This window comes from Paenibacillus lutrae (genome assembly GCF_009757775.1).
GTDB classification, from domain to species: Bacteria; Bacillota; Bacilli; order Paenibacillales; family NBRC-103111; genus Paenibacillus_F; species Paenibacillus_F lutrae.
On the sequence record NZ_RHLK01000016.1, the window covers coordinates 103,486 to 161,156 of the forward strand.

Genomic DNA, 57,671 nt, shown 5'->3' on the forward strand with positions numbered 1-57,671 from the left:
GCCACCTGGCTTTGGAGAACCGGTGGCTCAAAACAGAAACTTACTGCATTTTTGAGTTTTTTATTTCTCCAAACAAGACAAACTCCTGAGTTCCATTCGGAACAAAGGAGTTTGTCTGCAATCTGAAGGAACCTACGTTAAGCCGTAGGTTCCTTTTCTGCAAACAGGGCGAGCTTTTCAAACGGGGAATTCGTAAAGGTTCCCGTCTTATAGACCACTTCGGTGGAATAGAGCGGAAGGTCGCTCATTTCGTTGGTTTCGAGCGTCAGCTGGTCATACAAGTGAACGAACAGTTTGGCTGTGTTGATGGCATCGTCCAGAGCGCGGTGATGGGAGCCGTCAAACGGAATGTTCCAGTATTCCAGCGCCGTCTTCAGGCCGATCTGCTGCTGCTTATCCTGCTGGACCAGGCCCGCCATCAGCTTCTGCAGGTTGTTGTGGTTGCGGATCCAGTCCGTCTTCGTCCCATGCATGCGGCAGTCGCTGCCGAGCTGAATGAGATCGTCCGGCCCCCAGGCGCACAAGTAATACTCGCCGCCGCCAATCCACTCCAGCAGCCGTTCCTGCACAAGCGGCCATGTCTCCGCCGACTGCAGCTCGCTCTGTGTGATGCCGGTAAGTGCCCGGGTCGAAGCCGAAATAACGGGGGAGCGGTCGGGCTTGACGAATGACTGGAAGGTCCCTGTGACCGCCGGTTTGCCGTCGACCAGCTCGATTTGAACGGCACCGATTTCGATAATCTCGGAGACCTGGATCTTTTTGCGTGTGACTGTCATTTCCAGATCGTACACGATAAATTTCATGTTTCCACCTCTTATGTGTTAATACCTGCATGATAGCAAGGTTATCCGACTGCTATTTGCCAGCGAAAGTATGTTCCTCTGGAGAATCGGGGTGAATCTTCTACAGATCAACCCTCATCATATCTTGTGCCAGTGTCACGTTAAAGGTGCCGCTTTCTTTGTATTGTTCGATAACTTCTTCATAAGGCTCATCATCGGTCAGATGGATCGCGATGACTTGTCCGATCCGCTCTAACGGATAGTACTGGAAAATATTTTCCAGACTGGTGTGAATCGACATCGTACCGCGTGCCTCGGTAGCTTCATGGATCAGGACGTCCACCTGCTCTTGATCCCTGATCCACGGATTCGGCGCGGTGTCGCAAGAATATATGAGGATCTTGTCCTGCTGGCGGATCTTCATCCCCGCTGTTGAACCGGAGTGCAGACTGGTAAAAGAAGTGACGCTCAGGTCCCCCTGCCGGAGCAGGAGAGTTTCCTCAGCGCAGTCGTAAGGGCGCACCTGGATTTCGAAACCAACCGGCCATTTCTCCGTGCCGTACGCATCAAGAATAGCTTGAAGCTGGTCCCGGTGGTCGTGCGGGCAGCAGATGATCAGCGGTTTCTTTCTTTGGCCGAGCCACATTCCCCATAACAGGGAAGGCAGCCCATAGATATGATCGATATGAAAATGAGTCAGAATGACTCCTTGGATTCGGTCAAGAGGTATCGAAGCCTGCTTAAGCTTCCCGAGCGGATTGCCTCCGGTGTCAATGAGCCAATCCCCGAGTTCATGCTGAAGAAGCAGGTAGGTATTGTCTCTTTCCCTGCTTCCCGTTGCGCTGGCACTGCCCATAATGAGTACATTCATGGTGCGTCCCTCCGATTCGTTTGTAGAAAAGCTAATCTGGCAGCAGGCCTAACCCCGCTTCGGGCGGATAGTAAGGTCCTTTTGTCCTAATTAATTTAACTGTAGCGGCAATTCCTCCAATGTGCAAGACAAATCCTGTTCCCAGAAAAGGGCAGTGCCCTTACGCACGACTTGCTGGAGAGTTCTCGGGGAAGAGGAGCCCATCGAGAAGGAGATCAACTCCTTTTTGTCGAAAAAGTGCAAAAAAGATCCGGGTCTTAAGGCCCGCCGCACAGCAGGAAGAAGGAAGATCGGTATGAAAATTCTAGATAAGGTTAAAAAGGGCTATAACAGCCTGACCGGCAAAACCGTAGAAGAAAAAATCGTGGAGTTTGGTGAAGTATACGGTGAGATTCTGATCGGGGTGGACCGGGAGATCGACACGCTGCGGGGACAAATGAAGCAGACTCGCGATACGACGGACATCAGGCTAACCGGGCTCGGCAGCCGTATAGATGACGCGCAGCAGACCCTGGCCGCTCATTCGCATCAATTGAATGGTATCCAAGATCGGATGGCGAGTTTAGAGAAGCGGGCGGCGGAGCTGGAACAGACCTTGTCCGGCTTGACCAAGGCCATGACGGAACAGACGAATGCGCGCCGGATGCAGCACAGTAAGCTGATTTTGTATGCCGTCCTTATTTCGGCATGTATATCCGTTGCGGCGGCAGGTGGAATGATATGGATGATGAACTGATCAAGTTATCCTCCTACTATGGAGCTAAGATCCGGGTAGAGGGACATCAGGGCAGGAAGACCGTACAGGATTTATATAAAAAGCACCTAGCAGGACGCGAGAAGGCCCTGCTCGACAGTGCGGCACTGGCAGCCGGGTTATCTTCGATTTTCTATGGAGATCGTCTGGACGAATCTCTCATCACCCCGCAAATGGAAGAAGCTTTCGGGTTGGCTTTCCCGGCCATGAGCCTGGATGAAGCGGCCGGGATGGGGGCGGAGCAGCTCGCGGGACTCGTGAGCGCCTGGAAGGGCAAATATTTTGAAGTATTGGTGAGGGACAAGCTCAACGAAGGCGAATATGTAGGGGATATCCACCTGGAGCCGGGGCAGACGGCAGAGCTTGCGGAATCCGCTGTGCAGCCCGGCTGGGACCTTGTCATTACGGATGACAGCGGGGCGGTTGTGGAGGAACTCTCCCTGAAAGCGACGGAGTCGATTGGCTATGTAAAGGAGGCGCTTGAGCGCTATCCGGATATTGAGGTGCTCGTGACCGATGATGTGCTGGCAGACGTGGACGGCACGGCCGATAGGATCCTCGGAAGCGGCATATACAACGGAGATATCGAGCAGGCCGTTAAAGCGCCGATGGCTTCCCTGTTCGACTCGGCCAGTCGGGATATTCTGGAAGCGGTGCTTCCGGGGCTTCCCTTCGTGCTGATCGCCTTCGGCGAGGGCAGACATCTCATCACGGGTAAGCGCAGCTTCCAGCCAGTCCTCCCGGCGATTCTTACACGCTCGGCCAAGACCGGCACGGCCATGGGGGCCGGTTTCCTGACCAGCCTGATTCTGCCGGACGTATTCGGCATTATTGCGGGTGCGGGCGTACGCATGGCGTTCAGCCGTGCGGAGAGAGCCGGCAGCGCAATTGTTTTTGTCGATGAGAAAACTGAACTGATTCTACCGATGGCGGGTAAGTACGCTTAGCAAGGCCAACAGGCGGTCTTGACCCGAGAAGGCACGTCTGGACAAAATCCTGCTTAACCTTGAGATTTGGGCGATCATCACAGCGATGGGGACGGGGATTAGGAGAATATTAGAAGAATGAATGTCTGGTGAACGCGGAGTTATATTAATTTGGTGTGGAGAGGTGTGAGGCGTTTCTTATGCTTAGATCATTATCTGCTATTTCGGCCTACCGTCATGGAGATGAATCTGTACCGGTAAAAGATACTCCGTGGCTCGGTTATCTTGTCTCTGCGGAGGAACGGGTGGTGAATTTGGAGCGGATTCAATCGCTTCAGGAACTGGCAGATGCGAATCCGGTGCTGGATTATGTAGAGCGGACGCTGGAAGTGCTGGACGGACTGAAGCTGTCTTTCTGGGTGCGCGAGATTCTGGAGGAAGTGCTGGTCTGGTCGGAAACGGCCAAAGGCGGAACTCTGCGCCAGCGGCTGCAGTGGCAGAAAGCCGGAATTAACCTGTTCGTCCATAACATCGGCTCTGCCCAGCTCTATGATAGGTTTGCACACCCAGAGGGTATGGATCAACGAGCAGGTACAACTACAGCAGCCTCAGCCCCGGGCCCGGTTCCGGGCAGAACTTCGGTCATTCGCACGCTAATCGAAACTCATGGCCTGATTGGCCAGTACATCCGGGGAGAGGTCCCGTTCCAGGGCAACCTTCCTCTGGTTCAGCTAGTTCATCAAGGGCTGCTTGCTCCGGTAGAGCTGGCCAGCCTGCTGATGCCGCTGAACCAGTGCATCATCACAGCCGTTTCACCGCAGCTGTGGGAAGAAGTCCGCTCCGAGGTCGAGGATCTGATCGGATACCTCGCAGACGGAGCCGGTCCGGGCAGGCTGACACTGGAGGACCGGCTGCGCCGGCTGAGGGCAGGCTCTATCCGAAGGGGGGAGAACTTCGATGCCGGGTACAGGCAGGTGCTGCAGTCCGTGAGCACAGCGGCAGCCGCAGAGGCGCGGGCCGACGGGTCTGCGCCTTCTGAGCCTCATAGCCGCGATCTGGAGGCGCTGCTTCGCCCGCTGGAGGAATCCACGCTCTGGTATGTGGAGTCTGCTCTTCAAGATTTCACTCTGGAAGAGGTCGTGAAGGTGCTGCTGCTCGCTGTGCAGGAAGAACCTTCCGGGCAGACAAGGGGCGTCAATCATATCAGCTTCGAACGCCTGATGAATGCGATGTATTACGATTACCGGGGCGTGAAGAAGATCAATGTCTACAAAAAACGGATCATCGAGAAGTATCTTCGTGAGCTGTCTTTTGAAGATATTGTGACGGGCAGTATCAGAAGGTCTAACCAGCATCTGGCGCACCGGGTGGAGCGGAGCGGCAGTCTGCCGGATACGGTGTTCTTCACGTTCGAGTTCTCGGCAGCAGCGGAGAAGCTGATTGATTTCTGCGTGGAAGCGGAGAAATCTCCTTTATATGAGAAAGCGGTACTTCTCTTGTTCGATCTTTTCGAGCTGCGGCGGGATGCGTACGACCGTTTTCATAACGAGGAAGGCTATTTGGCGGACATGAACGCGACTGCGGATTATAAAAGCATTATGCTGGACTATATCACGGGGGAACACGTGATTGATATCGGGCCCGGAGGAGGCGTTATGCTGGATTTGATCGAGCGGAACTTGCCGGATACCAAGCCCGTCGGGATCGATATCTCCGCGAATGTGATCGAAGCGCTCCAGCGTAAGAAGCAGCTTGAGAACCACCGCTGGGAGGTGCTTAGAGGCGATGCGCTGAACCTCAAGGATTACGTGGAGCCGGGGAGCATCGGCACTGTGATTTTCTCCTCGATTCTGCATGAGCTGTATTCGTATATCGAGTGGAATGGCAGCAAATTCAACCGGGATACGGTCGGTGCCGCTCTCCTAAGCGCCTTCGATGTGCTCGCACCCGGCGGACGAATTATTATCCGCGACGGCATTATGACCGAGCCGGCCGGCCTTATGCGCCGTATCCGTTTCCTGGCCGAGGAAGACGGGCAGTGGCTGCGCCGCTATGCCAAGGATTTTGCAGGGCGTCCGATCCGCTATGAGCTGACAAGTGATGGTGAAGCGATCATGCCGGTTAACGATGCGATGGAATTTCTGTACACCTATACATGGGGGGAAGAAGCTTACGTGCATGAAGTGCAGGAGCAGTTCGGATACTTCACCCCATCCGAGTACGAAGCGTTTATACGGCAGACGCTGGGGGAGGAAGCGCAGATTATCGAGAGCCGGCATTTCCTGCAGGAAGGCTATACGGAGGCATTGGCCGGTAAAATCGTCTTTACCGATGAACAAGGGAGCGAAGTTCCTCTGCCGGACAGCACATGCTTGATTGTGATTGAGAAAAAAAGATAGCAGCCGCAAACGGGCTGCTGCTTCTGGCGCCCCACAATCTTAACATTACTAAATAATCGGCTTCAGCTGGCAGGATCAGCTGGGGCTTTTTTTATGTGCAGGTAAAGTTGTAGGGATGATGTTAAGTGGAATAATTGTGAAAATAAGACAAATTCTATCAAAGTTTCGTCTAATAGATGGAGGTACAGGAGAAAGTCATTTTGAGATGTCAGGTGAAAAAAACTTTATAGAGAGGATGTTGTCTTATATCTTATTCCGTCATGAAAGAGATCCGCAGTGCCTTAACGTTCAAGCGCGTCGTGATCTCGCTTATTATTATGCTGTGGCCGTTCGTTTACTTTATGATTCAGCGCAATAATTACTCCTTCAGAGACCGATTAGATGTGTTTACTTTTATGCTGGAGGGCATGCTGCCGCTTGCTTTTGTAATTTTAGCCGCCCTTGTTTATTTAGGTATATTTTCGGGTGAAATCAAAAACCGGTTTATTGTGTATACGCGCCTGCGGATTCCCCTCCGGAGATTGCTGCGGATTAAGTTTGCTGCTAATTTTCTGCTTACTTGGGGGACTTTTTTTGTGTTTACGTTTGGTTACTTCCTCTTTTCATTCTACATCTCGTCTTTGTTAGGATTGGTTGAATATCATCCTGAGTTCTATAAGTTAAATGAAGTTACAGTTATTCAAGAATCGTATACCCGGCATACGTTCACACAATTACTGCAATATGGCTCTCTGACCTACGGTTTCCTTTATTCGGGATGGGTAGCTTTGAATGCAGCTGTCTTTGCTTCACTTGGTTTTTTTATGGTGTTAATCATGCGAAATCAATTTGCAGCGATATCGTTCCCGTTTCTTCTCTATATTCTTGGAAGCTTCATCACGAGTTCGGCTGATATGAAGGCATTCCGTTTTCCCGACGCAATCTTCCCCTTTAGTTCGGTACAGATGCCCATTTGGACTGCTTTTGTGCCTCTGGCATTTCTTACCTTCCTCTGCACTGCATTGTACGTCCATGCGACTAAGAACTTGGAACGCAATGACAATCTGGCATGAGATATTGGAGAGAGATGCGGCACGAGTTCCTAACATGGAAATGGATGTTCATGGTTCTTGTTTTTGTCCTCTTTGGATGGAGTACCCGGACGAAGGTAACGGCATATGCGAATCAGCAGGAGCTTCCATTCAATCAATGGGATATCGTTTTTACGAGTTTGAACAGTCCTTTTTTTATTTTGTATCTGCTCCTCCCTTTCTGGTTGTTTTTATCCGGTCAGCTGCTAATCAAAGAGTGGGAATATACGCTTCTTATCCGGCTTAAAAGTTTTCCGAAGTGGATGCTCTATACGATCGTCAAAATCTGTCCGTTTCTATTGCTCCTTCAATTTCTGTGGATAATCGAAAGCTTCATAGTCACTGCAGGTCTTCCGCAGGAAAGTCATTGGAGTATCTGGGGATCTACGGAAGGACCTATGAATGTCTTTCTCTTCTCCTTACAGAAGACGGGTTTTTCTCCCTGGCTGATTTTATTGATCCAGACGGCTTTAATCAGTCTGTTTCTGATTGCGATTCATGTGCTTGCTGCCTCGGTTTACGTTTTGTTCCCGAAGCCGGGTGTGATGGCCGGAACGAGCGTGTTTCTTTTTATCGGGGCTGTCCTATCGTTTAAAGTTGTGCCGGCCTCGTACCATTATGCGAAAGTAACCAACTATAGCATACTTTCTTATTCTTACGATTCTTTTAATTCCGTAGTACCGCCATTTCTCGTTCTGTCTTTCTTCCTCTTTCTCTGCTTTGCTTTTATTGCTGTACGGAGTTGGGCAAAGATGCGGAGAGTATTCACTTTTCTGGCTGATTATTACCGTATCCCTGTTTACATCGCCATTTGCGTATTGGGAATTGCCGCACCATTCACGCATCCGGGGGTGAAGGTTACGACGGTCTGGGAGAACCTCTATTTATTGTTCTATGGAGTTTCTGAAGAAGGATTTTCCCTCTATGTCTATTTATTTTATTGTGTGGTCTTTATAGGATTTGTTTATTTATTTCAGCTGCATTTGAGTGAACTACTGAATGGCCGTATTTATTACTTGCTGATCCGTTATAAGTCCCTCAACCGCTGGTTTGGGCAACTGATGAAGAAGACCGTACTGAGTATACTTGGACTTTTGCTTCTGCTCGCTGGCGCCACAATCGTATTCGGTCTCCTGCAAGGGCTTAATATGAAATGGGATGGGGGAGAGGCTGACTCTGCTTTACTTCCCTATTACTTGTATCATTTCTTTATCAACGGGCTGCTCCAGATGCTGAACTACATTCTGATTCTTTTTATTGTAAGCTGGATCTGGCAGGAAGCCGCTTACAGCCTCGGCGCAATAGGTGTCCTGATCGTGATGGGGTTGCCTTTCATCAATCCTGATCAATGGCTTCCGTTTGCACTAAACAGCATGGGCTATGTCACACAGGGCAGCCATGAAATCTTCCGGATTACGATTGTATTGGTGACTTATCTTCTTTTAGAGATGGGTTTGATTATTTATTTGTTCAGGAAAAGAAAAATTTCATTGTAACAAAGGAGCGGGAGATATGACGGTGATTAACCTGGATAATGTGAGTAAATCCTATAAAGGGATTCAACTATTCGAACATGCGACAGCTGCGTTTGACCAAGGTAAGATTCACGGAATTGTCGGACATAACGGTTCCGGCAAATCTGTCTTGTTTAAAATGATCTGCGGATTTATACATCCCGATGCAGGGCAGATTACGATTGATCCGGTTTACCGTGATAAAAGATCTCATTTTCCGGTTAATTTCGGAATTATTATCGACCGTCCCGGCTATATCGGGGGCATTACGGGTTATGAGAATTTGAAGCGACTCGCGGATATCCAAGGTCGCATTACGCCCCAGGAGATCAGACAAGCGATGACGCAAGTAGATCTTAATCCTAATGCAGAGCAGAAAGTGAAGAATTACTCGCTGGGAATGAAGCAAAAGCTTGCGCTTGCCCAGGCTATTATGGAAAAGCAGGAGGTTCTGATCCTGGACGAGCCTTTCAATGCCTTGGACGCGGATAGTGTCCATTCCGTACGTGAACTGCTTTTAGCGTTTAAGAAAGAGGGAAAGACGATTCTCTTAACGAGTCACAATCAAGAAGATATTGATCTGCTGTGTGATCAGGTGTTCCGGATTCATCGTTATGCCTTGGAAAGAGTGGTATAGCACTGAAATGAAGCAGAAAAGTAGAAGTTGACGTTCCTAATTTAATGTGTCATATTGATATTATCATAATGAATATATGAATTTGGAAAGGCAGGTGCAGCTTTGAATCCCCCTAAAATGACTAACAGCTTCAACCAAGCGGCATCTGAATCTTCGCAGGCAGCCGCAGCCGCCGCACAGAGTAGAGCGGCAGAGCCTTCATCAGCAGATACAGCAGCTCTTGCAGCGGCGGAATCACTGACGGATAAACGCCTGGCATCCGATGCCGAATCCGCGGAGGAGACCCGCAGCGCGGCTGGTCAAGCTGCCCCGAATGGCAGCGAAGCCGCCGGCTACTCGGCGGGCAAGTACCGGACTCCGGACGGGGCCCCTGCGGACATCGTGATTTTCACGATCACGTCGACCGCCAGGAAGACGGCCAAGAAGTCGCTGCCGCACCGCGAACTGCAAGTACTGCTGATCCAGCGTAAAAGCTGGCCGTTCGCAGGGCAGTGGGCGCTTCCCGGAGGCTTCTGCAAAGAGACGGAAACGATGCACGACTGCGCGAGGCGCGAGCTGAGAGAGGAGACAGGCGTCGCGGACGTGCACATGGAGTATTTCAACGTGTACAGCACGCCGGATCGCGACCCGAGAGGCTGGATCATCTCTCATGCTTTCTTTGCCCTCGTGCATGAGCAGTACTTGGCGGGCCGTCAAGCGGCGGATGATGCAGCGGACGTCAAGCTTTTTACAGTGGAGGAGGCGCTTGGAATGGAGCTTGCCTTTGACCACAAGCGGATTCTGCAGGACGCGGCAGACCGTATCAGACAGCACATGCTGACCACGACCATTGCCAAGGAATTTCTCCCCGCCGAATTTACGATGAGCGAGCTGTATCAGGTCATTCAGACCGTCGTGCCCGAGTTCGAGGAGCGGAATTTTATACGCAAGATTACTTCCACACAGAGCAGGCAAGGAATTATCGAAGAGGTTCTGGATCATCAAGGGAAGCAGAAGCTGTCCAACCAATATTCACAGCGTGCCGCACAGCTATACCGGTTTACCGATTATTCGCCTCAGCTGTCCATTTACAGCTAGGCTTCTCTTTTAAGTTTTAATATTGTCGTTTTGATATTATTATTATAACTATATAAGGAGTGTTTCCTATGAAAAAAACATGGACTCCAATCATCCTGCTGGCCGTCATCTTAGTGTTAGCCTGGCTGACTTCGTCCACGGCCCTTGAAATTGCCGCTACCGCGACGGGTTTGCTCTGCGTGTGGCTGACCGCCAGGGAAAATATATGGGCCTGGCCGATTTCGATGATTAACGTGGCTCTCTTCTTCTATACATTCTGGGAAGTGAAGCTGTACGCGGATATGACGCTGCAAATCTTTTTCTTCATCCTGAGCATTTACGGCTGGGTTGTCTGGCTGACACGCAGAGGAACGGCCGATGTAAGACCGACCCGAAGACTGCGTCCATGGGGGATTCTCCCGCTTGCGCTGTTTCTCGTAGCAGCCTCGGGCGGCTGGGGATATGTGCTGGAGCGCTATACGGACGCATCGATTCCATACGTGGATGCTTTTATTGCAACGCTGAGTATTGTTGCTCAGATCCTGCTGTCGGCCAAAATTCTGGAGAATTGGATCATCTGGATTGTAATCGATGTATTGTCTGTCGGGATGTACGCGTATAAAGGGCTGGACATGATCGCGCTGCTCTACTTGATCTATCTGGGAATTGCGATTTCGGGGCTAGTTACATGGAGAAGAAACTATAGGGCAGACCAGGCGAAAGCGGCGAAAGATACGGAATCTGCGGCACCGCAGCCTGGAACAATGAACGGAGCCGTTGAAGGTTAAGAGGGCCCAAGAATTCGGGTGATAAAAAATTTATGAAAAGAGGTGCATGAGCATTGGAAACTAATCCGCTAACGGCAGCAGAACAAACTGAGCAAACAACGCCGATCAAGGAAACTAAACCAACCGAGCAAACTAAACCAACCGAGCAAACCAAGCAAACCAAGCAAACCAAGCAAACCAAGCCAACCGAGCAAACCAAGCCTACAACCGGTCTTACGCTTGGCAAATTCGCTCCCCTGCAGAAAGGGCATCAGCTCATGATCGAGAAGGCACTCCGGGAGAATGATGAGGTGATCGTCATCATTTACGACAGCCCGGAGGTTACCGACATTCCGCTGCCGGTAAGGGCCGGCTGGATTCGGACGCTGTACCCGGCCGTCCAGGTTATCGAGGCGTGGGGAGGACCGTCCGAGACCGGCTATACGCGGGAGATCGAGGCAAGCCACGAGGATTACATTATCCGGCTGCTGGACGGCCGGACGATCACGAACTTCTACAGCAGCGAGCGGTACGGCGAGCATATGAGCGTGGCGCTCGGGGCAGTGAACCGGCAGGTCGATCCGCAGCGCATCCGGGTACCGGTCTCGGGTACCCGGGTCCGGCAGGACCCTTATGCCGAGCGCCGTTATGTGGACCCGGTTGTGTACCGGGACCTGATCGCCCGGGTCGTCTTACTCGGAGCCCCTTCCACCGGCAAGACGACCCTCACCGCGCATCTGGCGGCCCGGCATCATACCGTCTGGATGCCTGAATACGGACGGGAGTATTGGGCCGAGCACCAGATCGGACGCCGGGTAACGAAGGAGCAGCTGGTCGAGATTGCGGAAGGCCATGCAGCCAGGGAAGACGAGATGGCAGCGGACGCCCGCAGATTCCTGTTCGTCGATACCGATGCACGGACGACATTGCAGTTCTCGATGGACTATTACGGGGAGGCTCTGCCCCGGCTCCATGAACTGGCTGACGCTGCGGCAACCCGCTACGATCTCGTATTCGTCTGCGATACGGACATTCCGTATGACGACACATGGGATCGCTCGGGCGATGTGAAGCGGCAGCTGTTCCAGAAGCAGATACTGGCCGATCTGCACATGCGCCGTATCCCTTATATCCTGCTGCAGGGGACTCTGCAGCAGCGCGCCGCCCGGGCGGATGCGGTACTGGCTAAACTTCGCAAGTATCGCAGCCTATATGAGATGTTCGCGCAGACGGACATGTGAATCCGAACAGGAACGTCCTCCAGCCGCCCGGTGCAACCAGTCCCCCCCTTGATACATGAAATAAGCCGTATCACGCTGAGGACCTCCTGCATACGGATGTTGATTCCTATACGGCAGATTAACGCTCTTTATGATTAACGGTGCAGCATGTTCATTCTCTCCAACCGCTGTGTTTCAGTCTGCTGAATCCTCCCTCGAATGTATCATGAGACTATGGCGCCGATTTATACCGGCGCCATTTTTTTGTAAGGACTCTATTAAAAATATATAAATTTTCGATCGGAATATAGTAAAATATAGAATTGTAAAAGATTTATATTTATGGAATAGGCGGAGTTAACGGGTGTGGAAATTCATTGTTACCGGTCTCATTTTTTGCGTGTTTGCGCTTCTGTCATTATGGGGGATTATTGAATATAAGCCAAGGGGGATAACGGCCCAATATAAAGATGGCGTGTTGGTTTTGCTCTATCATGATATTGTTCCTGATCAGAGCGCGGACCGCCAGAATCGCGGAACCATTACGACTTCTCGGTTTAGAGAACATCTCCGGGCCTTGTCGGATTCGCATTACCAGGTGATCTCTATGAACACATTTACCGAATTTATTCTCCTGGGAAAAGAGATTCCTCCTAACTCCATTGTGATTACATTTGACGATGGATATGAATCATTTTATACGCAAGCTTATCCGCTGTTACAAGACTTCAAAATGACCGCCACCAATTTCATAATAGGGCAGTCTTCAGATTTCTATCAGCCCAAGGCTATTCCCCATTTGAGCTGGAATCAGATGAGAGAGATGAAACGGGCAGGGATGGAATTCTACAGCCATACCTACCGGCTTCACAATCAGGTGCCGGTGGACCGGCAGCTTAATTGTGAGCCGGCCCTGACTCATGCGATGTATCTTGAGACGCTGGGCCGGCTGGAGACAGAAGAAGAATATGCGGCGCGTATCCGTAGTGACTTGTCTCTGATGGAACGAAGGTTTACAGAGGAGCTGGGCAATCGTGCCAAACTGCTGGCTTTTCCTTACGGAGCCTACACGGACCAGGTCAAAGAGATTGCGGAGGGTATCGGTTTTCAGTTGTTTTTTACAATCAAAGAAGGTCTGAACAGGCAAGGAAACAACGAAATCTACCGAGTGAATGCAGGGGAGCCTGAGATGACGGCTCACGATTTGCTGGCCAGGCTGGAAGCGCTCCGTTACTGAACAATTTCAACGATCCGAATCGGCAGAGAGCTTAAACAGGCGGTGATAACGGGAACGCGCCCAGGCAGCCAAGCTGGCTTTATTCTTCCGTACGAGGATGAATGTCGTCAGCACAATTGCTCCGCCCGCCACGGCCCACACGGAATATTGGGCAATCAGATGCAGCAGCAGCTCGATTTTATTGCCGAAGATATAGCCGACCATCACATACAGGATGACCCAGATCAGACCGCTTACAGAGTTATAGAGGAAGAAAGTGCGGCTGCGGACTTTCAGAATTCCCGCAATATATCCGGTAAAATGCCGCAGACCCGGAACGAAATAGCTGACGAGAATGAGCTTGTCGCTGTATTTGGCGAACCAGGTGGTTAAGGTGTCGATCCGCTGCGGTTTGAGTAGAATGTACTTTCCGTATTTATCAAAAAAAGGCCTCCCGAGCTTGCGGCCCATCACATAAGTGACGATCGTGCCGATGATAGCTCCCAGGTAAGAAACAAGCATAATCCACAGCAGGTGAAACGTCCCTCCCGCCGCCATATGACCGGAAATCGCCATGGCCAACTCTCCCGGGAAGGGAATGGCGAGGGACTCTGCGAATAACCCCAGAAACAAAACTCCATATCCGTATTGTTCGAAAAGCTCACTGATCCATTCCATTGCAGACTCCTTCAAGACTTCGACATTTGTTTGCGCCTTATCAGTATAGCTAGTTGAGAAGGTATTCATAATAGCCCCGGGTTTAGTTATGATCTGGACCTTAGTCTTGGTAACGCCTGCCCGGAAGGCCGTCAGCACACGTTGTACAAGCACGGGAGAAGCACAAAAATCCCCCTCATACAGTCACCGCCATCCGATGATGACGTGTTGTATGAGGGGGATTTTCAGCTTGCAGTTTACAGTTTATCCGCGTATTTCACGAAATCGTCCAGCATCAGATTAGCTGACTTAATACCGCCTGATGTATTCCAGATGATCTCGTCGATTTGGAACGCTTTGTTGTTCTTGGCAACATTCAGATTCGTGTAGAGAGGATCTTTCATCCACTCCTGCTGGGATTTCGTGCCGCCCTTGCTGTCATCGTAATCAGAGTTGAAGTAGAACATAATATCGCCATCCATATCGGCCATGCGTTCTTTGGTAATAACCTCCATGAAGGCATTCTTATCCTGGGCAGCCGGACGGGCGAATCCCAGATCCTGCAGAATGATGCCGGCGAATGTATCCTTCTGATAGATCCGGACCGCATTCGGAAGGAAGCGGACAATGGATACTTTGGCGGATGTTTTGTCTCCGAATTTGCCCTTCACGTCAGCAACATGTTTGTTGTAGTTTTCCATCGCTTTGTCGCCTTCCGCTTTCTTGTTAAGGGCCTCGGCGTACAGAGCAAAATTCTTCTTCCACTTGCCGCTCAAATCTTCAGCAAATACCGTAGGAGCGATTTTGGTCAGCTGGTCGTAGATTTTCTCGTGTCTGACTTTGTTGCCGATGATCAGATCCGGCTTCAAGGAGACGATCAGCTCCTGGTTCGGCTGAACCTCTTCACCTAACTCGGTCACCCCTTGCATCGCGTCTTTGATGTGGGGGTACCATGTGTTGCCGACGCCGGATTTAACGGCTCCGACTGGCTTAACACCGAGTTCAAGCAGGGCTTCGGTGCCCTCGTTTGTAAGAACGACTACGCGCTGCGGCGTGCCTTTGATTTCTGTTTTGCCCATAGCGTGCGTAATCTCGCGTACGGTGTCAGCAGCTGGTGCAGGGGTGCCGGTGCTGCCCGGTGTTCCGGAAGCCGCCGGAGTCGTGCCGGTGCTGCTGCATCCTGCGGTTACGACAGCGATCATTGTAAGAACGAGCAGGCAAATCGTGAATAGAGACCGTTTCGGACGGTTCATGTGATTCATACGGGTGGTTCCCTCCTAAAAGTATGTAAATGCATGCGGATAGATGATGATGATAATCATTATCAATTGTTTATTTAAAAGGTTTTTCCAAGTCCTGTCAACCCCTTTTTTTGGAATAGGGAAATTGACTTAGAAATTTTAAGAATCAAACGGTTATAAATAGACGGAAAGGTGCAGATAGAATCGTTCGTTTGTGCCGGAAAATCAAGAGGCAAGATGGGCGTAATCTGTTGAAGGGCAAAGGGTCCAACGTCCGCCTATAGTAGTAAAAAAATCATTCCGGAATAGAAACCGGCCTTCGATGAAGGGAAAGCTGTGTTTATTTTCTGCGTGCACCAAGGTAATGGAGTTGTCTAGGCCTATGGTCGCAAATTATCAAAATAAAGAAAAATTATCCATTTCCCTCTTGTATTGATAATGATAATCATTTACAATGAGCAGCAAGTAATTGATAAGAATTCTCAATTAACAGACTTCACCTGAGAAGGGGAGAAATAAAGCTATGATTTTGGGCAATGCGCATTACCTGAACAGCCAGCAAAAGCGTGAGTCCAACGCGCGTTCTTATCCGAGGAGGCTCCCCATGGCTCTTTGCGAGGCCAAAGGAATGATGGTCAAGGATGCGGACGGCAAAACTTACTATGACTGTCTGGCAGGCGCCGGTACGCTTGCACTTGGGCATAACCATCCGGTACTTGTGGAAGCCATCGAGCAGGTGCTTGCGAGCGGACTTCCTCTGCACACGCTTGATTTGACTACCCCGGTAAAAGAACAGTTCGTGGATGAACTGTTTGCCATACTGCCCGCGGACTTATCCAAGCGGGCCAAGATTCAGTTCTGCGGGCCATCCGGCGCAGATGCGGTGGAAGCGGCGGTTAAGCTGGTGAAGACAGCGACCGGCCGGGGGCCGATTCTCTCTTTTCACGGCGGTTACCATGGCATGACACACGGGGCGCTAAGCTTAACGGGCAGCCGCAGCCCCAAAGAAAACGTCAGCGGCCTTATGCCTGGCGTACACTTTCTGCCTTATCCGTACCCGTACCGCTGTTCTTTCGGCGTAGGCGGGGATGAAGGGAATCGGCTGGGAAGCCGTTACATAGAGAATATGCTGGATGATCCCGAAAGCGGGATTGTAAGTCCGGCAGGTATGATCATGGAGATTGTACAGGGAGAAGGAGGCGTAATTCCCGCCCCGGATGAATGGGTGCGTGAAATGCGGCGCGTGACCCGGGAGCGTTCGGTCCCTCTGCTTATAGACGAAGTACAAACCGGCATCGGCCGGACAGGGAAATGGTTTGCTTTTGAACACTCAGGCATTACGCCGGATGTGCTGATTCTCTCCAAGGCGATTGGAGGAAGTCTGCCGCTTGCTGTCGTCGTGTACGATGAATCGCTGGATATATGGGAGCCGGGAGCCCATGCGGGAACTTTCCGCGGCAACCAGCTTGCTATGGCAGCCGGCACGGCTACCTTGAAGTTTATTCGCGAAGCGCGGCTGACCGAGCATGCCGCGGTGGCGGGAGAGCAGCTTATGAACGCGCTCCTTCAGATTCAGCGGCAGGCGGACTGCATCGGGGAAGTGCGGGGCAAAGGACTCATGGTCGGCGTCGAAATCGTCGACTCCGACCAGGCAGCTGACCGGATCGGCAGCTACCCCGCCCATCCGCAGCTGGCCCGCTGCATTCAGCAGGAGTGCCTGTCCCGCGGCCTCATTCTTGAGCTGGGCGGACGCCATGGCAGCGTGGTACGGTTCCTGCCTCCGCTTATCATTACGGAGGAGCAGATCGATGACATCGCCTGGATCTTCGGCGAGTCTGTAATGGCCGCGCAGCGCGCGGTCCGCGGCATGCGGGAGGTTGAAGCATGATGGCTGCGGATGCTGCGCGTGCGCAGAATACCAGGCATACCAACAGTGAAGAGTCGTCGGCGGAGAGTGCAAGTGCTGCAACTGCCGCAAGTGCCGCTGAAGCTGAGAACAGAGTGAATAGGAAAGGTGCAGCAAGCGATATAAACGTTGTGAACACTGCAGAGCAGGCCGAAGTTGTAGAACCTGTAAATGCAGAAGGTTCTGTAAGCCGTGCCAATCAAGGAAAGGCTGTAAACGGTGAAGATCCGGTTTCAGCGGGTGTTCCTTCTGCCGTAAATTCAACTATGCATATAGGAATAGAAGGTTCAGGAGAAAAGATGTTTCGTTCCCTTTTTCTGACCGAAACGGCTGAGAGTCAGCGGAGCTATCGCGATATGATGACGACAGCAGTCGAGGTAATCATCCGCGACTTTGCATCCTCGCCGCAGCCATACAGCGGCCTCAGTCCGGAGCAGCTTGCGGGCCTCGTGGATAAATTAACCATCTGCCCGGAGAACGGTTCGGACATGTTCGCTGTACTCGGCAGTGTGGGAGAAACCATCCTCCGCCACAGCGCCGTAGTTACCCATCCGGCTTGTGCGGCGCATCTGCACTGCCCGCCGCTGGCATCCTCGCTGGCAGCGGAAGCGTTGATCTCCGCAACGAATCAGTCGATGGATTCGTGGGATCAGAGCATGGCCGGAACTCTGCTGGAGCAGCGGATGATCCGGTGGCTGTGCGGCTTGGCAGGTTATGCAAGTGAGACTGAGGGAGAGGATTGCGCGGCATCAGCTTCTGCCGAAAGCCTTGCGCACGGCGCAGCCGGTTCTGCTCTAAGCGGGCAGGAACGAGCAAGCGCTCAGGGCCGTCACAGCGATCGGAGCGGAGAGGGCTCAAGCCCTTCAACGGAGCTGCTCCCGCATGAGACAACTCCCCGTGTCCGGCAGCCTGATAGCCTGAACGCAGCCAAGCCGGACGGAGTGTTCACCAGCGGAGGCACGCAGTCCAATTACATGGGGCTGCTGCTGGCCCGTGACCGCTTCTGCATGAGCCGCTGGCATTGGAACGTCCGGGAGCTCGGGCTCCATCCGGCTGCTTCGAGAATGCGTGTGCTGTGCTCAGAAGCCGCACACTTCACGGTGAAGCAGTCGGCCGCTCAGCTGGGCCTGGGTGAACAGGCCGTGGTGAGCATTCCGGTGGACAGTCAGCACCGGATGCGCCCGGACCTGTTGGAGCAGCAGCTGACGCAGCTCCGGGATGACGGCCTGCTGCCGTTCGCGCTGGTGGCGACAGCGGGCACTACGGATTTCGGCAGCATAGACCCGCTGCCTGAGCTGGCTGCGATTGCCCGCAGGCATGACCTCTGGCTCCATACCGATGCCGCGTACGGCGGTGCGCTGCTGCTGAGCGATAAGCATGCAGGTCTGCTGGCCGGTCTTGACCTGGCGGATTCGATTGCCGTTGATTTTCATAAAATGTTCTATCAGCCGATCTCCTGCGGAGCATTCCTGCTCCGGGATCGGCATGATTTCCGGTTTATGAGACAGCTGGCGGATTATCTTAATCCGGCAGAGGACGAAGAGGACGGCGTGCCGAATCTCGTGACCAAATCGGTTCAGACAACGCGCCGCTTCGATGCGCTCAAATTATATATCTCTTTGCAGCACATAGGACGGCTGGCTTTCGGCGAGATGATCGATTATACGCTGGAGCTGGCAGGCGGCACGGCCGCCCTTATCCGGCAGGAGCCTGCTTTTGAGCTGATGAATGAGCCGGTTATGAACGCAATTGTCTTCCGCTACGTTCCTGCCTCTTGTCCGGTAGGGCGGAGTCCCGAAGAATGGTCGGATGAACTCAACGTCCGTATTCGTTCCACACTGCTGTCGGAGGGAACGGCGGTGCTTGCGCGCACAAAAGCAAACGGACGGTTGTGGCTCAAGTTCACTTTGCTGAATCCGCGTACGGAGCTGAAGCATACGAAGCAAATTTTACAAAAGGCAAAGGAGATTGGGAAGGCGCTTGAAGCGGGAGGCTGAGAAGTCCGACAGGAAACAGAACTGCGACTAACTTCGGCTCCTCAAGCGGCGGAGAATCACAGCGTATGTGCTTCAGAACGTGCCGGAGAACTACTGCAGGTGCAAAAGATCGCGACTGGATTCATCAATACATCATGTTATTAATCTAAGCTCAAACAGGAGGAACCGTTACATGAGTGCAAGGGAAATTGCCGCCAAAGCGGCTATGCAGAGCTTTCTCAATTGTTATCTGCGGGAAACGGGAAGTGGAGAATGGGTTTCGGCAGATGAAATCGGGCTTGGAACGAAAGACAAGGAGACCGTCATCTATACGAAAGTGGATTTGCCTCTTCAGGGAGTTGTTATTGCCGCCGGTGTCCGGTATAAGTCACCCACGGGCCGGCATGTATTTGCTTTTCCCGTGTATTACCGGACGGGTGCCGGGCAGAAGTGGGTGGAGGCGGATTATGTGACGCTGGCTGTCATCCTCGTGAAAGAGCTCTCGCTTCAACTGCGGGCTGCGGAGACGTTAGAGGGAACATCGACGGAAGCATTCCCGCAGGCAGCCTCAGGAGCAGCCTCAGAAGGAGCATCAGAAGCAGCCTTAGAAGCGGCCTTAGAAGCAGCCTCAGAAGCAGCCCCCGCCTTAGAAACAGCATCGGCAGCGGAGGCGCCCCCGGTAGGGGTTGTGACGGCCGCAGCGCGCCATTCTGCAGTGGATGAGCTTATACTGCGGCTGATCCAGAGCACCCGCAACATCGAAAGCTTCGTCTCTAGCCGTCAGGACGATACGGAGGCTTTGTACGGTTTCGATACGGATTTTATCGAAGCGGAACAGTCGCTGCTGTTCGGACATCTGATTCATCCTACTCCTAAGAGCCGCCAGGGCATACCCGAGGAAGAGCAGGCTCTGTACTCGCCGGAGCTGAAAGGTGAATTTCAGCTCCATTACTTCCGCGCTCACCGCTCCATCGTCCGTGAAGATTCGGCATGGTCCGAATCAGCCTCGGAACTGGTCAAAGCCGGTCTGCGCGATGATCCGTCGGTTCCGCCGGCTTTTATGGAAGACTTCTGCGGAAGTGTCCATAAGCAAGCAGGCGGCGGTTACCCGGGCGAAGCAAACGGCTTGACCAGCGAAGCAGGCACGGATTCTGCAAGTGATGCGGAAAGCCCGGCTGCTGACGACTACTCGCTGATCCCGGTTCATCCGCTTCAGGCCCGGTGGCTGCTCACCCGGCCGGAGGTGCAGCGGCACATGGAAGCGGGATTGCTGCAGGATATGGGGCAGCTTGGACAGCCTTACGCAGCCACTTCTTCTCTGAGAACCGTTTATCATCCGGAATCCCGCTTTATGTTCAAATTCTCCGTGCAGGTGAAAGTGACGAATTCCCTGCGCGTGAATCTGTTCAAGGAGCTGGAGCGGGGCGTTGAGGTTCAGCGCCTGCTTCTGACGGATCTCGGACGCGTGAGGAATCTATTCCCCGGATTCGATATTACTTGTGATCCGGCCTACCTCACACTTCGACTCGGCCAAGAGGACGAATCCGGCTTTGAAGTGGTCCTGCGCGATAATCAGTTCCGCCAAACCGCGGCATCAAGCGAAGCGCAGAATGCGACACTTGTAGCGGGTCTGGTACAGGATGCGCTGCCGGGCCAGCAGACCCGGATAGCCCGGATCATCCGGGAGCTGTCTGCCCGTGAAGGTAGAAGTACGGAAGAGGTAAGCACGGATTGGTTCCGGCGTTATCTGGATATTTCGCTCCGTCCGATGGTGTGGCTCTATTTGACTTATGGCGTGGCACTGGAAGCGCATCAGCAGAACAGCGTGGTGCAGCTCAAGGAAGGATACCCGGAGCGGTTTCGCTACCGTGATAATCAGGGCTACTATTTTTGCCGGTCGACCCGGCCTCTGCTGGACAATCTTCTGCCGGGAATCGGGGAGAAAAGCCAGACGGTCTGCGAGGATGCGGTTGCAGACGAGCGTTTCCGGTACTACCTCATTTACAATCACATGTTTGGTCTGATTAACGGATTCGGGGCCGCCGGACTGATTGATGAAAGGGTTCTGCTGGCAGAGCTGCGCGCGGCATTGGAGGCTTTCTTGCCTCAAGACAGGGAGCCTTCCGTATTCTTGAGAAGCTTGCTGAACTCAGAGAAGCTGCCCTGCAAAGCCAATCTTCTGACCCGGTTGTATGACATGGATGAGCTGGTGGGAGCGATGGATACACAGTCCATTTACTGTCTCGTAGATAATCCGCTTGCAAAGGAGGCTGGCCGCGAATGACGGCAGGCAAGTATTCGCTGAGTCCGGATAACGGCAGCGGGGAGCAGGCTGCCGCTGGTTCTAACTCATCCGCAGCAGAAGAGGGAGCCTGCGCCTTCCAGCTCCTTCATCCCGGCTTGAACAAGACGATTTCGTTCCGTCCGGTCTCACTGGAGCGGGATGTTGAGCTTCTGCACAGCTGGCAGCAGGAAGCCCATGTTATTCCTTACTGGAATTTGAATGTAAGCCGGGAGCAATATGACGCCCATCTGCGGAGTTTCCTTGCCGATACGCACCAGACGCTCTACCTGGGGCTGCTGGACGGGACTCCCGTGAGCTATTTCGAAGCTTACTGGACGCGCAGCGATGTGATTGGTAGGCACTATGAGGCTCATCCGGCGGATCAAGGGGTTCATTTACTGATCGGCCCGCCTGAATACACGGGTAAAGGCTATGCCCTCCCGCTTCTTCAAGCGATGGTTGCCTTCCTGTTTCGTCACGCGGATACGCTGAAAATTATTGCGGAGCCTGATATCCGGAACGGCAAAATGATTCATATTTTCGAGAAATGCGGCTTTGTTGTCCAAAAAGAAGTTACGCTTCCCGATAAAAAAGGCGCGCTGATGTTCCTGGAGCGGGAGATTTTCAGCGCAAAATGGAAACAGCAGTGGGGACAGCTGCCCGATATCAAGGTGTTTGCGCCTTGGTTCGGAGAAGATGGCGGGCATGAACGCTGGGGCAATTGACAGCGGGGTTCTGTCATCCGTTGCTTAACCCGGACTCGTTTGTTCTCTGCACAAAGAGGCCTGGGCCATGTCCGCAGCGGACTGGACAGCTAGTAAAATCATTCTCATACGAGAGAAAGACGGAAGGTAAGGAGATATGTAATGCGAAGCGAACGGAAGGAAGAAGTGCAAGGCCAAGTGCTCAGAACGGCTGCAGCCGACAAGGAAATCCGGCTGCATGCCCAGGCTGAGGGAGCAGCCCGATTGCCGGAATCCGTCCTTTACGATGTGCTTGGCATCGGGATCGGCCCTTTTAATCTGGGGCTGGCGGCTCTGCTGCAGAAAACACCCCGCATCCAGTCTCTTTTTGTTGATCAAAAGACCCGTTTTGACTGGCACGCAGGAATGCTGATTGAAGGAACGACGCTGCAAGTCCCTTTCTTCGCGGATTTGGTTACGATGGCGGACCCGACGAATCCGCTCAGTTTTTTAAACTATTTGCACGAGCAGGGGAGGCACTATGCCTTTTACTTCCTGGAGAAGTTCCATATCCCTAGACGCGAATACAACGAATATTGCCGCTGGGCTGCCGGTAAGCTGCCTTCCTGCCAATTCGGTATGGAGGCGCGGGATGTCCGGCTGGATTCGTCAGGCAGCGAGAGCGTGTTCGAGGTAGACGTGTATGATACGGCTTCCGGTGAAACGAGGACCTACCGGACCCGGAATCTGGCTCTCGGAGTAGGAAGCGTGCCCTCGGTCGGAGAGCGGTTCCGCACGCATTTGGGTGAGAGTGTGTTTCATTCAGCCGATTTCATGAATAAGCTGGAGCAGTGCCGCAGGGCCAAGTCGGTGACGGTCATCGGTTCCGGGCAGAGCGCGGGAGAAATATTTCTCCGGCTGCTCCAAGAGCAGGAAGCCTGCGGTTATCGGCTCGACTGGTTTACGCGCTCTGCCGGATTTTTCCCGATGGAATATTCCAAGCTGGGTCTGGAGCATTTCTCCCCGGATTATACGAATTATTTCTATCAGCTTCCGCAGGCCGTCAAGGACGAGATCCGGGAAGGGCAGGCACTGCTGTACAAAGGAATTAGTGCCGCTACGATTGCGGACATCTATGATGCGCTGTACGAGGCGAGCGTCGGCGGGAAGGAGCTTGCCGTAAGGCTGCTTGCGTCCACGGAGGTACGCAATATCAAACCGGTGTCCGGGGAGAAGAGCGAGCAGGTCAGACTGACCTGCAGGCATTTGATCCAGGACGAGCATTTTACGCATGACAGTGATGTAGTGATCTTCGCGACAGGCTACACGCATACGATACCCCGCTGTTTAGGGTCGTTGCAGGATTTGATCCGCTGGGATTCAGCCGGACGCTACGAGGTAGGCGGTGATTACAAGCTTGCCTTGAAGGAAGAGCTGGCCAATTCGATTTATATTCAGAACGGGGAGCTTCATACGCATGGAGTCGGGGCGCCGGACTTGGGCCTGGGAGCCCACCGGAACAGCGTTATTATTAATTCGCTTGCGGGTGAGACGGTGTATCCCGTTCGTGAACGCAACGTTTTCCAGCAATTCGGGATTCGATGAGGACGAAGCTCGCAGGCTTTGGAGCCGGCTCCCCCCGGGCTCAGCTGGCCCAGGCTGTACTCCTGGGTTGTGTGTTTCTCGGTTTGTTTACGGAAGTGCTGCTGTCTCCTTTTTATCCGCAGTTTTTCAGCAAAGTGTTCGGCGTGGAAGATTACGCATTTACCGGCGTTTATATTTTCGTATGCCGCCTTACCGTCGTACTTATTTCCCCGTTGTGGGGTTTGTTATCCAAAAGATTTGAGGCCAAGCATCTGCTGGTAGCCGGACAGGCGGGAACAGCCGTGTGTACGGCACTGATGGCGACCGCCGGTACCGCTGCTGAATTCCTTGTGATAACGGTTCTGCTTCTATTGTTCAAAAGCAGTTACATGCTCATCTACCCGCTCATGATCGAGTTATCCGAGGGACGCAAAAACGCGGCGACTGCCGCGAAGTTTCATGCGGTTCACCATACCGCTATTATTGTGTCTACACTGGTGGGTGCCAAAATGCTGGGCATGGAGCAGCCCCTTACTTTGTTCTACGGGGCAGCTGCGGCTGACGCCGTGCAGCTTGCTCTCTGCGTGTGGGTGCTGCGCGGTTATGCAGGCCAGGCCGCAGACAAAGCGGAGCCCGCAGTGCCGGGTGACGCCCGGACGGTGGAAGCATCGAAGCGGGTGCGGCCGGCAGAAGCGCAAAAAGCGGGAGTGAGGAATCGGCAGGTGTCGGCAGAGAAGAAGCCGGTAAGCCTAAGCGGCACAGCCTCAGCTCCGAGCATTGTGAAGAGATATGGCTTCCTTCTGGCCATTGGGATCGTATTCTGCACGCTGGCGCTGGCGAACAACTTGATCCGGCCGTTCTTTACCCCGCTGGCAGAAGCCAGGTTAGGTACCGGGACAGAGACGGGGAGCCTTTTGTTCCTGATCCCGAGTGCGATGGCGGTGGCGGCGATGCCTCTTATCCGGAGACTTTGCGTGCCGGAGCGGTCAACGGCCGTTTATACGGCCGGCATTGCGATCATGGCGGCCGGTTTACTCCTGCAGGCAGCGGCAGACAGTATGCTGGTGATGGTTATCGGGCGCATGCTGTACGGGCTGTTCCTGGCCTTAACGATGGCTGTGCTGGACGTCATGCTGTTCGACCGGAGCAGCGGAAGCAGCCTGCCGCTTCATTTTAGCGTGATCGTATCGTTCCAGAATGTGGGCGAACTGCTGTCTCCGCTGCTCGCATCCTCGCTGGCACGCGAAATAAGCTTAACGGCACCGCTTGTTGCGGCGGCGCTTTTGTGTCTGGTGAACCTGCTGCTCTTCTTTATCTTTGTGAGGAGCGCAGCTTCCGGAGCCGGCAAGAGCAAGCGGCAGCCGGAAAGTGAGATTTACTGCTAGAGGGACGGGATATCCGCGATAACTGTACGGAGGTGGCGGGAAGAATCGCCATAGGGAAGCTGGCAGCTGCCTTGCAGGCAGCCTGCCTGCGGAGATAGTGCAGGGACAGTTGGAGCTGCCGCATGCGACTCGAAGTTTCCTAAGGATACGGCCTTCATCCTTCATCATGTTCGATGTTCGAAGCAGGGCAACAAGGATAAAGCGGCTGCTGAAGGACGCAGGAAGCCGGCCAGCAAGGAGAAAGCGACAAAAAAGGGATATAAGGGAGGGATGAGGATGAACCGGATATCGCAGGACATGAAGGTCAGCGAGGCTATCGCCTCTCCGCAATATGCGCAGGTTCTAAGCAGAGTGTTCCGGCAATTAATTGAATCTCTGCTGTACGAGGAAGTGATAGAAGCCCAGACGCAGCAAAGCGGGGACGTTACTTTATATACGCTGCGGGGCACCGATTCAAGGGGCCGCCCCTGCTTCTATACTTGCTGCGGGAAGCGGCGCTTGTCGTTTGGGCGCATCCGTCTGACCGAAGCGCCGGTGATCCGGCAATCCGCGGAAGGCAGGGGAGAAGCTTCCTCCGTAGCTCTCTTTATGCGGGAAGTCGTCAAGCCGGAGCGATCACCGGACGGTATGGTACCGGATGAACAGAAACTGGAAGCTTTCATTGAAGAATTGGAAGAAACGGTGCTGAAGGATACGCTGAGCCAATATGAGCGTGCACGAAGCGGTGTACAAAATGTACAAAGCGCAGAGCGCGGTACGCAAAACGGTACACAATACGGTGTACAAAACGCAGAGCACGGCAGTCTTCAGGGGAAAGGCTACGACGCGCTCGAAAGCGGACTGACGGACGGGCACCCGTATCACCCGAGCTACAAGTCCAGGATCGGCTTTGATTATGCCGATCATATGGCTTACGGGCCGGAGTACAAGCAGCCCCTCCGGCTGCTGTGGGTGGCTGTGCGCCGGGAGAATACCCGGGCGGCCATCAGCTCCGGATCGGACTTCGGCAACCTGCTGGCTGCCGAACTGGGCGAAGCGGAGCTGGCCAGGCTCCATGCCGCCGTCCGGGCTGCCGGATGTGATCCCCGGCACTACCACTTCGTGCCGGTGCATCCGTGGCAGTGGAAGAAGAAGATTGCCCCGGCGTACATGGCGCATCTGCGGGACAAGCGGATGATCCTGCTCGGTGAATCACCTGACGAGTATAGGCCGCAGCAATCCATCCGCACGATGGCCAACCGGAGCAGGATCGGTAAAGCCTCCTTGAAGCTGGCTATGAATTTGCTCAACACTTCCAGCTCCCGCCATTTGCCGCCTCATTTCGTTACGACAGCGCCGATGGTGTCCGACTGGCTGACCGAGCTTGTGGAGGGCGACAATTATTTGAAGAACGAGGCGAAGCTCATCTTGCTGCGTGAGTTTGCCGGGATTTCTTATGACCCGCCCGCAGCGGATGATCCCAGGGCTGAGGGAGCTGCCGGATCACTCGGCTGCATCTGGAGAGAAAGCATTCATCAGCACCTGGAAAAGGGAGAAGAGGCCGCTCCGTTCAATGCGCTGTGCGCGCTGGAACTGGACGGTACGCCGTACATTCTGCCGTGGCTTCAGTCTATAGGGGTCGAGAGCTGGCTGAGAAGACTGTTTGAAACCTCTGTCCTGCCTATCGTCCATCTGCTTGTCGCGCAGGGCGTTTCGCTCGAAACGCATGCACAGAATATGGTGCTCGTTCACCGGGACGGCATGCCCGTGAGGGTTGCGCTTAAGGATTTCCATGAAGATGTCCTGTTCTGCCGGGAGTATTTGGCGCAGCCGGAGAAATGCCCTGATTTTACGCAGGCGCATGAAATCTATGAAGGGGCTCCCCTCGGAACCTATTTCGAAATGGCGGATGTCGCATCCGTCCGGAGCCTGACGCTCGGCGCGCTGTTCTTCATCAATCTCGGCGAACTGGCACTCCTGCTGGCAGACCGGTCCGGATATGAGGAAACCCGTTTCTGGGAACTGGCCGCACAAGTGTTAAGCGAATATGAGCGCAGGTTCCCGCAGCTCGCGGAGCGCTACAGGCAGGCGGATCTGTTCGTGCCGACCTGCCGGGTGGAGCAGCTTACCAAGCGCCGCTTGTATCCTCAGCGGGATTCACTTACTCATGAAGTGCCCAATCCGCTGTTCGCGGTAACCCGGCAGCTGGAGAAGTCAGGCCAGGCCTGATAACCAAGGAGGGAAAGTTATATGTTAGCCGTTAACCGCACCCAAATAGATGCGGCCGAGTTTAGCAACCGTCTGCTCACTTACGAGCGGATGGCGCATTTCCGCAGGATCGAAGGCCGGAGAATTGCGCTGTGCTTATCCGATCCGGTCGATGTTGTCCGGCTCGTTCTGCTGGTACGGGGGCAAGGCGGCTCCGTGCTGCTGATTCATGGCGATACACCGCTGGAGACAGCCCTGCACCAAGCCGGACAAGCGGGATGCAGCGGGCTCGTGTACCAGAATCCCGAGAATTGGATTTCCGCCGGGCAGGACCGGTATGCCAAGCCGGAAGATACTCTTGCTGCGGGCTTGGAGCATGAGCTTCCCCCGGCGTATGGCACAAGCTCCGGCAAGGAGCCGTCCTTGTTCCAGTTCAGCTCGGGTACGACCGGCAGCGCCAAGCTTATCCAGCGGACCTGGCAGGAGATTGATATAGAGCTGGCAGCCTACAACGAAGCACTGGAAACCGATGAATCGGAAGTGCCGATTGTGCTTCCGTCGGTCACTCACTCGTACGGGCTGCTGTGCGGAGTATTGGCTTCACTTCGCAGAGGAGCCAGTCCGGTTATTGTGACGAACCGCAACCCTAAGTTCGTACTGAACCTGATCCGGGATACGCCGAGACATCTCGTGTACGGGGTTCCGCCGCTGCTTCACATCTTGTCTTCTTTTCCGGGCGAAGCTGTTCCTTTCCATAAAATCATGAGCTCCGGCGCGCCTATGCCAGGCAGTCTCTACGACAAGCTGCGTCCTGTGGTGCCTGTCATGATGCAGCAGTACGGCTGCTCCGAAGCCGGATGTATCTCCATCTCCAATCAGATGGAAACGAATGCGGACATGGGGAAGCCGCTGGGGCATTTGCAGGTGGCTGTAAGTCAGGATGAGGCTCATCCGTCCGAGCTGCTGGTGACGACGAACAGCCGTAAGATTTCCACGGGAGATATCGGATATCTCAGTGAGCAAGGGAATCTGCGGGTCGTCTCCCGTATGGATGATGTCATTAACGTCTCGGGACTCAAAGTGTTTCCTATGGAGGTGGAAGATGTCCTCTCCAGATGTACAGGAATCAGAGAATCGGTTGTCTATAGAGGACAGCATCCCGTTATGGGAGAAACCGTCAAGGCTCAGATCGTAGCCGAGCCCGCTGTAGCCGCGCAGGAAGTGATGGACTGGTGCATGCAGTGGCTGCCTCCCTACAAAGTTCCGTCGGAGATACGGATCGTCAGTGAAATTCCTAAGAACACCGGGGGAAAAATCAGCCGGAGATTACTGGAAATGGGGGATTTGTCATGAACGGCAAGCAAGATCAAGCAGAACCTGCGGCGCCGCGGGATCTGGAATCTTTGCGGGAAATGCGGCGAGAGAAGCTGAACGCTCTTTTTACAGAAAAGCTGCAGGTGCCCAGGGGAGTTTCCCTTACGGATGATACCCGGCTCCGCGAAGATTTGCGGATTGACTCGGTTATGATTCTTCAACTGCTGGTCCACATTGAGGTCGAATTCGGCCTGCAGGTTCCCGAAGATGAAATCAATCCGAAGGCTTTCCTGACGATCGGTTCTCTGCTCGATTTTATCGGGCGGCTAAGCCCCCTCGCGTCTGGCGGCACCGTATGATCAAAGTTCACTGTCTGATGAGCTGTCTATGCGAAATTATTAAAAGAAACAGCGAGGTCGATCACCGGCCTTATTATTTCGGAATTTGGGATTCCGGGTTCTCGGTGAAAGAGGATGGGACCATTACCTACTATGCCGACGGGCACCGGCATGATTATTTCCTGGCCTGGTACCAGAAGTTCTTCGGGCTTCGCGTGCATGAATGGTATGATCCCGGCCGGAGCAAGCAGCAGAACCTGGACATGTTTCTTCAATTAATAGCGGAGCGGCCGGATCACCGCCATCTGATTGTGCAGATCGATATGTCTGTGCTCCCGGAGCGGGAGAACAAATTTTATCAGAAGCCGTTCCCGCACTATCTCGTACTGTCTGAGACTTCCGATCCGGAAGAATGGTTTATGTTCGACCCGGATTTCCGGTGGGAAGGAAATATCAGGAAAGAACGCGTGATCGAGGCGATCATACAGAATCCTTTTGGCGGAGGATTTTATGTGGATGCTTTGAATATCCAGGCGCCTGCAGCCGATACGATACAGCGGTATTTTCACGCCGGTTTTCATGAGGACAACAATCCGCTGACGTCCCGCATCCGGGAAACGATCCTTCAAATCGCCAGCGGACAAAGCGGCGCTACGCTCGCTATGCTGATGCCTGCTCTCAAACAGATTCATATTCTCGCTATCCGCAAGTACAGCTACGATTATGCGCTGATGGTTTTCAGAGACGCGCTCGGATATCCCGAGGAGCTCTACGAATACTGGGCGCAGCAGATCCGGGATCTCGTTCAGGCTTTCAATACGATCCAGTATATCGCAGCTAAAGTGTCGATTAAGGGGGATCCGGGTCTTGTAGCGGGCCTCCTGGAGTCGGTGGACAAGGCGGACCGGATCGAATTTGATCTCAAAAAGGAGATCGGACGCCAGTTTGCGCAGTGGTGGGACTCTTCCCGCAAAGAACAAAGTTCTGCAGCAACCTCCTAATAGAAAGGGGAGCCATTACCCGATGAATATCTCGCTAGGTACCATTTCGTTTCGTCATGCTCTGATATCGTTCGGTGAACTTGTCCGCTACGCACAGGCACAAGGTTTCAGCGGCATTGAGCTATGGGGGATTCATGCACAGCATTTGTATGACAACAGGCAGGAGCAAGAACTGGAAGAGCTTCACTATCTGCGTACTCATAACATGAACATAACGATGATCAGTGATTATCTGGATATATCGCCGCAAGCGGACTTCGGCCAGACGGCAGCCAAATGCCGCAGTCTTATAGAGCTTGCCGGTGCGTTCGGAACGAACCGCATCCGTACTTTTGCAGGACAAGAACCCAGCGCAGGCGTAACGCCAGCCGCAAGGGAGGGTTACACCCGGCGGTTAAGCGAGCTGTGCGACTTGTGCGGAGAGCACGGAGTAAAGCTGCTTATTGAGACACACCCCAATACCCTTGCCGATACACTCGCCTCCACTTTGGTGGTATTGGAAGAAACGGGGCATGAGCAGCTCGCCATCAATCTCGACTTTCTTCATTTGTGGGAAGCGGGCGAGGATTTGCAGGAATGTATGCGGCTTCTGGAGCCTTGGGTACAGCATTATCATTTGAAAAATATTTCGTCCCCGCAGTATCTGGAAGTTTTTCAGCCTCATAATGTGTATTCCTCCAGCGGTACACGCGAAGGGATTGTGAAGCTTGGAGACGGGGCCGTGGATTACAGGAGTATCCTGAGGTACATACACCGTACCGGGATTCCCGCGTCGCTGGAGTGGTTCGGTCCCGATCCGCTGAACATTCTGAAAGAGGAGATGGATTGGCTGCGGAAGCTGGAATTGGTAAATCATTTACAAATATTTAACGCAGCGCGTAATTTCCCCGAATAATTCTTCGCCATACTAAAGGCAGAACGTATTCTGCCGGAAAGCCGTGGTGACTTATTCGATGAAATCGGGACAATCACTGAAATGGTTGAAAAGCTTGGGAGTTCTCTTGTTTGCCGCAAGTTTGTACAGTCCGTCTGCTTACGCTTCTGTGGAAGAAGGATATCTTCCCTTACGGAGTATGCTCGAACAATCAGGAGCGCGTGTGACCTGGGAGCAGAGTTCGCAGACGGCTTTTTTTACCCTGCACAATGGTGCGTCCGGCTCGGTGACGATCGGCAGCAGCGAGTATGAGTTCGAAGGCACGACCGTTAAACTGAACGGCCGCATTCAGCTTAAGGGGGACTCGACGTATGTTCCCCCGGGATTGATTGAGCTGGTCTTAAGCAGACTTAGCGCGGGGCAATCCCCTGAGCCCGTCCAGCCGGACAAAGAGCGGCCCCAGCTGGCCATAGTGACGGCAGACGGGGAGACCGATTCCGTCGACAGCGGCGATGACGCTGCCGACGATCCTGCCATCTGGCTGCATCCCGATGATCCGTCCAAGAGCCGGATTATCGCTACCAACAAAGGCGGCGGCATTCTCGTCTATGATCTGCTTGGCAAGCAGGTACAATCTTATGAACTTGGCAAAATGAACAACATCGATGTGCGCTACGGTTTTCCGCTTAACGGGAAGAAGATAGATATTGCAGCTGCGACGAACCGGTCGGCGAACACGATTGATGTGTTTGCGATCGTCCCGGAAACCGGCGAGCTGAAGAGTATTACATCCCAGCCTATTCAGCCGGCTATGAAAGAAGTGTACGGCTTTAGTCTGTATCACAGTCTGAAGACGGATAAGTTCTACGCGCTGGTTCTCGGCAAAGACGGAGAGTTCGAGCAGATTGAGCTGATACCGGGTACAGACGGCATAACAGGCAAGCGCGTACGGGAATTCAAAGTCAGTTCGCAGGCGGAAGGCATTGTCGCGGACGATGAGTATGCGGTAATCTATCTGGCCGAAGAAGACAAAGCCATCTGGAAGGTCGGCGCGGAGCCAGGCAGCGGCAGCAAGCCGGTAGCCAGTGTCGACGATGTGAACAGTTCGCATTTGACGGCCGATATCGAAGGTCTGACCCTATACTACGCCGCTGACGGCAAAGGATATCTCCTTGCATCCAGCCAGGGAAGCAGCACTTATGCCGTCTATGAGCGTCAAGGGAGCAACCGGTATCTCGGGAGCTTCGCCATTAAGGACGGCGCGATTGACGGAACCTCGGAGACCGATGGGATAGACGTGTTAGGTTTTGGGCTTGGGGATGCGTACCCTAACGGGATTTTCGTCGCTCAGGATGATGAGAATATCGACAACGGCACCGCTGTAAATCAGAATTTTAAAATTGTAGCCTGGGATAAACTGGCGAAATCTTTTAAGAATCCGCTGCTTGTGGACAATGGAATAGATCCGCGTCAGCTGGTAAATCGGCGGAAGTAGTCATAGATGATGGATGGACGAATGCAGAAGACCCCTCGGACGGTGAGGGGTCTTCTGCATTCGTCTGAATGTTCAACAGTTCTTTGAGCGATCGCAGTGGGGGGAGTGGAAGCGTTAGTCCCTGCGCTTTGCTTTCTGCGTGCGAAACTTTTATCATGGGTAAAGATTATAAAAAATGAATCACCGGGAGAAACGGTCCCAAAGGACTTGATTCGTAAGTTTTTACCGGGATTGGACCAGACAGGTGCCGGTGCAGAATGCCTGAAAATAGATAGAGGAAGAATAGTTATAGATACATGGCTGTAGATACATGGTGTAGATATATGGCGTAGATATATGGCGTAGATATATGGCTATAGATATATCGCTATAGATATATCGCTATAGATATATCGCTATAGATATATCGCTATAGATAAGGAATGCCTCTTGGAATGGCTGAATCCAAGTGAAGTTAAGAGATGTTCAATAAAGGAGCTGACCCCTATGTATCTGCCTGGCTTTAATTTGGAAGGGAAAACGGCGCTCGTGACCGGAGCTGGCAAAGGCATCGGAAGAGCGCTGGCCATCGGGCTTGCTGAAGCGGGAGCGGATGTGGTGCTGGTATCCCGGACTCTGAGCGATCTGGAGTCCGTGGCTCAAGAGATTACAAGTCTGACCGGATGCCGGGCCTATCCGATTACGGCGAATGTCGGCGTGCGCGAAGATGTGACGGCGGCGATAGAGGAGGCGGTGCGTCTTGCCGGACGCATTGATGTGCTCGTCAATAACGCGGGCATGAACATCCGTACCCCTGCGCTGGAAGTGACGGAGGATGAATGGGACGTGATCGTGCAGACCAATCTGAAGTCTGCCTTCCTTATGTCCCAGACGGTCGGGCGCCATATGAAGGAGCATGGCAGCGGACGCATCGTGAACGTGGCCTCCGTCGGCGGGCATGTAGCTCTGCGTACAGGCGTCGTATACGGCACCACGAAGGCCGCGCTCGTTCACATGACCCGCATCTTGGCGATGGAGTGGGGGAAGCACGGCATTCTGGTCAATGCCATCGGCCCTTGGTATTTTCATACGCCGCTCACCGAGAAGCTGCTGGCTAACGAAGCATTCATGACTGAGGTGGTCGGACGCACGCCTCTGGGCCGGATCGGACAGCTGGAAGAGCTGGTGGGCCCCGTAGTCTTCCTAGCCTCGGATGCTTCAAGCTATGTAACCGGACAAACCTTGTATGTGGATGGAGGCATGACGATCTATGGCTTCTGAGCGTACAGGCAGAAGCGGAGAAGCGGGGAGGGGACTCCCCCCGCTGAAGCTCAGCGTGCTGGACCTGGTTCCCGTCATGCAGGACGCCGACTCCCCGGCTGCGCTGAAGCAGGCCGTGCTGCTGGCGCGCACTGCGGAGCGGCTCGGGTACACGCGCTACTGGGTGTCCGAGCATCACGATATGGACAAGCTGGCTTCGGCTTGTCCCGAAGTGCTGCTCGCTCATATCGGAGCGCATACCGAGAAGATCCGCATCGGGTCGGGTGCGGTTCTGCTGCCGCACTACCAGCCGATCAAGGTGGCCGAGGCGTTCCATCTGCTGGCGACGCTGCACCCCGGCCGCATCGATCTGGGCATCGGCCGCGCGCCCGGAGGCTCTGCGCACGTCATGATGGCGCTGAGCGGCAACTTCCTGGAGAATATACGGCGGATGCCGGAGAAGATCCAGGATCTCTCGAATCTGCTCGCAGGCGAGTACCGCCTGGAGGGGGAGCTGATCACGGCGCGTCCGGTGCCGTCCGTTTCCCCGGAGCTGTGGCTGCTCGGCACGAACGTCAAAAGTGCCGCTTACGCTGCGGAATACGGCACGGGGTATGTGTTCGGCCACTTCATGAGCGACGCGGACGGAGCCGCCGTGCTGGAGGCATACCGCAGCAAGTTCGAGCCTTCCCGGCTGCTGCCTAAGCCGAGAGCGATTGCTGCGGTCAACGTCATCTGTGCCGAGACGGAAGAGGAGGCCCTGGCGCTTGCGGCTGAAAGCGCCGGTATGCCGCAAGCGCCAGGGGCGGCTGCGGCAGGTTCGGCACCGCGCGGTGCCGCTCCTTCCGGCAGAGGCGCCGATGCCGGGCTTGTCGCTTCTGCGCAGCCGCGGGAGCGGTCCGGAGGGCTCCGGCAGGATCCTGCGTCTCAAGCCGCGCATCCGGGCCAGTCGCCTCGGCATACCGGCCTGTCCGGCAACGCATCCGGCGCTCCAGACGGCGCTCGGGGCAGCACCCCGGACGGCACCCAGTCAGGAGGCAGTTCCCCGGAGCCCGGTGGCTCATCCCGGCGGATTCTTGCGGGAACGCCCGGGCAGATCCGGGAAGAGCTTACGCAGATGCAGCGGGAGTACGGCGTGGATGAATTCATGATTGTAACGAATTTGCCGGATTACGGCAAACGTCTTCAATCCTATGAATTATTAGCTGCCTTTCTACATCAAAGCTAGAATCTGCAGGGCGTGTTATAAACCGGAACAGTTGCACAGCGGAGCTTTTCGTTTTACGATGAATACTTATCCGCCTTTTCAGAACATGTAGAACAATTCATGAAATTAATCTAATAGAAGCAGGTGAACGAACATGCAAATTACGGTACTAAACGCCAGCATGATGTACAGCGAGGACAACGGGTATATCGGCAAAGTGGAATTCAAAGCCACCGAGGGAACAACCGCGTACGAAGTCGCTCTTTTCAGCAAGAAGGGGAAGGAATGGATGTACAGCCTGAACTTTACGAAGGAATCGGGCAGCGAGGAAGAAATTACGTTTATCGAAGAAAAGCTGGAAGAGGATGACGATCTGTTTGATTTTCTGATCGAAACCGCGTTAAGCCGGCTGGAAAGACCCGAATCCGCAGACGAAGACAAGCCGGACGGAGAATAATCAGCCGGCCGTCCGGAAAGCAGTCCCCTCGAAAATGGATCCGAATAAGCCGACTGATTTCGTTTGCCGGCAGGTGAAGCGGTATTCTCTCCGATAGGCAATACACCATGCCTAACATGCCCGCCAGCGACGACGCTGCGGGTATTTGGCCGGCAAGGAACAAGTAAAAGAAGGAGCGTCCAGCCCTAAAACACATGAGCAGAGCGGATCGGATCGGTCTATAAGGCCTGGAAGGAATTATCCGATTCATAATCTGCGTAAATATACAGAGGAGGCCGTCAGATGGAGACAGAAGAGGGACAAGGCCGGGAAGAGCTGGCGACATTTGCGGGAGGCTGCTTCTGGTGTATGGTTACTCCGTTCGAAGAGCTGCCGGGCATACAGGGTATCGTGTCCGGCTATACGGGAGGAACGGAGGAGAATCCGACTTACGAGCAGGTGAAAGCGGGGACCACAGGGCATACCGAAGCCGTTCAGATCCGGTTTAACCCGGAAATTTTCCCCTACACAAGGCTCCTTGAGTTGTTCTGGCAGCAGATTGATCCTACGGATGCTCACGGACAGTTCCAGGACCGCGGATTGTCATACCGCACAGCCATCTTCACTCATACAGAGCAGCAGCGGGAGCTTGCGGAGCAATCCCGGCTTGATCTGGCCCGGAGCGGACGGTTCCATAAGCCGATTGTGACGGAAATCGCGCCTGCCGGTCCTTTTTATGAAGCCGAAGAATATCACCAGGATTACCACCGTAAGAATCCAAAACATTACAAGGAAGATCGTGCTCAGTCGGGCCGGGACGAGTTTATCCGTTCCCATTGGAAGTAGAGCAGGGGGAATATGCCAAGACCGCTGGTATCAATCAGCGGTTTTTGTGTATGCGGGCAGGACGACGCGGCTAGTCGGAGGAGGCTGGGAGTTGGGGGCTGGATGCTGTTCATTAAGTAATCAAGCGGTTTTATCGCACCCGGTCCATTTGCAACATTTCTTTACAAGAAACGTTATCAGGAATGTGACCAGAAAACGTTACAGGAGTGAGAGGAATTAGGAAGGTGGTTGCCATGAAATCTTGTTCTCGGATGCTTTTGGGTATATGGACGGTATGGATTCTTATGGCTTGTCTTATAACCGGTTGTACGCTGGGGTATACGGGGAGGGAAGATGCAGCGGCTGAACCCGTGCAGAGACCGGAAAGTCCCCACCAGACGGTGCAAGGAATTATTGTGAATAAGGAAGTCGTAGACGAACATCATCGTATTCTGGTGGTCACTAATGTCACTAGCAAGGATCTGAGGGAGTATTCATCAGAGGAGATTATTAAGCAAGCGATGGAAGAACGCACGATCGCCTGGTATACCCTTACAGATAAGACGGCTTATGATACATACAGCATAGGAGAGAGAATCCGTGTTACCTCGGGGCCTCTGGTGCTTCTATCTCAGCCGCCGGTCCTTGATGCTGTAAAAATAGAGGTTTCGGACTCCGGAAGCAGCCATCCATAAGAGACTTCCCCGTTCATAAATCAATAGCGGATGTACATACCCGATAACCGGATGGAAGGACGATGGAGAATTTTCTCGGTTGAATGAGTCGATTAGAGACAAAGACGGATGCAGTTCTATTCTTTTTTTCTTTTGGCGTTAAGTTATAAAAATACCCCTTTGGTGTTATTTCAAAATGTGCCTTTATGTCATATATTTAGAAATGTTACCAGTTAAGACCATTCGGTATCATTTACTAAGGGGGATTTATATGACACGTTTTCGCACCGTTCCAAGCCGGAGCTTATCACTCTGGCAGTCGGCCGTAACCGACACTGTCCGCAGCGCCATGAAGGATCAAATGCCGAAGTCCGGGTCCGAGCAGCCTGGGCAGCAGGCGGATCTGCTGGCAGTGGCTGCGCCTGCTGCAGCGGATAACGCGGCCGAGCTGCTTGCCTCATTGCACGAACATATCTTGCAGGAGCAGGGAGCAGACAATCCCGGTCCTCTTCTTAAGGCGTCCGGCAGCGCGTCAGATGCATCGGCAGAAGCGGGTCCGGCTTCAGATGCCGCAAAGGTATCCCGTCTTATGTACGAGGCGGCTATTGCCAAGGCAGAAGGGAAGGAAGAGGAAGCATTCCGTCTGATGGAGGAAGCCCGTAAATATTCAACGGGTGATTATGCCGGATGGGTGACTTGTATCACCACTTTCATTGAATATTATACGAAGTACCGCAATCCGTACTATCGCGACTGGAAAGAACTCGGGCAGCCGATTGGGACGTATGGCGTCATTCCTTACGTTCTGCCGGACGATGCGAAGGTAGGTCTTATCGGTGACTGGGCGACCGGCATGCCGGATGCCAAGGAACTCGTCAAATATATGGTCAATATGGACGTGGATGCGATTATTCATCTGGGCGATATTTATTACTCAGGGACACCGGATGAATGCACCCGCAATTTTAACGCAATTTTTGATGAGGTATTTGCGGAGACGGGCAAACCGAGGATTCCGGTCTTTACGATCCCGGGGAATCACGATTACTACGCATTCGGTTACGGTTTTTACAATGGAGTGATAGATCAGGTTAATGCCAGTCATCCTGACTGGAAGCAGGAAGCCAGTTACTTCAGTCTCCGCACGCAGGACGGTGCCTGGCAGTTCCTCGGGATGGACACCGGACGCCATGATTATAACCCGAAGAACGATATGGACCCGACCTACAACGGGCCCTGGCTGGAAGATTCAGAGGTAGAGTGGCATGCGGATAAGCTTAGAAATTTTGGCGGAAGCACGCTGCTGCTGTCCCATCATCAGCTTTTCTCCCAGCACAGCCCGATTCAAAGCCGCTTCGCGCAGAGACCGTGGATGAATGAGCATTTAATGAGCGCGTTCTCCCCGTATTTTGACCGGATTGCTTGCTGGTTCTGGGGGCATGAACATAACCTGGCGTTATTCCGCGACGGATTGATGGGACTGGCCAAGGGACGGCTGGTCGGCTCCTCCGCTTATGAAGAAACGACGGGAGAAACCCCGTACACCCCGCATAATGCTGATTATGCCGAGCAGGTTCCATACATGGAGGCAATGCCGCTCGTGAGTCAGGCGAACGGTTATTACAATCACGCTTTTGCCGTTCTGGATTTCAAACGTGCAGGCAAGGAAGATCCGATCGCTTGTACCTATTACGAATTCCCTTCCTGGGGATCGCACCAGCCGGATACGATTCAGGCAAAAGTACTGATGACAGAAACCATTCCTTACAAAGTGCCTGCTCCGCCGGTTTCGGGGGCGGTTATCAAATCGGGCGACGTGGTGCTGCTGCGTAATCAGACAGGCGCCTATGTTGCAGGCTTTAAGACAGGGAAGTGGCCCAGTTATCTTAATTTCCCGACAGTAAGCCCGACCGACAAGGTCAAGCTGAAGCTGTCTCTTCTGCAGGGAACCGAGGGCAGCGAGCTTAAAGACGAGGCAGAGATTCGGATTGAGACGACGGAAATGCAACAAGACAACTGCCTGGGTGCATGGAAAGATCGTCACGAACTCTATTATTATCAGAAAGATTACAACAAAGAACAGCAGGGCTGGCGCCTGCGCAAGGTAGATCCTACCGATAGCGCACTGCGGGACGGGGATGTAGTCTACATCTACAACCGGTACTGGACCGACGGAAAAATGTGCCAGGAGGGACAATGGCTGACCACCAAAGCCGATACCCCGGATAAATGGACGATTGTTAAGCTTTAGAGACCGGCGTAAGCTGCGCAGAATAGACGGCCGGGGGCTCGAATCCGGCTCCACCGGACCGCTGGATTTCCAGCGGTCTTTGTGTGCATCGGGATTTGGCAAGCCGCCGGCCAGGATAGAGAGCTTCCGCTGTTTGGACAGGCAGGCGGGGGCGTTACCCGGCAGCCAAGGACGGAGATATCGGGTGCGGAGAAGAGATGAGGTAGACGCGGCTTTATTCATTCGTTATGATACGGGGATACAAGAAACCTCGATCAAGGATGGTACGCGCAATTGACTTCAATTTCTTTCACACTTAACGATCTGACAGCATCGGTGTATTTGTATACTTACGCCTGTCATGAAGATGAACAGTACTTGTGCGCGATGGAGCTGCGCGCTCTATTCGGCTCGGAGCCGGAGAGCCCCCGCTTCACCCGGAGCACGGCCAGGCTGGACCCGAGCCGCAGCCCGTTTATCCGCTTCCGGGTCGCGGCTCAGCTCGAAGCGGCCAGCCTGGATGAGCTGGCTGCCAAGGCGGAATCGCTTGACCTCCAAGGGGAGACGTTCAAGCTTCAGTACGTGGAGGCCGAAGGTGAGGCCTCCTATGACGAGCAGCGCGCGATTGAACGCGCGGTGGGGCTTCATGTCCGGGGCAAGGCGGACATGAAGACTCCGCAGCGCCTGCTTGGTCTGGCGCAGGCGGGCGGCCGCTGGCTGCTCGGCGAGTGCCGCAGGAGCGAAGCGCTCTGGCTGGCGCACAGCCGTAAGCCGCGCCAGTACTCCACCGCGCTTAGCACGCGGGTAGCCCGCGCAGCGGCCAATATCGCGGTGCCCCGGCCGGCGGGCATCCGCGCGATCGATCCGTGCTGCGGCATCGGCACGGTGCTGGTGGAGGCCTTGTCGATGGGCATCGACATCGTCGGCCGCGATCTTAACCCGCTCGCGGTCCGCGGAGCGCGCGAGAATCTTCACCACTTCGGATTCCCGGATGTGGTGAAGATTGCGGACATCCGCAGCCTGGAAGGCGACTACGATGCGCTGATTCTGGATATGCCGTATAACCTGTGCTCCAGAATTAGTGCGGAGGAGCAGCTCGACATGCTGCGGAGCGCCCGGCGGCTTGCGCGGAGGGCTGTCGTCATCACGGCGGAGCCGATTGACGGGCCGCTGGCGCAAGCCGGGTTTGAGGTGGACGACCGGTGCGTCGTCCGCAAAGGCAGCTTCGAGCGGCAGGTTATTCTCTGCCGCCCGAAGCTCTAAGGGAGGGCCTTTCAAATTCATCATTAATATCCTTGTCCTATTCCGGGCCTTTAGCTATAGGGTCTTTCCTGTTACTCACACAACCCAAAAATTCAGTGGATATTTTCCGTTTACCAGTTTTTTTAGGTAATATATGGTAGATTGTGGAACTGTAACAAAGGAGAGGATTCCCCTGAGTATAAGATATCCGCTTAACTTTTTGTTTTTATAGGTGCTTATATTGTGGTAGATAAGTTTGTTTTATTAAGCACGACGTGGAAAATTATTTTATTTTGTTTGCTAATGGCGGGGGTGGATTATGTAATGGATAAGGCGGGAATTAGACAAATTCATATCCCCGTATACGCTGGAGTTGCAGCTATCATCCTGATTGTCTTTGCCCTATCCTACATGGGCCCCATCATACCTGAACGTAATCGAAGGCAACAAGGATAAGCTGCTTCCGGTAATCTGCCGGGAGCAGCTTTATTTAGCTTTGCTATATTTAGCTTTGCTATATTTAGCTTTGCTTTATTTAGGCTCCGCTTAATCCAGCTTAAAGCCCTTGCTTTCTACAAAAGGCTTGATATGAGGCCGGACAGGCAACCGGTATTTATCCGCCATGCTGCGGGACCAGGACAGATCGGTTTGGCCCCCTGTCCGTTCCCTATAGTAGCGCCGGGTTGTTTCATCGTATTCTTGAATTCCTTCGAGGACTGCTCCGGTATCATAGGCGTTCTCATGCACGACAGCCTGCATAGGGAGGCGGGGACGAAGAGACGGCTCCTGATCGGGTACACCGATGCACATGCCAAACACAGGGTAAACCAGCTCCGGCAGGCGCAGCGCTTCGCTTACTTTGTGGGGAACATTACGGATGCCGCCGATGTAGCAGATGCCCAGGCCCAGAGATTCGGCCGCAATGGCTGCATTCTGCGCCGCCAGCGCAGCGTCGAGTGAGGCCACTAGGAAGCTTTCGGTATTCTGGTGAAAAATTTCTCCGCAATTCTCCGTCACGTTCCGTAAACGCGATAAGTCGGCACAGAACACGAGAAACAGTCCGCACTGCTCTACATAAGCTTGATTTCCCGCGAATTCTGCGAGTTCCTTCTTTAAGAGAGGATCTGTAACCGAAATGATGCTGTAGGCTTGAACATTGCTTGAAGTAGACGCCATCTGGGCGGCCCCGAGAATAGCTTTCTTCTGCTCGGGGGCAAGAGGTTCCGGTTTAAATTTGCGTATCGAACGGTGATTCATCAGAAGATCAATAACGGAATTCATGTACGATTTCTCCTTTTGTAATCCGTATGGAAAACTTATGTCTATTATAGATAGAAAAAGGGCTTTTCACAAAGAGTTCCAAGGAAGCGAATGACTTGCCGGATAACTTGGAGTAATCGCCCGTTCAAGTATATGCTGAGATTATTTAATGGGTTATTAATTGTTCTAAAGAATAGTTTTATCTTAATCTGTGGCGATTACCACGGATTTTTTTATGCCCTCCGCATAGGAGTTGCACCTAGGCTCCAAGTCCTATACACGGGATACAGGACTAGTCATCGCGGCTAATCTGCCATAATCAGTTAGGAATTAAACCTTAAATACAAATGGCTTAAGTAGCTGTTGTAACAGGAAATCATAGGTATTAAGATCTACTTCAGGCATTTCCTTTATGGGCAAAATTGGTTTTTATTATATAAAATTTCCTTTAATTTAATTATTATTTAAAATATTTTAACAAAACAAAAACTATATTTTAAAAACAAGATAGAGATAATTTCTTTAAAATAGTTTCGTTTTGGGCAGTTTCTTTTTAGTATTTTAATATTTTATTTAGAGTTGACTTGATATTACTGGTAGAGTTATGATCAAATTGTAATAATTTTCCTTGCATATTTTCCTGTTTCATCTAGTTTTTGAATGATTTGGAGTAGATGACGAACGATGGGAGGGAATTTTTTGACCGATATTGGAGAATGGGAAGCAAAGATAAGAGAGGTTCTACGGCAGCATTTCAAATTGTTTGTTCCAGTTGAAGAACTGGCACCAGATGCCGAGCTGCTTTACAACGGTTTGAATTCAGTGGATTTCATTAACCTGGTCGTAGAGATTGAGAAAGAATTCAGCCTCCGGGTTGATGCGGCGGATTTAAAACTGGACAATTTCAAAAGCATTTCCGAGATTCTGAATTTTATATCTTACCAGAAAGAAAAAGCAGGAATACACGCCGTCGGGGGAAGTGATTAGCTGTCTTTTGGTCTCCCCTTCCTCAAGTGTTTTTATTACTAGGAGAGTGAGAGAATAACGATGCCGTTAACCGTGAATGGAACCGTAAGATCTTTAAGCGATTTTTTAAGTGAACCCGCCAAGAGATGGCCTGACCGGGAAGCCGTTAGCGATGGCAAGCATTCCCTTACTTTTAAAGAGCTGGATCAAGCAAGCCATCATCTGGCCCGGTTTCTGATCAGCGAGGGCGTGGGCGTAAACCAGCATGTGGCGATCCTTGCACCGAAGGAAGTGTCGGTCGTTATTGCGATAGCTGCATGTTTGAAGGCCGGAATTACTTACGTTCCGATTGAGCCGACTAATCCCGTACAACGGATCGAGTATTTGATTTCGGATATAAAACCCGCGTATCTCATTATGCCTTCCTCTTTTAGCGAAAGACTGAATCCGTCTATATTCCAATCCATTCCCGTCATTCATCTGGAGCAGGTTATTCCGGGAGACTGCCCTGTCTGGGGAGAAATCCCGATCCATGAATTAGAGCTTCCGCTAGAACCCGTAGAAGATTCCACATTAGCTTATTGTATGTATACCTCTGGTTCGACCGGCGAGCCTAAGGGTGTGCAAGTTGAACACAAGAGTGTCCTCAGTTTCATTCAGACCTTTCAGGATATCGTGCAGTTTGATGAGTGTTCCGTATGCCTCAATACGTCTGCTTTTAATTTTGATGTGTCCATTGAAGATGTATTCGCTCCTCTGTACTATGGTTCTCGTGTCTTCCTGTATTCCGGATTGATGTATCCGACCCGATTCTTTGACATTCTGGAGCGTGAGAAAATTACACATCTGATCGCGATATCATCCACCATTACTTTGATGGCGGGAGCGGTCGGTGAATTCCAGGAAAGGGATTTATCCCAGTTGAAAGTTCTGCTGACGGGTGGAGAAGTGCTTAACGTGAACGCTATCCAGACATGGCTTCGTGAAGTGCCGGGTATCCGGCTCTACAATGCGTATGGACCGACGGAGACGACATGCGTATGCGTCATTTATCCGATCACGGAGATTGAACCTGATCGTACCGAGTTCTATCCGATCGGCCTACCGCTCCGTGGCGTCTCTTTGCGAATCGTGGACGAGGAGGGAAATACGCTCGGTCCTGATGAAGAGGGCGAACTGCTTATTGGCGGCACCCATGTAATGAGGGGGTACTGGAACAGGCCGGAACTCACGGCATCGAGAACGGTAACGATAGATGGAATCCGGTATTACAAATCCGGTGATGTTGCCAGGATTGATCCGCAGGGAATCTGTCACTATCTGGGGAGAAGAGATGACGAAGTCAAAGTATTCGGCTACCGCATTAATCTGAACGAAGTCAGGAACGCGCTGATCAGCGTGGATCATGTCGCAGACGGAGTTGTAGCGGCCATTGAAGATAAGCAGGGCAAGGTGCTGGTTGCCGCTATCATCTGCAAAGATTCTATGGAGCCGTCGTTCGGGGCCGACGTGATCCGGCAAATTTCGCTGAAGCTGCCGAATTACATGATTCCCAGAGCCGTTCTGTTATGTCGTAATTTCCCTGCCATGACGACGGCTAAGACGGATGTCAAGAAAATAGTCCGTCTCATTCAAAGCAAAATGGCTGAAAGCAGCTCCAGCATCCTTCTTCAAACAGAGGATTGGGACGCTTAAACCGTGTATAAGCGCAAGATGGAAGTGAGTTTGAAACCGGTCAGACGCGTTATTAACTCAGAATAGGCGGTGGTTATTATGAATATCCAGTATGCAAGTAAGGCAGAGACTTCCTACGAATATGGGTGTGACTTAAGAAGGATTTACCCATGGGAGTCGCTTATTGATCCGCTATGGGGAAGTGCGATTGCTTCTGTAAGAGCCGGAGAAAACACTGCGCCCCATGCTCATGACGAACATGAGACGTTCATCATCCTGAAGGGCAGGGGACTGATGACGATCGAGGATGAAACGGCCGAGGTGTCCAGTGGCGATATCATCTATATCCCACCGAATCTTCAACATACGATCCGTAACAGCAGTGAAGAAGAAAGGCTTGAATTCATTACCATTTACTGGGGGATCCCTGAAGCAAATGAACGGATGCTAAGAATGGCAGAGGAGTTGGTAGAGTCCAGAACGTCCAGAATTTGAACAAGAATCCCGGAGGGAACGCTTCTTGTCAGAAGTGAAGGAGGAAGATGATGACAGCTAATCGTGCATTTCATGTAATCGCGCCGCCCCCTACTCCGAATGGGGACCTGCATGTCGGGCACTTATCCGGTCCGTATTTCGGCGCAGATGTATTCTCCCGGTTCCAACGGCTGAGAGGCAGCCAAGTGACAAGTGCACTGAGTATCGATGAGAACCAGTCCTATGTTGTGACAACAGCCGAAAGGCTGCAGGAGGATCCGAAGGAACTCGTTGCAAGAAATTACGATGATATTCGCAGAACCTTGCAAATGGCAGCTATTCATTTTGATACTGTAGGCAGGCCGGACGAGAAGTATACCCGGTTCGTATCGGATTTTTTTGAAACCTTGTATGCGGCAGGCAGTCTCATTGAGAAACAAGTGCAGGTCTATTACAACACAGCGGACGAGCGGTATCTGTTCGAATCCTATATCAAAGGCAGATGTCCGACTTGTTTTGACTCGACTAACGGCAATATTTGCGAAAGCTGCGGCCATCCTAACGATCCGTTCACGCTGATCGATGCGGGACCTGTAAATTCCTCTGCGGGAAAGGACGGGCTGGAGATTAGAACCGTACGTGCCTTGTTCCTGCCCATGGAGTCTTACAGGGCCCGGATCAAGACGTTTTTTGAAGAGAGTGAACAACATATCAGGCCTACCCTCAAATTACTGCTTACTGAACTCCTCCAATCTCCTTTACAGGATTTTCCCGTTACGTACGTCTCGGACTGGGGAATCCGTATTCCTTTTGATGGCTTGGAATCATCGGTTTACAACGTCTGGGCCGAAATGTATCCAGGGCATTTGTATTGGCTGAAGGAAGCGGGTCGTACTGCTACGGAAAAAAGCGCAGACACCCTTTCTTATGTCCAGTTTCTCGGCTTCGACAATTCCTATTTCTATACGATCGCGCATGTGGCTCTGGCAATGGCTGCACAGGATGCGGGTCTCTCCGTTCCGGTAGCCAGTCATTTTATCACCAATGAATTTTACCTTCTGGATAACGATAAGTTTTCTACAAGCAGAGGGCACTTGATCTGGGGAAAAGAACTTCTCTCTAAGTACAATGCGGACGCCGTCCGGTTCTACCTGGCTTATACCAATCCGGAAACACAGCAAACCAATTGTTCACTGGACACGATGACGGCTTGGATTCAGACAAATTTGGTCGATAAGTTTGAAAAAATCCGGTCGGTGTATAACAAACGGGTCGGACAAGGTGTGATAACCGGACAAGGGTCTCCGGAATGGAATTCCTGGATTCAGACATTCCAGCATAGATTTGAGCTCGTGTACAGTCCCGATACGTTCAGTCTGCGGACAGCGGCCCAGACCTTCGTCCACTACATGGATCTGGTGGAAGACCAGCTGGTGAAGACCGAGGCGGATAGAACATCTGCAGGGATCGGCCGGGCAGTAGCCGCCCTTGCCCTGTTTGCGGCTCCTTTGATGCCCACATTCGCATCCCGGCTCGCAGAAGAGTTAGGAATTTCCGGACACTTGTCCTGGAAAGAGCTTCCGGTGATCGGTAACGTACGACCTCTGCCGCCCGGTTTAATTACACTTCAAGCATTGGCAGCAAGCACGGTGTCCAGTTCTTCATAATGGGAGGTATTTATGTCGCACATTTATGACCTGATCGGAATAGGATTCGGCCCATCCAATATCGCACTTGCCATTGCATTGGAAGAAATGGACGTAGATCTGGACTTTCTTTTTCTTGAGAAATCGGCTAACAGAAAATGGCAGGAAGGGATGCTGCTGGACGGTTCCGATATCCAGAATAATCCTCTCCGGGATTTAGTTACTCCGCGTAATCCGCGAAGCCACTATACCTTTATTAACTATTTGAAGGAAGTCGGCCGTTTCTTTGAATACTTGAATCTGGGTATTCACTTTCCGCTGCGTAAAGAATACGCCCTGTATATATCGTGGGTTACGGAACAATTTTCCGAATCCGTTAAATATTCGACACAGGTTACACATGTGGATATGGTTGCGGGGAAGGAAGGGCAGAAGCTGTGGCAGATTAAAACCTCAGCAGGGGAAGAGTACTTGTGCCGCAGCCTGATCGTAGGTCCGGGCAGAACACCTAACATTCCGGCGGAATTCAAACCGCATATCGGTTCCTCGATTTTTCATTTGACGGAGTATATCCAGAAAATCGAATCATTCAACCTGCAGGAGGATACCACGATTGCCGTCATCGGCGCGAGCCAAAGTGCGGTAGAAATACTGTTGGATCTCATGAACCGGACCTCGGCGGCACAAATTTGCTCGATTCACCGGTCGTTCGGCTTCCGCCTCAAAGATACGAGCCCGTTCAGCGATCACGTGTATTTCCCGGAATTTATCGACTATTACTACAGTTTATCCCGCGACTCGAAACAACAGATAGCGGTCCAGCTTAATAACACGAACTACTCATCTGCGGATGGGGATGTCATCAACCAGTTGTATCTCCGCCTGTACGAAGAGAAGCTGGACGGGAAGAACCGATTCCGTTTTATAAATAATACCCGTACTGAAGAGATTACAAAGGCAGACAAGGGCTGGAATTTGTTAACGCAGGAAATCCATACGAAAGCTTTCCGTCAAGTTCAGGCGGATGTTGTCATTCTGGCGACAGGGTTCCTGGATTTCGGAGTCGGGCACAAGGGGGAGAAGTTCCCGCCACTGCTTGAACGGGTCAAGAATGCTTTGCCCGTAGACGAATTCGGAGTCATAAAAGTTCAGAGAGATTACGCCGTGAAGTTAGTGGGAGAGGACGCGCTTCCCCATCTGTATTTGAACGGATTGTGCGAGTCGACCCACGGGCTTGGCGATGCAGGCTCCTTCAGTCTGGTTTCGCTCCGTTCCATGGAAATCGCCAAGAGCGTGGTTCATAACTTGACGAAATCAGACGAAGTTAAGGAACGTTTGTATCAGATGTAAGTCTATTAATGAATGAGGTGAATGTATTGGCCCGAGTTGCTTTTACTACTTTTGCCATCATGAAACAACCGTACGGTCATCAAGAAGTCCAAGGGTTTGAGGATCTGACGCCGCCCGTATTCGAGGTGGCGGAAGACAGCCCCGGTTTTATTGCCAGAGCGAAAGAAACCGACGATTTGACGCACCTCACCAACTTTGAGCGCGACTGGGGAGAATGGGGGGCGTTCAGTGTCCCCCGGTTCTATACGGGAGGGTTTACGATGTCCACCGATACCCGGGCTTCGACTTTATCCCTCTGGGAGAACATTGACTCCGTTTATCAGTTCGTCTACAAGGGTCTTCACCTTACAGCACTCAAGAAGCGCCATGATTGGTTCGTTAAACCGGAATGGCCGACCTATGCCATGTGGTATGCAGAGGAAGGTGAGATTCCGACCTGGGAGGAAGCGAGCAGGAAACTGGAGCTCCTGCATGACAATGGCCCTACGCTGGCCTCATTTGATTTCAAGCAGTTGTTTGATGAAAGCGGCAATCCGTTTCAGATTAGACCCAAAGTTAGCCAGGATAAGTAGAATAGCCCCGAATAATTCAGCGGGTAAAAGGAGTGATAGGAGAATGAATGACTCTACATTTGCAGAGTACGAATCTAATGTGCGCAGCTATTGCCGGAGTTTTCCGGCGGTTTTCAGAAAGGCTTCGGGAGACCTGATCTATGATGAAGCCGGCAACCCTTATCTGGATTTTTTATCGGGCGCGAGTTCGTTAAATTACGGGCATAATAACGGGCTGATCCGGCAAGAAATTACGGCATATCTGCAGGAAGAGGGGATCGTTCATTCCCTGGATATGTATACGGCTGCTAAACGGAGCTTTATCGAGGACTTCGTCACCCATATTCTGAAGCCCCGGGGGCTGGACTACAAACTGCAATTCCCGGGACCGGCCGGCACCAATGCGGTGGAAGCTGCCATGAAGCTTGCCCGCAAAGTGACCGGAAGGACCAACATCATCGCGTTTACGAATGCGTTTCACGGCATGAGTCTCGGAGCGCTGTCGGCTACTACGGACCCGGTCAAACGGTCGGCGGCCGGGATCAGTCTTCCGGGTGTCACTTTCATGCCTTATTGCGGCTCCCTGGGAAGCCCCGATACGACGCTGGAATACATGGAGAAGACCCTGACCAACCGGGGAAGCGGAGTAGAGCCGCCGGCCGGCTTTCTGGTGGAGCTGGTCCAGGGAGAAGGAGGCCTGAACACGGCAACATCCGAATGGCTGCAAGGTCTTGCTTCACTCGCCCGCAGACTGGAAGTGCCGTTAATTGTGGATGACATCCAGGCGGGATGCGGCCGAACCGGGACGTTCTTCAGTTTTGAAGAAATGGGAATCACACCGGATATCGTGTGTCTTGCCAAGTCCTTAAGCGGTTATGGGCTTCCGATGGCTCTTGTCCTGCTTAAACGGGAGCTGGATGTCTGGCAGCCTGGGGAACACAACGGAACTTTCAGAGGGAATAACCTGGGCTTTGTAGGGGCCTCTGCAGCCATACGCAATTATTGGAGAGACAGGCGCTTCCAGGAATCGCTTGCTGTGAAGTCTGCTTATATTCGGCAGACGCTGCAGGATTTGTGCACTCTTTTCCCGGAAGGGGAAGCAGTCGTAAAAGGAAGAGGCTTGATGCTTGGTCTGGATGTGAAGCATGGACTTCTGGCCGAAACGATTTCCAGGCAGGCATTTACGAACGGTCTGATCATTGAAACTTGCGGCCGGTCCGATCAAGTCGTTAAGCTGCTTCCTCCATTGACGATCTCAGATGAGAACCTGAAGGCCGGACTTGGTATTTTAAGACGCTCTATGGAACAAGTCTTGGAAGATACACTTTTGAGTGTTTAAGGAGACGTTATTATGACTAAGCACGCATCATCCGACTGTGCGGATGTAGTCATTATCGGAGGCGGCATCAACGGCACCAGCCTGGCTTTTCATCTTGCGAGAGAAAAGGCGGGGAAAATCGTGGTGCTGGAAAAATCCCAGCTTTCCACAGGTGCAACGGGAAAAAGCGGGGGGCTGGTCCGCTGCAACTATACCAATGAAGCAGAGGCCCGGCTGGCTTTAACGAGCCTGGAATATTTTCAGAATTGGGAAGGGATTGTCGGGGGCAGCTGCGGGTTCGACCCATGCGGACTGGTCGTTATCGTGCCGCCCGGCAAACTTGCCGATTTGAAGCATAATATGAGCTGGCAGCGTGCTATGGGTATCCCGATCCGGCTAATTGCCCGGGATGAAGTCAATCAAATAGACTCTTCGATGTATATGGAAGAGTCTATTGATTATGTGGGCTTTGAAGAATCGGCGGGATATGCAGATCCTAATGCGGCAAATTATTCTTTCATGAAGGCTTCCCGGGATTTGGGTGCTGAATACCGGATCGGGACGGGAGCCGTCAGAATCGTGCACAGCAACAACCAGGTTCAAGGAGTCCTGACCAATCAGGGAATGATCCATTCGCCGGTCGTTGTCGTAGCAGCGGGAATCGGGGCGAATCGTTTGTTTGCACCTTTGGGTCTCGACCTGGGACTGACACCTACTCTGACGCGCATTGTCACTTTCCGCTGGACGCCGGAGCGGACTCAGAGGCACCCGACATGTATGGATTATGTCCATAATACCTGGTTCCGCCCGACGAGCGAGTCCTGTACCCTGATGGGTTCCGAATCCGGTGTCAGGCCCATTCATGGAAGGATCAGGACGTCCGAGAGTGTTCCCGATCATTTGATCAGGGAATACCGGGAGCTGCTGGCCAGGAGGTATCCGGTTATGAATAACGCTAACGCACGCGGGAATTGGGCCGGCTTGTTCATGACAAGTCCGGACTCGCGTCCGGTCATCGGCCCGCTTGAGCCGTATTCGGGGCTATACACGGTTGCGGGAGACAGCGGGACTTCTTTTAAGACGGCTCCTTCCATCGGAAAAGGGCTGAGCGAGCTTATTCTTCACGGAAAAGCTTCCACCGTAGATTTATCCCCTTTCTACGCGTCACGCTTTGACAGGGTGCAGCCTTGGGTTGATTCCCACCGCTATAGCCAGGATAATGCCACTATTTCGAGATAAGGAGGGCTAAGAATGTCTGAATTAACAACCAATGTCCGTGTAATTGCCGCATCTGACAAGCAGATCGACGATCTTGTTCCGCTGTTTGACTCCTATAGACAGTTCTACAAGCAGGACAGTGACCCGGGTCAAGCCAGGAGATTCCTTGAAGATCGGCTCCGGAATGAGGAATCGGTTCTTTTCCTGGCTTACGAGCATGATACCGCAGTGGGGTTTACCCAGCTGTATCCGAGCTTTTCCAGCGTCTCTCTAAAAAAATTATGGATTCTGAATGATCTGTACGTCATCCCGGAAATGCGTGGCAGACGGATCGGAGAAATGCTGATTGGGAAGGCAGCGGAACTTTCACGGAGTACCGGAGGCAAAGGTCTGATTCTGTCGACCTCTGTACATAATCACAGTGCTCAGACGCTGTACGAAAGAGTCGGATTTGAGAAAGATCTGGAATTTTACCATTATTTCATGCCGACCGTCTAACGGGGCGAATATGAGGAGAACGGGAGTGTTCTGATGAACAGCCTAACTACGATAGCCGGTTCCACATCCTTTAACCCGGGGGAACTTCTCAGACTTCCCCGGACCAATAACCGGCGCCCCAAGGTCAGACTGGGAATCAGCAGCAATCTGACCAGTGCGCATGCCAGGGAACTGTGCTTCGGTTGTCTGGCAGGCGCCCAAGAATGGCTGCAAAGCGATCCTCCCTACGAGCTTGAACTGCTGTGGGAAGAGGATACGCTCGATGAAAACGACGACAGTACCGCTCCCAGGCGGCTCGTCAGATCGGGAGCGGATATCGTGATCGGTCACTGCAGCAGCACGGAGGCTCTCCGTGCCGCTCAAGTGTACGAGCAAGCGGGCATCCCCTTCCTTGCGCCGGGTACTTCCAATCCGCTTCTTACGGCGATGGGGCTGCGCAATGTTGTCCGGTATTACGGAAGAGACGACGACTTGGCTGAAGCGATGACGGATGTGGTCGTACGGGGAGGTGCCGGCAAGGTTGCTCTTGTCTGGCAGGATATTCTGTACGGGCGTACTCTGGCCGGATTATTAAGAGGCACTCTTCTGCGCAGCGGGATCGAGGTGGCGACGGAATCGGACGGGAAGGGCCATGCCTTGACCGCCACTAATCTAGCCGGTTTGGACACCGTTGTTTTTGCCGGAACTTATCTGGCCGGGGCAGAACTTCTTGAACAGCTGAAGGAAGCCGATTACCGGGGTTCGGTGGTTCTGGGAGACGATGCTTATCTGGAGGAGTTTCTAGCTGCCGCCCAAGGTTTACGGGGTGATGTATATGTGGTCTCTACGGGAGTTAATACGGACCATTCCGATTATGAAGCGTTTCGCCAAAGGTATGTGAACTTGTCCGGCCTGGAACCCGGAGCCTATTCGGTAACAAGTTATCTGGCCGCCCGTCAAGGTCTGGAGTTCATTCACATCCTGGCTCAAAGAGGGCTGCATGCGTTTATCGACAAGATCCGGATGGAGAGCTTTACGAAGGATTCTCTTGTAGGGAAGCTGCACGTGAACTACAAAGGGGAGCCTATGAATTTTGCCTGGAACACACACCAGGTGAAGGACGGGCGGTTTGTTAAATGGCCGTCACGGGCGTAGGCCCATTTAGTGTACAAGCCGTATGAGCGTACTTTGAGGAACCGAGTCTAAATGGCAGGGGGGTTAAGCGATGCAAGTCATTGATGGGATTGACTGTTTATTTGATCAGAACTTGTATGACGAACATGGACTGAATTGCTTTTATGTGCCCAAGTATATAGCGACTCAAGCGTATGGACAACAGAATCCCGATTTGTTCTATCTGTATTTCTACTTTTATCTCCATTATAATGTCCGGTCCGATCCCCAATTTCCGCAGCCTTACAATAACGATTCTTTAGATTTGACCGAAGCCTTTGTTCTGAAAGAAAAACTGGGTCTGGAGATCGTTGCTTTACCCGCTGATGAGGACCTCGTCCTGAAGATTGAAGAGCAAGTAAGGAACGGATGGCCTGTCTTTGTCCCGGTCAATAAAAAGGCGATTTTCTACTGCGAGGAATATCTAAAGAAAGATCATCCTCATTTGACCCTGATTAAAGGGTTTGACAGCGAAAGAAAGGTATTCGTTATTCAGGATGGCGAGCACAACGTTTCCTTAACCAACAGCAAACCTTATCCTGCCCTGCGCACCCGTACCGGCGATGTATGTTCCCAGTTCTACATGCTCTACGACATGCTGGAATCCGGGTACGGGCTTTATAATGAATCCTTTGAATATATGCGCGGCACCATTAAAGTCCTGAAGCCTCTTACTTCTGTCACCGCCCCTGCTTCCGGCGTATTAACAGATCTGTCCGGTATGATTCTTGAATATGCAGGGCAAGAGGAGCAACTGATCGGGCCCAAATTCGATTATCTTCTGAATCACGATACGGGCCTGGGTATGGCTTATGCGAACACGCAAAAAGTGCTCTTTAAAATGATCTTGAAATTCATGGCAGCAAACGAAGAAGATCCGTCTCGGATAGCACAGATTCAGACGCTTATGAACGATTGCCATGAAGCGTGGAAGAAACTCATCCATTTTGTCATGTTTATCCATAAAAGAGAACAAGGCAGTGCGGAGGAGACGCTGAAAAATCAGACCGTAATCAGCCAATTTCAAGAGGAAATTATTCAGCTTGAGCGGAAGCTGCTGGATCAGCTGGCCCGGATCGGAACTGCGGTGGCCTGAGCCTGGGCCTACCGTAACGGCCCCGGATGCCTGCCTTGTTTTATCAAATAAGAAGCGGTGATGCACAGATGGGAATCATTCAAGTTAATGATTTGAGCAAAAGCTTTAAAGTTTTGAACCGGAGGCAAGGATTGTCGGGAGCTTTCAAAGATTTATTTTCCGGGGATTACAGGATGGTTCATGCCGTCAAGGGGATTTCCCTGGAGGTGGAAGAAGGAGAGATTGTCGGGTTCATGGGGCCCAATGGCGCCGGGAAATCCACGACCATCAAAATGATGACAGGTGTATTGGAACCGACTGAGGGCAGCATTATGGTGAACGGCCAGATTCCGTATAAGAACCGGACCCGGAATATGCAGCAAATTGGCGTTGTATTCGGCCAGAGGAGTCAGCTTTGGTGGGATTTGCCCGTGATTGAGTCTTTAAATATTTTGAAAGAAATCTACAAGGTGGATCAAAAGAGCTTTGACGAGAATATGGATACGTTTAATGAAGTCCTGAATTTGAATAAACTGCATGCGACACCGGTAAGGTTTTTGTCCCTGGGACAACGGATGTTATGCGACATAGCGGCCTCGTTCCTGCACAATCCCAAAGTTATCTTTCTGGACGAACCCACGATTGGTCTGGATGTCTCCATTAAGAATAAAATCAGAAATGTCATAAAAAAATTAAATGAGATTAAGAAAACGACCATTATTTTAACGACGCATGACTTGAGCGATATAGAGGCTTTATGCAAAAGAATCGTTATTATCGATAAAGGGACGATTATTTATGATGGGGGCATTCAGGCAGTAAGCCGCTCTTTCGGGGCGTTCCGGACGCTCAAACTGGAATGTACGGAGAATGATCCGGACCTTCATCTTCAGATCGCGGAGAAAGTACAGGCTAATTTCGGAGCGAAAACCACTATACCTGTCGTTAAAGCGGATGATTACTGGATCAGTCTGACGATCAATCAGGACGAGGTAAAACTGATGGAGGTTCTGAATTTCGTTATCAGTCACTTTCAGGTGAAAGATATCAAAATCGAAGAGGTCGATATCGAACAAATCATCCGGAATATTTATGAGGGCGGTGTATCATGAAACGCTATTTCGTTATTGCCAGAAATAGTTTCATGACGGAATTATCAAGGAGAGCAAGCTTTATCTTTGCTTTCCTGGGCAATATTCTGTATTTGACCGTCATTTATTTCCTGTGGTCCTCTATTTATAAGAACAACACTGAAATCAACGGCATGACCTTCAATGAGGTTTTTGTTTACCTCGCGTTAGCTTCCTCTATGGCCGTGATGTTTCAAGTTTATACGGAATGGTTCATGTCCAGAGACATTATCAGCGGGAACATTATAACCGATATAATTAAGCCTCTTGACTATCAGTTCAACCGGTTCTGTAATTCGCTGGGAGGCGTCTTCTCTAACTTTCTAACGATTACCGTTCCGTCCTTTCTGCTCATTCTTCTTGTATTTCAAGTAGGCATTCAAATCCGTCTGAACTTTCTCTTTTTTATTCTTGCCGTTATTTTTGCCCTGATTATTGCTTTCCTGATCGATTACATGATTGGTTTGCTTTCCTTTTATACCGAATCCATATGGGGGATCAGCATTACCAAAGAAGTGGTCGTTTTATTTTTTTCCGGCGCTTTGGTTCCCTTGGCATTTTTTCCTGAACCATTGCGTGAAGTTGTTCAGCTTTTACCTTTTCAAGCCATCTATAACACTCCGTTAACTATTCTGATTACACCAACCTTACAGGCATCCGATTACCTTACATTCATCTCCGTTCAACTCTTCTGGATCTCTGTTTTATTCATCCTTAGTCGTTTCTTTCATCACAGGGCATTAAAGGTCATCACAATAAACGGGGGTTAATGGCAGTGAGAACACTCTTGTTTTACTTTAAAATTTACTTAAAAATCACTTCTCAATATTTTAAAGTGAAAATGCAATACCGGGCCGACTTTATTATAAGCTCGATCGGGATGCTGGTAACGAATCTTGTGGGGATTCTGCCTTTGTGGATCATTTTCAATTCCGTCTCCAGCCTGGAAGGCTTTACTTATTATGAAATTTTATTTATTTATTCGTTTTCTCTGATTGCCTTATCCCCGCTGCAGCTTTTCTTCGATAACATCTGGAATCTGTGGACCCATCTGATCGACGGAACGTTTATCAAATATTACTTGAAGCCCATTAATGTCATGTTCTACTACATGTCCGAAGTCTTTGACATCAAAGGATTAAGCCAATTAGCTTTCGGGGCTGCCGGATTGATCTATGCCTCCGTCCAACTCGGTCTCTCCTGGAATTTGGTAAGTATCGTTTTATTATTAATTGCTCTGCTGGGCTCATCGTTAATTATGGTTTCTCTAATGATTATGGCAGCGGCAACGGGTTTCTGGATTACGAATCCGTTTCATGTGATCGCTTTTGTTTTCCGGTTCAGAGAAATCGTCAAATACCCCGTAACCATTTTTAATAATTTTTTTAAATTTCTGTTTACGTTTATCCTCCCCATCGGATTTGTCGCTTTTTATCCATCCCAGCTCTTTTTAAAATCCTTCACCGATGCCGATTTGCTGGCTTACTGCTCGCCGTTAGTCGGGGTTCTCTTATTTTCACTGGCTTATCTGGCTTGGAATAAAGCCATCAAAAGCTATTCAGGGACAGGCTCATGATCTTGCAACAAGAAATGAAAAAAGCAGTCCATCCTCATCTGAGGGAGGGCTGCTTTTTGCTCTATTAGCTTCACCTTGTAGAAGCAAAACGACTCCACTCCCTTTCCTTTTTACCGGTAATAGAACAACCCAGTACCGGCGCGGTACTGGATTGTTATTTACAAAAACTGTATTTGTTTTGCAGCGGCCTCTATAAGGAGGACTTTTGTGTGATTAAAACTAAACATGGAGTTGGGACAAATTCCCCAAATAAAAAGCCATCTTTGCGTGGTCTGGGCAAAGATGGCTGTATTAGCGTGTAAGACCTGTGTAGGAAAGCCCTGTCTTGCGCCTAGTGGGTGAAGACGTGATTTCCGATCACAGTTTTGGCAGGGCGCGCTTTACTCCATGCCGATGTGGCAATGTCCGGATTGTAGTAGAATAGCGCGCCTGATGTCGGGTCCGATCCGTTCAGAGCCGCACGGGCCGCCTGGTAGGCACTCGCATTAGGCTTCATGGCATACTGCCCGTCTCTCACGGCAGAGAACTGGCCCCGCTGATGAATGACGCCCGGGATCGAATCCGGGAACGAGTTGGACTGTACGCGGTTAATGACAACGGCGCCAATCGCCACTTGTCCCTGATAGGATTCACCCCGTGCCTCGGCATAAATGATGCGCGCCATTTGCTCCAGGGCATCCGTTTGAGGGGCGGCTGTTTGTTTGAGCTTGGCGATGGTCCGGGAATCCGCCTGCCCGTCAGCAGGAAGACCGTAAGCGCGCTGGAACTTTGCCACGGAATCCTTGGTGACCGCTCCGTAATAACCGGTTACGCCTGCGTTAAAATACCCGAGCGCATCGAGACGCTCCTGTAAATCCAGTACGTGCTCGCTCTGGGTTCCGGTCGACAAAGACATAGCCGAGACGGAAGGAGCGGCGCTTGCAAAGCCGACAGCACAAACTGCGGCAGATAGTACGATAGGTAGTTTCTTCATAAGTATGTGTTCCTCCTCTTAATTTCTGACCACGTTGTTGACGTGACAATATGACTAAGGGGCCTACGATGGTCATAAAAGGCTGCCGCCCACGCTTATCAGCGGCAAACAGGGGAGTGACGGAGCCGGCCAGCTTACCGGTTCGTCTCTATATAGTTCGAAGAGTATGTGCAGATTGCCTCCGTACATGGAGAAAAAAATTCGATTCCCCCCGGCTTGGCGGCTCGAAACAGGGCAGACAAAAAAAAGAGACCCGCAGCAACGGGCTGCAGGTCTAAGGTTTATTTATTAAAAAAGGGGGTCGAATATTAGTATAGGCTACTTACATTAAAAGAAGATGAAAACTGGATTTCATTTGTGTTACAAATGATGACTCCAGCATTTTTTAAAGTGGATCAGGGATGGTATAGTTCTAGTTAGCAGACTTACGAGCAATGAAGGGGAAGACGCAATTGGATACTCATGTACAGCCAGTCAGACAAACACCGCCGGGGGCGGCTGAGAAAGCCGTTCCGCAGGCACCCTTGGCTTCGGCCCAAACCACAGTTCAACTGGTTGGTCCCGGAGAAGAAGATGCGGCGTATTTCCGCCAGCTGGAGAGCAGGGGCACCGAGCTTAACGAACCCCAGCTTCGGGCAGTCCGCCATTTTACAGGCCCTCTGTTAACGATTGCAGGGGCAGGCTCCGGGAAAACCTCCGTCTTAATTTGCCGAACCGGGCATCTGCTTTCGGTCAGGAAAGTGCAGGCGAGGAATATTCTGCTCGTCACTTTCTCGAGTAAAGCCGCCGCCGAAATGAGATCGCGGATCGCTAAATTGCC

Annotated in this window: 51 protein-coding genes (1 of these 51 running past the window's edge); 45 read left to right on the top strand and 6 right to left on the bottom strand. The window is 52.0% G+C overall.

Going from position 1 to position 57,671, the window contains the following annotated elements; translation table 11 throughout:
• Positions 1-137: 137 nt before the first annotated feature.
• Entirely contained in the window at positions 138-803 is a 666-nt protein-coding gene (locus EDM21_RS20780) for a 3'-5' exonuclease (RefSeq protein ID WP_068777294.1), read from the bottom strand.
• A 100-nt stretch (positions 804-903) separates the two neighbouring features.
• Positions 904-1,653: an MBL fold metallo-hydrolase gene (locus EDM21_RS20785; RefSeq protein WP_157338333.1), complete on the bottom strand. Its 750-nt coding sequence runs from the start codon at positions 1,651-1,653 to the stop codon at positions 904-906.
• 295 nt (positions 1,654-1,948) lie between these two features.
• Here EDM21_RS20785 and EDM21_RS20790 point away from each other — a divergent pair, with 295 nt between their 5' ends.
• The 10 genes from EDM21_RS20790 to EDM21_RS20840 all read left to right on the top strand — a co-directional run bounded on the left by EDM21_RS20790 (position 1,949) and on the right by EDM21_RS20840 (position 13,233).
• Positions 1,949-2,389 carry a hypothetical protein gene (locus EDM21_RS20790; protein WP_157338334.1) on the top strand — a complete coding sequence of 147 codons (441 nt, stop codon included), beginning with the start codon at positions 1,949-1,951 and terminating at the stop codon, positions 2,387-2,389.
• Complete coding sequence (locus tag EDM21_RS20795; protein WP_157338335.1) at positions 2,374-3,354, top strand: hypothetical protein; 981 nt, start codon at positions 2,374-2,376, stop codon at positions 3,352-3,354. The genes EDM21_RS20790 and EDM21_RS20795 overlap by 16 nt, the downstream gene beginning before the upstream one ends.
• A gap of 179 nt (positions 3,355-3,533) precedes the next feature.
• Positions 3,534-5,732 (top strand): class I SAM-dependent methyltransferase, encoded by a 2,199-nt coding sequence (locus EDM21_RS20800; RefSeq protein WP_157338336.1) that lies wholly within the window; start codon positions 3,534-3,536, stop codon positions 5,730-5,732.
• Positions 5,733-5,992: 260 nt separating this feature from the next.
• Positions 5,993-6,784, top strand: coding sequence for a hypothetical protein (locus EDM21_RS20805; protein ID WP_157338337.1), 792 nt, complete (start codon positions 5,993-5,995; stop codon positions 6,782-6,784).
• 14 nt (positions 6,785-6,798) lie between these two features.
• Positions 6,799-8,298, top strand: a complete 1,500-nt coding sequence (locus EDM21_RS20810; RefSeq protein ID WP_157338338.1) for a hypothetical protein — start codon at positions 6,799-6,801, stop codon at positions 8,296-8,298.
• A gap of 16 nt (positions 8,299-8,314) precedes the next feature.
• A complete protein-coding gene (locus EDM21_RS20815; protein WP_157338339.1) occupies positions 8,315-8,953 on the top strand; it encodes an ABC transporter ATP-binding protein in 639 nt (212 codons plus the stop codon).
• 252 nt (positions 8,954-9,205) lie between these two features.
• Positions 9,206-10,030, top strand: a complete 825-nt coding sequence (locus EDM21_RS20820; RefSeq protein WP_157338421.1) for an NUDIX domain-containing protein — start codon at positions 9,206-9,208, stop codon at positions 10,028-10,030.
• Positions 10,031-10,098: 68 nt separating this feature from the next.
• On the top strand, positions 10,099-10,797 hold the full coding sequence (gene pnuC / locus EDM21_RS20825) for a nicotinamide riboside transporter PnuC (RefSeq protein WP_157338340.1): 699 nt from the start codon (positions 10,099-10,101) through the stop codon (positions 10,795-10,797).
• 53 nt (positions 10,798-10,850) lie between these two features.
• The gene (locus EDM21_RS20835; RefSeq protein WP_268893101.1) at positions 10,851-12,017 is read left to right on the top strand and encodes an AAA family ATPase; all 1,167 of its coding nucleotides are present in this window, start codon (positions 10,851-10,853) and stop codon (positions 12,015-12,017) included.
• A 343-nt stretch (positions 12,018-12,360) separates the two neighbouring features.
• Complete coding sequence (locus EDM21_RS20840) at positions 12,361-13,233, top strand: polysaccharide deacetylase family protein (RefSeq protein ID WP_157338341.1); 873 nt, start codon at positions 12,361-12,363, stop codon at positions 13,231-13,233.
• Positions 13,234-13,239: 6 nt separating this feature from the next.
• Here the strand turns inward: EDM21_RS20840 and EDM21_RS20845 are convergent, their stop codons facing one another.
• Together EDM21_RS20845 and EDM21_RS20850 are read right to left on the bottom strand one after the other, a co-directional pair.
• Positions 13,240-13,890, bottom strand: a complete 651-nt coding sequence (locus EDM21_RS20845; protein WP_157338342.1) for a DedA family protein — start codon at positions 13,888-13,890, stop codon at positions 13,240-13,242.
• 236 nt (positions 13,891-14,126) lie between these two features.
• On the bottom strand, positions 14,127-15,122 hold the full coding sequence (locus EDM21_RS20850; protein ID WP_157338422.1) for an ABC transporter substrate-binding protein: 996 nt from the start codon (positions 15,120-15,122) through the stop codon (positions 14,127-14,129).
• Between the two features lie 511 nt (positions 15,123-15,633).
• Here EDM21_RS20850 and EDM21_RS20855 point away from each other — a divergent pair.
• From EDM21_RS20855 to EDM21_RS20950, 20 genes are all read left to right on the top strand, one after another.
• Positions 15,634-16,998, top strand: coding sequence for an aspartate aminotransferase family protein (locus tag EDM21_RS20855; protein WP_157338343.1), 1,365 nt, complete (start codon positions 15,634-15,636; stop codon positions 16,996-16,998).
• Positions 16,995-19,013, top strand: coding sequence for a pyridoxal phosphate-dependent decarboxylase family protein (locus EDM21_RS25320; RefSeq protein ID WP_275938800.1), 2,019 nt, complete (start codon positions 16,995-16,997; stop codon positions 19,011-19,013). The genes EDM21_RS20855 and EDM21_RS25320 overlap by 4 nt, the downstream gene beginning before the upstream one ends.
• A gap of 172 nt (positions 19,014-19,185) precedes the next feature.
• The gene (locus tag EDM21_RS20865) at positions 19,186-21,276 is read left to right on the top strand and encodes an IucA/IucC family protein (protein ID WP_420850682.1); all 2,091 of its coding nucleotides are present in this window, start codon (positions 19,186-19,188) and stop codon (positions 21,274-21,276) included.
• Between the two features lie 116 nt (positions 21,277-21,392).
• The gene (locus EDM21_RS20870) at positions 21,393-22,001 is read left to right on the top strand and encodes a GNAT family N-acetyltransferase (RefSeq protein ID WP_235918310.1); all 609 of its coding nucleotides are present in this window, start codon (positions 21,393-21,395) and stop codon (positions 21,999-22,001) included.
• Between the two features lie 141 nt (positions 22,002-22,142).
• Complete coding sequence (locus tag EDM21_RS20875) at positions 22,143-23,564, top strand: lysine N(6)-hydroxylase/L-ornithine N(5)-oxygenase family protein (RefSeq protein WP_157338345.1); 1,422 nt, start codon at positions 22,143-22,145, stop codon at positions 23,562-23,564.
• Complete coding sequence (locus EDM21_RS20880; protein WP_157338346.1) at positions 23,561-24,928, top strand: MFS transporter; 1,368 nt, start codon at positions 23,561-23,563, stop codon at positions 24,926-24,928. The genes EDM21_RS20875 and EDM21_RS20880 overlap by 4 nt, the downstream gene beginning before the upstream one ends.
• Before the next feature lie 276 nt (positions 24,929-25,204).
• Positions 25,205-27,136 (top strand): IucA/IucC family protein, encoded by a 1,932-nt coding sequence (locus EDM21_RS20885; protein ID WP_157338347.1) that lies wholly within the window; start codon positions 25,205-25,207, stop codon positions 27,134-27,136.
• Positions 27,137-27,157: 21 nt separating this feature from the next.
• Positions 27,158-28,468 (top strand): AMP-binding protein, encoded by a 1,311-nt coding sequence (locus EDM21_RS20890; protein WP_157338348.1) that lies wholly within the window; start codon positions 27,158-27,160, stop codon positions 28,466-28,468.
• Between the two features lie 59 nt (positions 28,469-28,527).
• The gene (locus EDM21_RS20895; RefSeq protein WP_157338425.1) at positions 28,528-28,788 is read left to right on the top strand and encodes a phosphopantetheine-binding protein; all 261 of its coding nucleotides are present in this window, start codon (positions 28,528-28,530) and stop codon (positions 28,786-28,788) included.
• Positions 28,785-29,768 (top strand): DUF6005 family protein, encoded by a 984-nt coding sequence (locus EDM21_RS20900; protein WP_157338349.1) that lies wholly within the window; start codon positions 28,785-28,787, stop codon positions 29,766-29,768. The genes EDM21_RS20895 and EDM21_RS20900 overlap by 4 nt, the downstream gene beginning before the upstream one ends.
• Before the next feature lie 22 nt (positions 29,769-29,790).
• Positions 29,791-30,663, top strand: coding sequence for a sugar phosphate isomerase/epimerase family protein (locus EDM21_RS20905; protein ID WP_157338350.1), 873 nt, complete (start codon positions 29,791-29,793; stop codon positions 30,661-30,663).
• A 76-nt stretch (positions 30,664-30,739) separates the two neighbouring features.
• Positions 30,740-32,137: a phytase gene (locus tag EDM21_RS20910; protein ID WP_157338426.1), complete on the top strand. Its 1,398-nt coding sequence runs from the start codon at positions 30,740-30,742 to the stop codon at positions 32,135-32,137.
• A 486-nt stretch (positions 32,138-32,623) separates the two neighbouring features.
• Positions 32,624-33,397 (top strand): SDR family NAD(P)-dependent oxidoreductase, encoded by a 774-nt coding sequence (locus EDM21_RS20915; protein ID WP_157338351.1) that lies wholly within the window; start codon positions 32,624-32,626, stop codon positions 33,395-33,397.
• Positions 33,387-34,604 (top strand): MsnO8 family LLM class oxidoreductase, encoded by a 1,218-nt coding sequence (locus EDM21_RS20920; protein ID WP_157338352.1) that lies wholly within the window; start codon positions 33,387-33,389, stop codon positions 34,602-34,604. The genes EDM21_RS20915 and EDM21_RS20920 overlap by 11 nt, the downstream gene beginning before the upstream one ends.
• Positions 34,605-34,737: 133 nt before the next feature.
• Positions 34,738-35,040: a hypothetical protein gene (locus tag EDM21_RS20925; protein ID WP_157338353.1), complete on the top strand. Its 303-nt coding sequence runs from the start codon at positions 34,738-34,740 to the stop codon at positions 35,038-35,040.
• Between the two features lie 282 nt (positions 35,041-35,322).
• Positions 35,323-35,865: a peptide-methionine (S)-S-oxide reductase MsrA gene (gene msrA / locus EDM21_RS20930; RefSeq protein WP_157338354.1), complete on the top strand. Its 543-nt coding sequence runs from the start codon at positions 35,323-35,325 to the stop codon at positions 35,863-35,865.
• 233 nt (positions 35,866-36,098) lie between these two features.
• A complete protein-coding gene (locus tag EDM21_RS20935) occupies positions 36,099-36,539 on the top strand; it encodes a DUF3221 domain-containing protein (RefSeq protein ID WP_157338355.1) in 441 nt (146 codons plus the stop codon).
• A gap of 250 nt (positions 36,540-36,789) precedes the next feature.
• Positions 36,790-38,769 carry a metallophosphoesterase family protein gene (locus EDM21_RS20940; protein WP_235918298.1) on the top strand — a complete coding sequence of 660 codons (1,980 nt, stop codon included), beginning with the start codon at positions 36,790-36,792 and terminating at the stop codon, positions 38,767-38,769.
• Complete coding sequence (locus tag EDM21_RS20945; protein ID WP_157338357.1) at positions 38,756-39,046, top strand: hypothetical protein; 291 nt, start codon at positions 38,756-38,758, stop codon at positions 39,044-39,046. Before EDM21_RS20940 ends, EDM21_RS20945 begins: the two co-directional genes overlap by 14 nt.
• An 89-nt stretch (positions 39,047-39,135) precedes the next feature.
• The gene (locus tag EDM21_RS20950; RefSeq protein WP_157338427.1) at positions 39,136-40,011 is read left to right on the top strand and encodes a TRM11 family SAM-dependent methyltransferase; all 876 of its coding nucleotides are present in this window, start codon (positions 39,136-39,138) and stop codon (positions 40,009-40,011) included.
• Positions 40,012-40,536: 525 nt separating this feature from the next.
• Here EDM21_RS20950 and nfsA read toward each other — a convergent pair.
• On the bottom strand, positions 40,537-41,271 hold the full coding sequence (gene nfsA / locus EDM21_RS20955) for an oxygen-insensitive NADPH nitroreductase (protein WP_157338358.1): 735 nt from the start codon (positions 41,269-41,271) through the stop codon (positions 40,537-40,539).
• A 678-nt stretch (positions 41,272-41,949) separates the two neighbouring features.
• Here nfsA and EDM21_RS20960 point away from each other — a divergent pair.
• The 14 genes from EDM21_RS20960 to EDM21_RS21025 all read left to right on the top strand — a co-directional run bounded on the left by EDM21_RS20960 (position 41,950) and on the right by EDM21_RS21025 (position 55,878).
• A complete protein-coding gene (locus EDM21_RS20960) occupies positions 41,950-42,237 on the top strand; it encodes a phosphopantetheine-binding protein (RefSeq protein WP_157338359.1) in 288 nt (95 codons plus the stop codon).
• Positions 42,238-42,297: 60 nt separating this feature from the next.
• Positions 42,298-43,911, top strand: a complete 1,614-nt coding sequence (locus EDM21_RS20965) for an amino acid adenylation domain-containing protein (protein WP_157338360.1) — start codon at positions 42,298-42,300, stop codon at positions 43,909-43,911.
• Positions 43,912-43,989: 78 nt separating this feature from the next.
• On the top strand, positions 43,990-44,385 hold the full coding sequence (locus EDM21_RS20970; protein WP_157338361.1) for a cupin domain-containing protein: 396 nt from the start codon (positions 43,990-43,992) through the stop codon (positions 44,383-44,385).
• Positions 44,386-44,435: 50 nt separating this feature from the next.
• A complete protein-coding gene (locus EDM21_RS20975) occupies positions 44,436-46,031 on the top strand; it encodes a class I tRNA ligase family protein (RefSeq protein WP_166542113.1) in 1,596 nt (531 codons plus the stop codon).
• 12 nt (positions 46,032-46,043) lie between these two features.
• On the top strand, positions 46,044-47,360 hold the full coding sequence (locus tag EDM21_RS20980; protein ID WP_157338363.1) for a lysine N(6)-hydroxylase/L-ornithine N(5)-oxygenase family protein: 1,317 nt from the start codon (positions 46,044-46,046) through the stop codon (positions 47,358-47,360).
• Between the two features lie 26 nt (positions 47,361-47,386).
• Positions 47,387-47,932, top strand: a complete 546-nt coding sequence (locus EDM21_RS20985) for a DUF3291 domain-containing protein (protein ID WP_157338364.1) — start codon at positions 47,387-47,389, stop codon at positions 47,930-47,932.
• A 43-nt stretch (positions 47,933-47,975) separates the two neighbouring features.
• Entirely contained in the window at positions 47,976-49,250 is a 1,275-nt protein-coding gene (gene ectB / locus EDM21_RS20990) for a diaminobutyrate--2-oxoglutarate transaminase (RefSeq protein WP_157338365.1), read from the top strand.
• Positions 49,251-49,262: 12 nt separating this feature from the next.
• On the top strand, positions 49,263-50,468 hold the full coding sequence (locus EDM21_RS20995) for an NAD(P)/FAD-dependent oxidoreductase (RefSeq protein ID WP_157338366.1): 1,206 nt from the start codon (positions 49,263-49,265) through the stop codon (positions 50,466-50,468).
• A 12-nt stretch (positions 50,469-50,480) separates the two neighbouring features.
• Positions 50,481-50,945 carry a GNAT family N-acetyltransferase gene (locus EDM21_RS21000; RefSeq protein ID WP_157338367.1) on the top strand — a complete coding sequence of 155 codons (465 nt, stop codon included), beginning with the start codon at positions 50,481-50,483 and terminating at the stop codon, positions 50,943-50,945.
• Between the two features lie 33 nt (positions 50,946-50,978).
• Positions 50,979-52,079 carry an ABC transporter substrate-binding protein gene (locus EDM21_RS21005; protein WP_157338368.1) on the top strand — a complete coding sequence of 367 codons (1,101 nt, stop codon included), beginning with the start codon at positions 50,979-50,981 and terminating at the stop codon, positions 52,077-52,079.
• Positions 52,080-52,149: 70 nt separating this feature from the next.
• A complete protein-coding gene (locus EDM21_RS21010; RefSeq protein WP_157338369.1) occupies positions 52,150-53,193 on the top strand; it encodes a hypothetical protein in 1,044 nt (347 codons plus the stop codon).
• Positions 53,194-53,261: 68 nt separating this feature from the next.
• Complete coding sequence (locus tag EDM21_RS21015) at positions 53,262-54,284, top strand: ABC transporter ATP-binding protein (RefSeq protein WP_157338370.1); 1,023 nt, start codon at positions 53,262-53,264, stop codon at positions 54,282-54,284.
• The gene (locus EDM21_RS21020; protein ID WP_157338371.1) at positions 54,281-55,072 is read left to right on the top strand and encodes an ABC transporter permease; all 792 of its coding nucleotides are present in this window, start codon (positions 54,281-54,283) and stop codon (positions 55,070-55,072) included. The genes EDM21_RS21015 and EDM21_RS21020 overlap by 4 nt, the downstream gene beginning before the upstream one ends.
• A 5-nt stretch (positions 55,073-55,077) precedes the next feature.
• Positions 55,078-55,878 (top strand): ABC transporter permease, encoded by an 801-nt coding sequence (locus EDM21_RS21025; protein WP_201280819.1) that lies wholly within the window; start codon positions 55,078-55,080, stop codon positions 55,876-55,878.
• A 331-nt stretch (positions 55,879-56,209) separates the two neighbouring features.
• Here the strand turns inward: EDM21_RS21025 and EDM21_RS21030 are convergent, their stop codons facing one another.
• Positions 56,210-56,851, bottom strand: coding sequence for a cell wall hydrolase (locus tag EDM21_RS21030; RefSeq protein WP_068777255.1), 642 nt, complete (start codon positions 56,849-56,851; stop codon positions 56,210-56,212).
• A gap of 452 nt (positions 56,852-57,303) precedes the next feature.
• Between EDM21_RS21030 and EDM21_RS21035 the strand changes: the two genes are divergently transcribed.
• Positions 57,304-57,671, top strand: the 5' portion of a protein-coding gene (locus tag EDM21_RS21035) for a UvrD-helicase domain-containing protein (protein WP_235918299.1). It continues 1,975 nt past the right edge of the window; the window shows 368 of its 2,343 coding nt (coding positions 1-368); it begins with the start codon at positions 57,304-57,306; its stop codon lies off the right edge, out of view.

Bases quoted from the DNA above. Each gene is read 5' to 3' on its own strand.
- EDM21_RS20790 (WP_157338334.1), top strand. From the start codon at position 1,949: ATGAAAATTCTAGATAAGGTTAAAAAGGGCTATAACAGCCTGACCGGC.
- EDM21_RS20795 (WP_157338335.1), top strand. From the start codon at position 2,374: ATGGATGATGAACTGATCAAGTTATCCTCCTACTATGGAGCTAAGATC.
- EDM21_RS20845 (WP_157338342.1), bottom strand. From the start codon at position 13,890: ATGGAATGGATCAGTGAGCTTTTCGAACAATACGGATATGGAGTTTTG.
- EDM21_RS20855 (WP_157338343.1), top strand. From the start codon at position 15,634: ATGATTTTGGGCAATGCGCATTACCTGAACAGCCAGCAAAAGCGTGAG.
- EDM21_RS20800 (WP_157338336.1), top strand. From the start codon at position 3,534: ATGCTTAGATCATTATCTGCTATTTCGGCCTACCGTCATGGAGATGAA.
- msrA (WP_157338354.1), top strand. From the start codon at position 35,323: ATGGAGACAGAAGAGGGACAAGGCCGGGAAGAGCTGGCGACATTTGCG.
- EDM21_RS20875 (WP_157338345.1), top strand. From the start codon at position 22,143: ATGCGAAGCGAACGGAAGGAAGAAGTGCAAGGCCAAGTGCTCAGAACG.
- EDM21_RS21000 (WP_157338367.1), top strand. From the start codon at position 50,481: ATGTCTGAATTAACAACCAATGTCCGTGTAATTGCCGCATCTGACAAG.
- EDM21_RS20895 (WP_157338425.1), top strand. From the start codon at position 28,528: ATGCGGCGAGAGAAGCTGAACGCTCTTTTTACAGAAAAGCTGCAGGTG.
- EDM21_RS20915 (WP_157338351.1), top strand. From the start codon at position 32,624: ATGTATCTGCCTGGCTTTAATTTGGAAGGGAAAACGGCGCTCGTGACC.
- EDM21_RS20880 (WP_157338346.1), top strand. From the start codon at position 23,561: ATGAGGACGAAGCTCGCAGGCTTTGGAGCCGGCTCCCCCCGGGCTCAG.
- EDM21_RS20905 (WP_157338350.1), top strand. From the start codon at position 29,791: ATGAATATCTCGCTAGGTACCATTTCGTTTCGTCATGCTCTGATATCG.
- EDM21_RS20995 (WP_157338366.1), top strand. From the start codon at position 49,263: ATGACTAAGCACGCATCATCCGACTGTGCGGATGTAGTCATTATCGGA.
- EDM21_RS20900 (WP_157338349.1), top strand. From the start codon at position 28,785: ATGATCAAAGTTCACTGTCTGATGAGCTGTCTATGCGAAATTATTAAA.
- EDM21_RS20920 (WP_157338352.1), top strand. From the start codon at position 33,387: ATGGCTTCTGAGCGTACAGGCAGAAGCGGAGAAGCGGGGAGGGGACTC.
- EDM21_RS21005 (WP_157338368.1), top strand. From the start codon at position 50,979: ATGAACAGCCTAACTACGATAGCCGGTTCCACATCCTTTAACCCGGGG.
- EDM21_RS21030 (WP_068777255.1), bottom strand. From the start codon at position 56,851: ATGAAGAAACTACCTATCGTACTATCTGCCGCAGTTTGTGCTGTCGGC.
- EDM21_RS20970 (WP_157338361.1), top strand. From the start codon at position 43,990: ATGAATATCCAGTATGCAAGTAAGGCAGAGACTTCCTACGAATATGGG.
- EDM21_RS20850 (WP_157338422.1), bottom strand. From the start codon at position 15,122: ATGAACCGTCCGAAACGGTCTCTATTCACGATTTGCCTGCTCGTTCTT.
- EDM21_RS20805 (WP_157338337.1), top strand. From the start codon at position 5,993: ATGAAAGAGATCCGCAGTGCCTTAACGTTCAAGCGCGTCGTGATCTCG.
- ectB (WP_157338365.1), top strand. From the start codon at position 47,976: ATGAATGACTCTACATTTGCAGAGTACGAATCTAATGTGCGCAGCTAT.
- EDM21_RS21020 (WP_157338371.1), top strand. From the start codon at position 54,281: ATGAAACGCTATTTCGTTATTGCCAGAAATAGTTTCATGACGGAATTA.
- EDM21_RS20980 (WP_157338363.1), top strand. From the start codon at position 46,044: ATGTCGCACATTTATGACCTGATCGGAATAGGATTCGGCCCATCCAAT.
- EDM21_RS21010 (WP_157338369.1), top strand. From the start codon at position 52,150: ATGCAAGTCATTGATGGGATTGACTGTTTATTTGATCAGAACTTGTAT.
- EDM21_RS20885 (WP_157338347.1), top strand. From the start codon at position 25,205: ATGAACCGGATATCGCAGGACATGAAGGTCAGCGAGGCTATCGCCTCT.
- EDM21_RS20965 (WP_157338360.1), top strand. From the start codon at position 42,298: ATGCCGTTAACCGTGAATGGAACCGTAAGATCTTTAAGCGATTTTTTA.
- EDM21_RS21015 (WP_157338370.1), top strand. From the start codon at position 53,262: ATGGGAATCATTCAAGTTAATGATTTGAGCAAAAGCTTTAAAGTTTTG.
- EDM21_RS20940 (WP_235918298.1), top strand. From the start codon at position 36,790: ATGACACGTTTTCGCACCGTTCCAAGCCGGAGCTTATCACTCTGGCAG.
- EDM21_RS25320 (WP_275938800.1), top strand. From the start codon at position 16,995: ATGATGGCTGCGGATGCTGCGCGTGCGCAGAATACCAGGCATACCAAC.
- EDM21_RS20935 (WP_157338355.1), top strand. From the start codon at position 36,099: ATGAAATCTTGTTCTCGGATGCTTTTGGGTATATGGACGGTATGGATT.
- EDM21_RS20975 (WP_166542113.1), top strand. From the start codon at position 44,436: ATGACAGCTAATCGTGCATTTCATGTAATCGCGCCGCCCCCTACTCCG.
- EDM21_RS20810 (WP_157338338.1), top strand. From the start codon at position 6,799: ATGCGGCACGAGTTCCTAACATGGAAATGGATGTTCATGGTTCTTGTT.
- EDM21_RS20780 (WP_068777294.1), bottom strand. From the start codon at position 803: ATGAAATTTATCGTGTACGATCTGGAAATGACAGTCACACGCAAAAAG.
- pnuC (WP_157338340.1), top strand. From the start codon at position 10,099: ATGAAAAAAACATGGACTCCAATCATCCTGCTGGCCGTCATCTTAGTG.
- EDM21_RS20815 (WP_157338339.1), top strand. From the start codon at position 8,315: ATGACGGTGATTAACCTGGATAATGTGAGTAAATCCTATAAAGGGATT.
- EDM21_RS20865 (WP_420850682.1), top strand. From the start codon at position 19,186: ATGAGTGCAAGGGAAATTGCCGCCAAAGCGGCTATGCAGAGCTTTCTC.
- EDM21_RS20890 (WP_157338348.1), top strand. From the start codon at position 27,158: ATGTTAGCCGTTAACCGCACCCAAATAGATGCGGCCGAGTTTAGCAAC.
- EDM21_RS20925 (WP_157338353.1), top strand. From the start codon at position 34,738: ATGCAAATTACGGTACTAAACGCCAGCATGATGTACAGCGAGGACAAC.
- nfsA (WP_157338358.1), bottom strand. From the start codon at position 41,271: ATGAATTCCGTTATTGATCTTCTGATGAATCACCGTTCGATACGCAAA.
- EDM21_RS20785 (WP_157338333.1), bottom strand. From the start codon at position 1,653: ATGAATGTACTCATTATGGGCAGTGCCAGCGCAACGGGAAGCAGGGAA.
- EDM21_RS20950 (WP_157338427.1), top strand. From the start codon at position 39,136: ATGGAGCTGCGCGCTCTATTCGGCTCGGAGCCGGAGAGCCCCCGCTTC.